This is a genomic window from Sporosarcina sp. E16_8 (assembly GCF_017347095.1).
In the GTDB taxonomy this organism is placed as follows: domain Bacteria; phylum Bacillota; class Bacilli; order Bacillales_A; family Planococcaceae; genus Sporosarcina.
The window spans coordinates 1-57671 of record NZ_JADPRZ010000012.1 but is presented as its reverse complement, the minus strand read 5'-3'; the positions used below and the strand labels follow the sequence as shown (position 1 = coordinate 57671).

60 protein-coding genes, 1 other RNA gene, 1 riboswitch and 1 other annotated feature (1 of these 63 running past the window's edge) are annotated in these 57671 nt (G+C 40.2%); of the genes, 14 read left to right on the top strand and 47 right to left on the bottom strand.

The window, feature by feature from the left end:
* The 4 genes in view from hisB to hisZ are tightly spaced (at most 6 nt apart) and all read right to left on the bottom strand, a layout consistent with a single transcriptional unit that may run on beyond the window.
* Positions 1-174: the 5' end (the start) of an imidazoleglycerol-phosphate dehydratase HisB gene (gene hisB, locus I2484_RS10350; RefSeq protein WP_207150941.1), read on the bottom strand. It extends 411 nt beyond the left edge of the window; 174 of the gene's 585 nt are visible here — the first part of the coding sequence; the start codon lies at positions 172-174; its stop codon lies beyond the left edge, outside the window.
* A complete protein-coding gene (hisD, locus tag I2484_RS10345) occupies positions 167-1453 on the bottom strand; it encodes a histidinol dehydrogenase (protein WP_207150940.1) in 1287 nt (428 codons plus the stop codon). Before hisD ends, hisB begins: the two co-directional genes overlap by 8 nt.
* A 6-nt stretch (positions 1454-1459) precedes the next feature.
* Positions 1460-2086 (bottom strand): ATP phosphoribosyltransferase, encoded by a 627-nt coding sequence (hisG, locus tag I2484_RS10340; protein ID WP_207150939.1) that lies wholly within the window; start codon positions 2084-2086, stop codon positions 1460-1462.
* A 1-nt stretch (position 2087) separates the two neighbouring features.
* Complete coding sequence (hisZ, locus tag I2484_RS10335; RefSeq protein WP_207150938.1) at positions 2088-3320, bottom strand: ATP phosphoribosyltransferase regulatory subunit; 1233 nt, start codon at positions 3318-3320, stop codon at positions 2088-2090.
* 95 nt (positions 3321-3415) lie between these two features.
* On the opposite strand from hisZ, the gene I2484_RS10330 reads away from it, so the two are divergent.
* Positions 3416-4213 carry a histidinol-phosphatase HisJ family protein gene (locus I2484_RS10330; protein ID WP_207150937.1) on the top strand — a complete coding sequence of 266 codons (798 nt, stop codon included), beginning with the start codon at positions 3416-3418 and terminating at the stop codon, positions 4211-4213.
* Between the two features lie 299 nt (positions 4214-4512).
* On the opposite strand, the gene I2484_RS10325 is transcribed toward I2484_RS10330, so the two are convergent.
* From I2484_RS10325 to gdhA, 8 genes are all read right to left on the bottom strand, one after another.
* Positions 4513-5934 (bottom strand): S-layer homology domain-containing protein, encoded by a 1422-nt coding sequence (locus I2484_RS10325; RefSeq protein ID WP_207150936.1) that lies wholly within the window; start codon positions 5932-5934, stop codon positions 4513-4515.
* 303 nt (positions 5935-6237) lie between these two features.
* Positions 6238-6819, bottom strand: a complete 582-nt coding sequence (locus I2484_RS10320; protein ID WP_218627979.1) for a YdcF family protein — start codon at positions 6817-6819, stop codon at positions 6238-6240.
* A gap of 9 nt (positions 6820-6828) precedes the next feature.
* A complete protein-coding gene (locus tag I2484_RS10315) occupies positions 6829-7503 on the bottom strand; it encodes an ABC transporter ATP-binding protein (protein ID WP_207150935.1) in 675 nt (224 codons plus the stop codon).
* Positions 7496-8629 carry an ABC transporter permease gene (locus tag I2484_RS10310; RefSeq protein ID WP_207150934.1) on the bottom strand — a complete coding sequence of 378 codons (1134 nt, stop codon included), beginning with the start codon at positions 8627-8629 and terminating at the stop codon, positions 7496-7498. The genes I2484_RS10315 and I2484_RS10310 overlap by 8 nt, the downstream gene beginning before the upstream one ends.
* On the bottom strand, positions 8626-9819 hold the full coding sequence (locus tag I2484_RS10305; RefSeq protein WP_207150933.1) for an ABC transporter permease: 1194 nt from the start codon (positions 9817-9819) through the stop codon (positions 8626-8628). The genes I2484_RS10310 and I2484_RS10305 overlap by 4 nt, the downstream gene beginning before the upstream one ends.
* Positions 9820-9987: 168 nt before the next feature.
* Positions 9988-11559 (bottom strand): DUF6583 family protein, encoded by a 1572-nt coding sequence (locus I2484_RS10300; RefSeq protein ID WP_207150932.1) that lies wholly within the window; start codon positions 11557-11559, stop codon positions 9988-9990.
* Between the two features lie 240 nt (positions 11560-11799).
* Positions 11800-13011 carry an argininosuccinate synthase gene (locus I2484_RS10295; RefSeq protein ID WP_207150966.1) on the bottom strand — a complete coding sequence of 404 codons (1212 nt, stop codon included), beginning with the start codon at positions 13009-13011 and terminating at the stop codon, positions 11800-11802.
* Between the two features lie 164 nt (positions 13012-13175).
* Positions 13176-14558, bottom strand: coding sequence for an NADP-specific glutamate dehydrogenase (gdhA, locus tag I2484_RS10290; RefSeq protein WP_207150931.1), 1383 nt, complete (start codon positions 14556-14558; stop codon positions 13176-13178).
* Positions 14559-14883: 325 nt separating this feature from the next.
* Between gdhA and I2484_RS10285 the strand changes: the two genes are divergently transcribed.
* Positions 14884-15024 carry a hypothetical protein gene (locus I2484_RS10285; protein WP_207150930.1) on the top strand — a complete coding sequence of 47 codons (141 nt, stop codon included), beginning with the start codon at positions 14884-14886 and terminating at the stop codon, positions 15022-15024.
* Positions 15025-15075: 51 nt separating this feature from the next.
* Here I2484_RS10285 and I2484_RS10280 read toward each other — a convergent pair whose 3' ends face one another.
* Entirely contained in the window at positions 15076-16362 is a 1287-nt protein-coding gene (locus I2484_RS10280) for a glycoside hydrolase family 18 protein (RefSeq protein WP_207150929.1), read from the bottom strand.
* A gap of 171 nt (positions 16363-16533) precedes the next feature.
* On the opposite strand from I2484_RS10280, the gene I2484_RS10275 reads away from it, so the two are divergent.
* Complete coding sequence (locus tag I2484_RS10275; protein WP_346014178.1) at positions 16534-17184, top strand: spore coat protein; 651 nt, start codon at positions 16534-16536, stop codon at positions 17182-17184.
* Between the two features lie 176 nt (positions 17185-17360).
* On the opposite strand, the gene I2484_RS10270 is transcribed toward I2484_RS10275, so the two are convergent.
* Positions 17361-18146 (bottom strand): MBL fold metallo-hydrolase, encoded by a 786-nt coding sequence (locus I2484_RS10270; protein WP_207150928.1) that lies wholly within the window; start codon positions 18144-18146, stop codon positions 17361-17363.
* Between the two features lie 15 nt (positions 18147-18161).
* A complete protein-coding gene (locus I2484_RS10265; RefSeq protein WP_207150927.1) occupies positions 18162-19067 on the bottom strand; it encodes an RluA family pseudouridine synthase in 906 nt (301 codons plus the stop codon).
* Between the two features lie 116 nt (positions 19068-19183).
* On the opposite strand from I2484_RS10265, the gene I2484_RS10260 reads away from it, so the two are divergent.
* Entirely contained in the window at positions 19184-19843 is a 660-nt protein-coding gene (locus tag I2484_RS10260) for an HAD family hydrolase (protein ID WP_207150926.1), read from the top strand.
* Between the two features lie 630 nt (positions 19844-20473).
* Positions 20474-21667, top strand: coding sequence for an NAD(P)-dependent malic enzyme (locus tag I2484_RS10255; RefSeq protein ID WP_207150925.1), 1194 nt, complete (start codon positions 20474-20476; stop codon positions 21665-21667).
* A gap of 60 nt (positions 21668-21727) precedes the next feature.
* On the opposite strand, the gene I2484_RS10250 is transcribed toward I2484_RS10255, so the two are convergent.
* The 4 genes from I2484_RS10250 to I2484_RS10235 form a co-directional block, all read right to left on the bottom strand.
* Positions 21728-22438: a YetF domain-containing protein gene (locus I2484_RS10250; protein WP_481886398.1), complete on the bottom strand. Its 711-nt coding sequence runs from the start codon at positions 22436-22438 to the stop codon at positions 21728-21730.
* A 138-nt stretch (positions 22439-22576) separates the two neighbouring features.
* A complete protein-coding gene (locus I2484_RS10245) occupies positions 22577-24490 on the bottom strand; it encodes a PTS fructose transporter subunit IIABC (protein WP_207150963.1) in 1914 nt (637 codons plus the stop codon).
* Positions 24465-25418, bottom strand: coding sequence for a 1-phosphofructokinase (gene pfkB, locus I2484_RS10240; RefSeq protein WP_207150924.1), 954 nt, complete (start codon positions 25416-25418; stop codon positions 24465-24467). Before pfkB ends, I2484_RS10245 begins: the two co-directional genes overlap by 26 nt.
* A complete protein-coding gene (locus I2484_RS10235; RefSeq protein WP_207150923.1) occupies positions 25415-26167 on the bottom strand; it encodes a DeoR/GlpR family DNA-binding transcription regulator in 753 nt (250 codons plus the stop codon). The genes pfkB and I2484_RS10235 overlap by 4 nt, the downstream gene beginning before the upstream one ends.
* A 133-nt stretch (positions 26168-26300) precedes the next feature.
* Here I2484_RS10235 and I2484_RS10230 point away from each other — a divergent pair, with 133 nt between their 5' ends.
* On the top strand, positions 26301-26567 hold the full coding sequence (locus I2484_RS10230; protein ID WP_218627977.1) for a phosphocarrier protein HPr: 267 nt from the start codon (positions 26301-26303) through the stop codon (positions 26565-26567).
* A 112-nt stretch (positions 26568-26679) separates the two neighbouring features.
* Here the strand turns inward: I2484_RS10230 and I2484_RS10225 are convergent, their stop codons facing one another.
* The 3 genes from I2484_RS10225 to metA all read right to left on the bottom strand — a co-directional run bounded on the left by I2484_RS10225 (position 26680) and on the right by metA (position 28846).
* Complete coding sequence (locus I2484_RS10225; protein ID WP_207150922.1) at positions 26680-26937, bottom strand: PepSY domain-containing protein; 258 nt, start codon at positions 26935-26937, stop codon at positions 26680-26682.
* A gap of 180 nt (positions 26938-27117) precedes the next feature.
* The gene (locus I2484_RS10220) at positions 27118-27876 is read right to left on the bottom strand and encodes a hypothetical protein (RefSeq protein ID WP_207150921.1); all 759 of its coding nucleotides are present in this window, start codon (positions 27874-27876) and stop codon (positions 27118-27120) included.
* A 61-nt stretch (positions 27877-27937) separates the two neighbouring features.
* On the bottom strand, positions 27938-28846 hold the full coding sequence (gene metA / locus I2484_RS10215; protein WP_207150920.1) for a homoserine O-acetyltransferase MetA: 909 nt from the start codon (positions 28844-28846) through the stop codon (positions 27938-27940).
* Positions 28847-28948: 102 nt separating this feature from the next.
* Positions 28949-29056, bottom strand: a riboswitch (SAM riboswitch).
* Between the two features lie 183 nt (positions 29057-29239).
* Here metA and I2484_RS10210 point away from each other — a divergent pair.
* On the top strand, positions 29240-29419 hold the full coding sequence (locus tag I2484_RS10210) for a hypothetical protein (RefSeq protein WP_207150919.1): 180 nt from the start codon (positions 29240-29242) through the stop codon (positions 29417-29419).
* An 85-nt stretch (positions 29420-29504) separates the two neighbouring features.
* Here the strand turns inward: I2484_RS10210 and I2484_RS10205 are convergent, their stop codons facing one another.
* The 12 genes from I2484_RS10205 to I2484_RS10150 form a co-directional block, all read right to left on the bottom strand.
* Positions 29505-30302 carry a PP2C family serine/threonine-protein phosphatase gene (locus I2484_RS10205; protein ID WP_207150918.1) on the bottom strand — a complete coding sequence of 266 codons (798 nt, stop codon included), beginning with the start codon at positions 30300-30302 and terminating at the stop codon, positions 29505-29507.
* The gene (locus I2484_RS10200) at positions 30299-31054 is read right to left on the bottom strand and encodes an NUDIX hydrolase (RefSeq protein ID WP_207150917.1); all 756 of its coding nucleotides are present in this window, start codon (positions 31052-31054) and stop codon (positions 30299-30301) included. Before I2484_RS10200 ends, I2484_RS10205 begins: the two co-directional genes overlap by 4 nt.
* Positions 31055-31083: 29 nt before the next feature.
* Positions 31084-31449, bottom strand: a complete 366-nt coding sequence (locus tag I2484_RS10195; protein WP_207150916.1) for a hypothetical protein — start codon at positions 31447-31449, stop codon at positions 31084-31086.
* A 92-nt stretch (positions 31450-31541) separates the two neighbouring features.
* A complete protein-coding gene (locus I2484_RS10190) occupies positions 31542-32192 on the bottom strand; it encodes an SIMPL domain-containing protein (RefSeq protein WP_207150915.1) in 651 nt (216 codons plus the stop codon).
* Positions 32193-32312: 120 nt separating this feature from the next.
* Positions 32313-33128, bottom strand: coding sequence for a DUF2785 domain-containing protein (locus I2484_RS10185; protein ID WP_207150914.1), 816 nt, complete (start codon positions 33126-33128; stop codon positions 32313-32315).
* Between the two features lie 50 nt (positions 33129-33178).
* Positions 33179-33622 (bottom strand): ASCH domain-containing protein, encoded by a 444-nt coding sequence (locus tag I2484_RS10180; protein ID WP_207150913.1) that lies wholly within the window; start codon positions 33620-33622, stop codon positions 33179-33181.
* Between the two features lie 13 nt (positions 33623-33635).
* The gene (locus tag I2484_RS10175; RefSeq protein WP_207150912.1) at positions 33636-34214 is read right to left on the bottom strand and encodes a nucleotidyltransferase family protein; all 579 of its coding nucleotides are present in this window, start codon (positions 34212-34214) and stop codon (positions 33636-33638) included.
* 118 nt (positions 34215-34332) lie between these two features.
* The gene (locus tag I2484_RS10170) at positions 34333-34479 is read right to left on the bottom strand and encodes a DUF2087 domain-containing protein (protein ID WP_207150911.1); all 147 of its coding nucleotides are present in this window, start codon (positions 34477-34479) and stop codon (positions 34333-34335) included.
* A gap of 404 nt (positions 34480-34883) precedes the next feature.
* On the bottom strand, positions 34884-35255 hold the full coding sequence (locus I2484_RS10165; protein WP_346014177.1) for a GNAT family N-acetyltransferase: 372 nt from the start codon (positions 35253-35255) through the stop codon (positions 34884-34886).
* Between the two features lie 78 nt (positions 35256-35333).
* On the bottom strand, positions 35334-35783 hold the full coding sequence (locus tag I2484_RS10160) for a GNAT family N-acetyltransferase (RefSeq protein WP_207150910.1): 450 nt from the start codon (positions 35781-35783) through the stop codon (positions 35334-35336).
* A 129-nt stretch (positions 35784-35912) separates the two neighbouring features.
* The gene (locus I2484_RS10155) at positions 35913-36785 is read right to left on the bottom strand and encodes a YitT family protein (protein ID WP_207150909.1); all 873 of its coding nucleotides are present in this window, start codon (positions 36783-36785) and stop codon (positions 35913-35915) included.
* Between the two features lie 81 nt (positions 36786-36866).
* Positions 36867-37346: a metal-dependent hydrolase gene (locus I2484_RS10150; protein WP_207150908.1), complete on the bottom strand. Its 480-nt coding sequence runs from the start codon at positions 37344-37346 to the stop codon at positions 36867-36869.
* A gap of 425 nt (positions 37347-37771) precedes the next feature.
* On the opposite strand from I2484_RS10150, the gene ssrS reads away from it, so the two are divergent.
* From ssrS to I2484_RS10135, 3 genes are all read left to right on the top strand, one after another.
* Positions 37772-37963: non-coding RNA, 6S RNA (gene ssrS / locus I2484_RS10145), on the top strand.
* A 179-nt stretch (positions 37964-38142) separates the two neighbouring features.
* Positions 38143-38700, top strand: coding sequence for an SLOG family protein (locus tag I2484_RS10140; protein WP_207150961.1), 558 nt, complete (start codon positions 38143-38145; stop codon positions 38698-38700).
* 419 nt (positions 38701-39119) lie between these two features.
* Positions 39120-39845, top strand: coding sequence for a glycerophosphodiester phosphodiesterase (locus I2484_RS10135; RefSeq protein ID WP_207150960.1), 726 nt, complete (start codon positions 39120-39122; stop codon positions 39843-39845).
* Positions 39846-39915: 70 nt separating this feature from the next.
* Here the strand turns inward: I2484_RS10135 and I2484_RS10130 are convergent, their stop codons facing one another.
* The 5 genes from I2484_RS10130 to I2484_RS10110 all read right to left on the bottom strand — a co-directional run bounded on the left by I2484_RS10130 (position 39916) and on the right by I2484_RS10110 (position 44182).
* Positions 39916-40629 carry a gamma-glutamyl-gamma-aminobutyrate hydrolase family protein gene (locus I2484_RS10130; RefSeq protein ID WP_207150907.1) on the bottom strand — a complete coding sequence of 238 codons (714 nt, stop codon included), beginning with the start codon at positions 40627-40629 and terminating at the stop codon, positions 39916-39918.
* A gap of 30 nt (positions 40630-40659) precedes the next feature.
* A complete protein-coding gene (locus tag I2484_RS10125) occupies positions 40660-42318 on the bottom strand; it encodes an FAD-binding dehydrogenase (protein ID WP_207150906.1) in 1659 nt (552 codons plus the stop codon).
* A 21-nt stretch (positions 42319-42339) separates the two neighbouring features.
* Positions 42340-42657, bottom strand: a complete 318-nt coding sequence (locus I2484_RS10120) for a thioredoxin family protein (RefSeq protein WP_207150905.1) — start codon at positions 42655-42657, stop codon at positions 42340-42342.
* A 112-nt stretch (positions 42658-42769) separates the two neighbouring features.
* Positions 42770-43564, bottom strand: coding sequence for a GNAT family N-acetyltransferase (locus tag I2484_RS10115; RefSeq protein ID WP_207150904.1), 795 nt, complete (start codon positions 43562-43564; stop codon positions 42770-42772).
* Between the two features lie 108 nt (positions 43565-43672).
* Positions 43673-44182 (bottom strand): DUF3231 family protein, encoded by a 510-nt coding sequence (locus I2484_RS10110; protein WP_207150903.1) that lies wholly within the window; start codon positions 44180-44182, stop codon positions 43673-43675.
* Between the two features lie 213 nt (positions 44183-44395).
* Between I2484_RS10110 and I2484_RS10105 the strand changes: the two genes are divergently transcribed.
* Both I2484_RS10105 and I2484_RS10100 read left to right on the top strand, forming a co-directional pair.
* Positions 44396-45382 (top strand): M23 family metallopeptidase, encoded by a 987-nt coding sequence (locus I2484_RS10105; protein WP_481886397.1) that lies wholly within the window; start codon positions 44396-44398, stop codon positions 45380-45382.
* A 65-nt stretch (positions 45383-45447) separates the two neighbouring features.
* On the top strand, positions 45448-45996 hold the full coding sequence (locus tag I2484_RS10100; RefSeq protein ID WP_207150902.1) for a hypothetical protein: 549 nt from the start codon (positions 45448-45450) through the stop codon (positions 45994-45996).
* Positions 45997-46308: 312 nt separating this feature from the next.
* Here I2484_RS10100 and I2484_RS10095 read toward each other — a convergent pair whose 3' ends face one another.
* From I2484_RS10095 to I2484_RS10070, 5 genes are all read right to left on the bottom strand, one after another.
* Positions 46309-47373, bottom strand: coding sequence for an IS3 family transposase (locus I2484_RS10095; protein ID WP_255551284.1), 1065 nt, complete (start codon positions 47371-47373; stop codon positions 46309-46311).
* Positions 47370-47882 carry a transposase gene (locus I2484_RS10090; protein ID WP_207150901.1) on the bottom strand — a complete coding sequence of 171 codons (513 nt, stop codon included), beginning with the start codon at positions 47880-47882 and terminating at the stop codon, positions 47370-47372. The genes I2484_RS10095 and I2484_RS10090 overlap by 4 nt, the downstream gene beginning before the upstream one ends.
* A gap of 680 nt (positions 47883-48562) precedes the next feature.
* Entirely contained in the window at positions 48563-48739 is a 177-nt protein-coding gene (locus tag I2484_RS10080; RefSeq protein WP_207150900.1) for a hypothetical protein, read from the bottom strand.
* A 318-nt stretch (positions 48740-49057) separates the two neighbouring features.
* Positions 49058-51094 carry a prolyl oligopeptidase family serine peptidase gene (locus tag I2484_RS10075; protein ID WP_207150957.1) on the bottom strand — a complete coding sequence of 679 codons (2037 nt, stop codon included), beginning with the start codon at positions 51092-51094 and terminating at the stop codon, positions 49058-49060.
* Positions 51095-51218: 124 nt separating this feature from the next.
* Positions 51219-52235 (bottom strand): LLM class flavin-dependent oxidoreductase, encoded by a 1017-nt coding sequence (locus I2484_RS10070; protein WP_207150899.1) that lies wholly within the window; start codon positions 52233-52235, stop codon positions 51219-51221.
* 154 nt (positions 52236-52389) lie between these two features.
* Positions 52390-52617, top strand: a binding site (T-box leader).
* A gap of 58 nt (positions 52618-52675) precedes the next feature.
* Between I2484_RS10070 and I2484_RS10065 the strand changes: the two genes are divergently transcribed.
* Both I2484_RS10065 and serA read left to right on the top strand, forming a co-directional pair.
* Entirely contained in the window at positions 52676-53836 is a 1161-nt protein-coding gene (locus I2484_RS10065; protein WP_207150898.1) for a pyridoxal-phosphate-dependent aminotransferase family protein, read from the top strand.
* Positions 53837-55423 carry a phosphoglycerate dehydrogenase gene (serA, locus tag I2484_RS10060; protein ID WP_207150897.1) on the top strand — a complete coding sequence of 529 codons (1587 nt, stop codon included), beginning with the start codon at positions 53837-53839 and terminating at the stop codon, positions 55421-55423. It begins immediately after the preceding gene.
* Between the two features lie 561 nt (positions 55424-55984).
* Here serA and I2484_RS10055 read toward each other — a convergent pair.
* From I2484_RS10055 to I2484_RS10045, 3 genes are all read right to left on the bottom strand, one after another.
* Positions 55985-56308, bottom strand: a complete 324-nt coding sequence (locus I2484_RS10055; RefSeq protein WP_207150896.1) for a hypothetical protein — start codon at positions 56306-56308, stop codon at positions 55985-55987.
* A 146-nt stretch (positions 56309-56454) separates the two neighbouring features.
* Entirely contained in the window at positions 56455-56943 is a 489-nt protein-coding gene (locus I2484_RS21985) for a YjdJ family protein (protein WP_218627974.1), read from the bottom strand.
* 119 nt (positions 56944-57062) lie between these two features.
* Positions 57063-57371, bottom strand: a complete 309-nt coding sequence (locus tag I2484_RS10045) for a hypothetical protein (protein WP_207150894.1) — start codon at positions 57369-57371, stop codon at positions 57063-57065.
* Positions 57372-57671: the final 300 nt, after the last annotated feature.

Genomic DNA, 57671 nt, shown 5'->3' with positions numbered 1-57671 from the left:
ATCACCATCGCAATCAACAGTTAAATCGAATCGACCGTGATTTGTGAATAGCGTCAGCATATGGTCGAGAAAGCCAACTCCTGTTTTAATAGTTGTCGTTCCACTTCCATCAATCGCAAAGTCCAAGTTAATCTTTGTTTCTGCTGTCTGTCTTGATATCGATTTACTACGCATATAAGTTCGCCTTCCTTACTCGAATTGAATTTGCATGGGCTGTTAAGCCTTCCGCATTCGCAATTGTGATAATGTCTTCGGATACGTCTTGCAATGCTTGCTCTGTATAATGGATAATGCTCGATCTTTTCATAAAGTCATAGACACCTAACGGCGATGAAAATGCCGATGTCCCGCTCGTTGGCAATGTATGATTCGGACCTGCCATATAATCACCCAGGGCCTCTGGTGAATAGTTCCCCAAGAAGATTGCTCCTGCATTGTGAATGAATGCCAATTGCTCCATCGGATTTTCCACCATTAGCTGTAAATGTTCCGGCGCAAGCTTATTGACGAAGTCGTAAGCTTCCTCCAATGAATCAACCACAATAATACGCCCATTATCAGCGATTGAAACTTCGATGATCCCTTTCCGATCTGCTTGTTCAGTTTGCTTCACCACTTCTTTTTGAAGCGCTTGGGCAAATGATTTACTCGTCGTTACGCATACCGCTGTTGCCCGTTCATCATGCTCCGCTTGCGATAACAAGTCCGCTGCGACAAATTCTGGGACAGCGCTATCGTCTGCCACAACGCAAATCTCACTCGGTCCTGCAATCATATCGATGGCTACGTCACCAAACACCCATTTTTTCGCCCGGGCTACAAACGCATTTCCCGGCCCAGTGATTTTCACTACTTTTTTCACCGTTTCAGTTCCATACGCCAATGCTGCAATCGCTTGTGCACCACCTATTTTATAGACGATATCCACACCAGCTTCTTGCGCCGCTACTAGGACATGTGGATTCACTTTGCCATCCGCTTGTGGTGGTGTCACCATAGCAATCCGTCCGACTCCCGCAATTTTTGCCGGAATGGCATTCATGAGAACAGTCGAAGGATAAGCCGCTTTTCCGCCAGGTACGTATATACCGACACTGTCTAATGGCGTCACTTTCTGACCAAGTACAATTCCTTTTTCCTGATTGATAAACCAAGATTGTTCTTTTTGAACCTCATGGAACGCGGTAATGTTTTGCTTTGCTTTTCGTAGCGCAACCAAAAACTCTTCTGTAATCAACGCCTGCGCCTCCGCAAACTCGTCAGCTGTCACAACCAGGTTGTCCAGCCGAACACCGTCAAACTGTTCCGTAAAGTTGAATAACGCCTGATCACCTTCTTTACGAACTGTTCCGATAATTCCAAGCACAGTTCGATCAAAATCGAGGTCATTCGTTTGTACTGCTGATTGCTGATTTTTCTCTTCTTTATATTGTTCTAACGTTAAAACTTTCATAAATTATCACTCCAATGCAGCTTTTAAGTCCGAAATGACTTGCTGGATTTGACTAGTTCTTGTCGCATAACTTGCTTTATTAACAATCAATCGTGCACTTACATCTGCAATTGTCTCTAAGACGACCAATCCATTTTCTTTTAGTGTCTTGCCTGATTCAACAATATCAACGATAACATCTGCCATACCAATAAGTGGTGCCAATTCGATGGAGCCATTCAACTTGATGGTCTCAATTCGAATGCCTTTGCTGTCAAAATAGGCTTTTGTCACTGTTGGATACTTTGATGCAACTGTCAGCAACGCACTACTTGGAAATTGTTTATCCGGAAATCCGGCAACAGCCAGCTGGCATTTTCCAATTCCTAGATCCAGCAGTTCATAAACATCGACTGGATCCTCCATAATCGTATCTTTACCGACAATCCCGATATCTGCTGCTCCTTTTTCGACGTAGGTTGGAACATCAACTGCTTTCACGAAAATAAGTTTCACTTTATTTTCATCATCATAGATAACAAGCTTTCTGCTTTTATCATGATACTCTGAAAAACGGATGCCTGCTTTTTCAAAAAACGCTAACGCTTTGTCAGCAGTACGCCCCTTCGCCATGGCGATTGTAAGATGTGTCATTTCAATTCAATCCCCCTACGAGTAATTCCAGCAACGCTTTTAAGTCCGTAAATGGCGTAACTTTATCTTTATAAAGAAATGAATTACTTTCTTTCTCCAAACGTATCGAGTAAACACTCTGTCGTGGATCTGCCTGTTCTTTGTGCTCTGAAAATGACAGCACACTATAATTCCGTTCTCTTAATTCATTGGCGATGGCAATTGCTTGTTCCAATTGGCTATCCGCATACGTTATTTTTACATCGATTGGAAAGCGGGATGTAGCTTCCCTGCTGTCTGTCGCTTTAACTAACGATTCAATTTCACATGCAAACCCAATCGCTGGAAGTCTTGCTCCAAACTCGTTTCCTAACTCATCATAGCGCCCACCCATTAAAACAGGTTTCCCAAATCTTTCGACATACCCCTGGAATATAACCCCTGAATAATAACCCATATGATTAATCAATCCCAAATCCATGACGATATACTGTTCCAATCCGTACATTTTCAATATACTGTAAACATCCATTAAATAATCGAGCGTGTCCTGCATTTTTTCGGTCAAGGCAATTCCTGTTGTCCGTTCACTCACATCAACTGGGTTACCATATAAAAACGGAATCCGTTCGATTACTTCCCTTATCTCATCGTCAATATCCAGGTTTTGAAGAAATGGTCCAATTTCCACAACATTTTTCGCTTGTATCAAGGACTTCAATTGATCAATTTGAAGTGAAGTAAATGGTAGGTTCTGGACAAGTTCATTGAAAAATCCAGCGTGCCCTAATTCTATTTTAATATCATTGAATCCTAAATCTCTCATTAAGTGACAAGCTAGCGCAATTACTTCTGCATCTGCTTCAGGAGAACTATCGCAAAAATATTCAATGCCCGCTTGCGTACGTTCAATGCTGTCATTTTTATCGAATGGCTGACGGAATACCTCTTGTACATAAAAATAACGAAGTTCACTTGAAAGGCCCGGGAAATTTTGCACTAGTTCTCTTGTGATTGGAATCGTGACATCGGGCCGCAATACCAATACTTGCCCTGTATGATCGATTACTTTAATCATTTCATTTTGGTTGATTGAACTTTTTACTTTTGAATATAAATCATATTGTTCAAATGCCGACGTTTTAATTCGTTTATAGCCGTATGTGGTAAAACGCTTATTGATTGTCTTAATGATTCTTTCAAACTTTTCACTATCACTTAACATTCGTTCAGGATACACTTCATTTCTAACCATTTCCAACACCCCTTACTTTACTGCTTTACTAGACTAAAGTTATTTAGTACTATAAAGGTATACCAACGAAATGTCAACAGGAGGAATGATTATTAATGTTCGATTATCACATGCACAGTTCGTTCTCAGCAGACTGCCCAGTTTCAATGGAAGATATGATTGAGGGAGCGATTCAAAAAGGATTAACTGAAATTTGTTTTACTGAACATATCGACTACGAATATCCCGATGATACAATCGTTTTTGACTTTGACCAAAAGGATTACGCAAGCACATTGATTGAGATGCAGAAGAAATATGAAGGGCGTATTCGTATAAAGAAAGGCGTTGAAATTGGTGTACAGCCACATATACTAGACAAATACGACGAACTTATGGCTAAGGAAACATTCGATTTTGTTATCTGCTCCATGCATACCGTCGAAAAAAAGGGGTTACACTACGGAGAGTTTTTTGAGAATAAAACCATAGAAGAAGCGTATGGTATTTATTATGCAGAGTTATTATATTGTGTAAAAAACTATAAACAATTTAACATCCTCGGTCATGTCGACCTCGTGAAGAGGTACACAAAAAAACCGTGCCCAAACCCTTTTCATAATGAACTGTCCGAGATTTTCAATGTCATTATTCCAGAAGGCAAAGGAATTGAGTTAAATACTTCCGGCGTCCGCTATGGATTGACAAACGGCATGCCAAGTGATGATATTTTGAAGCTTTATAAACAATGCGGAGGCGAAATCATTACACTTGGTTCCGATGCACATAAACCCGAAGACATTGCATTTCAATTCAGAGAATCACTGCAATTGTTGCAGTCGATTGGGTTCAAGTATATCACTTCGTTTGACAATAAAAAACCTACTCTTCACGCAATTAGTAATATGATGTGAATTAAGTAGTTACATTTGAATTTCTTTGGATTGAACGACTACAATGCCATTACCTGGATGTGTAGGGATGCGACAGGCAACTAGCCGCACTAGGCCGCCCTCAGTAAATCTGTCATGAATAGTTAGCCGTAAGCGGGCCGGTAATAGTCCAGTGAAAATGAAGATTTCCAAGCCCTTCTCACCAGTAATTTATGCAAATAACAGGTTAATCAATAGATGTGACTTTTCTTATCTTTAAATAAAACAATCCAGTACGTCTCTACTAACTAGAGACGTACTGGATCTTTTTTACATTCCTATTACTCTGCTTGTTTAAATATAGAGATAAAGTTAACAACCATTTTTGCAGCTTGCGCACGTGAAGTTGAGCTACTTGGCATGAACTTCCCTTCGAATCCAGTTGCAACATCTAGTTCATGAAGCATTGAAATAGCATTTACTACTTCCGCATTATAGTTTCCGAAATCAGAATAAGGTGCTTTAGTAGAGGCCTTATATGCTTTTCCTGTTACGCTTCCATATGCACGTTCAATCATTAAAGCTAATTGTGCGCGAGTTACTAAATCAGTTGGGTTAAAGTTTCCTTTATCCCCTTTAATAACTCCATATTTATAAGCGGCATTGATGTCAGCTTTTGTTTTATCTGCATAATTACCAATATCGCCAAATGGAGCTACGTCCTCCGTTTTTAAACCTAATGCGCTTACTATTAATGAAACAGCTTGCACACGTGTTAAGTTTTGATCAGGTTTGAATGTTCCGTCCGCGTAACCACCAATGATTCTAGCAGCTGCCGCCTGTTCAATATAATTCTTCAAACCATGATTCGCAATATCCGAAAATACTATTGGTGTTGGTGTTGGTGTTGTTGGATCAACAACGGGGTTACCTGCCTCAATCCCTGGATTAGCTGTTCGCATGTTCGTCCAGAATTGCTCAGTCACTTTTTTATAGCCAGCTTCACTCAAGTGGATATTCTCTGGATTTGGAAGGTAGGTTTTGTAGTCTGACGCAATTACTTCACCTGTTGGCACGAAGATTGCTTGCGTTCCCACTAGCCCTGTTGCAATAGCTTTATTCAACATATCTAGTAGCTGTTTGAGTAACGGTTGGATGTCTTCGGACATATAAGGAAACGGATTATAATAGCCCATGACATACACTTGCGCATCAGGATTAATTTCGTTGATTTGAGCCATAATCGATTTGTAATTTGTACCTACTTGCTGGAGCGTTATCAACGCCACTTTCTGATCGATAGTGGCTTTACCTGTCACCGGATCTTGTTTCAAGAGCGGTAAAATATCATTTGCTCCGGCGCTAATTGTGATCACTTCTGCATCTTTGATGGCCTGCTGAAGTTTGGCCGACTTCTCTTCAAAGCCAATGCCGTAGATATCCTTTGTGACGTTCAGTTTAATATCATTTAAAACGTCTGTTGTCTTATATCCTGGATACGAGAAGCCTTTGTTATACGTCTTCAAAGCCCCTATCTCCCGAATGGACTCCGCTAAGAAATCTGCATAGCCTTTCCCTAATTCATTGTTTGGAGTAACGCCTGCTGCCAACGAATCACCTATAGCAAGATAATCGATTGGTAGTGCCCAAGAAGGAGCACTCGTATCTATTTCAGCTGCTGAAAAATGGTACGGCACTACAATCATTTGGATCATAAGTGCAACCACAAAAAGCAATCGAAATTTGAACTTCGTTTTCACCATACTATGCCTCCTATTTTATGATTTGATAAATCTCTTTCCTTCGTAAATTACTACGTCTACGACCTCCCTCAAGAAAAGTTGTGAAAGAAAGAATGATTCCATTAACTAACGCTTGTGCGCTTAGGGGTAGCCTACGCTGGATTATATGCACTATTCAATACTTCAACACATATAATCTATTAATTCGTCATGTAAAGATAGTATTCCTTTATCCTAATTCGATGAATAGAATTATCAGTAAAACATGACAGGATTATTCTATAGTTTATAAAACGCATCTTCCTAATAAAGGGGAATGCGCGGTTATTTCCCTACAACATACGTCTTCACAAGGGCAATACGCTCCCGAAAAACCAATTTTGTCGCCACTACTTTCGGCGTTTCAGCCGACACTGCATCTGAATCAAGACCAAGGCTAGCCGCAATTTTCCGCGCTCTCGCCAGGTGATAATCACTTGTAATGATTGTGACCGATTGAATTTCAGACGGCAATATTTTTTTCGAAAATAGTATATTTTCATAAGTTGAAGTAGATGCTGATTCTAAAATAAGCCGTTCCTCAGCGACGCCATTCTCCGTTAAAAACCGTCTCATTGCTTCCGCTTCACTAATTGGCTCATCCTGACCTTGCCCGCCCGATAAGATTATGGTCACATTTGGATGTTCATTGGCGTACTCTAGCGCAGCATCCAAACGATACTGCAAAGACAGCGACAGAGCATCTTTTTTCACTCTAGCACCAAGTACGATCGCATAGTCATTCGTGCCATCTGCTACAGGTTCTAATCCCTCGTCTATCCATTTACCCGTTAGCCACCATAAAAACAGACTACCAACAGTAATTACGATAGTACAAGCAATAGCTATTTTCTTCGATTTTCTCAATACAATCACTCATTTCAACTGTTCTACAGGAATTTTATTCTCCACCAATAAATTCAAATAAAACGGATCTTTCCCGATTGCATAAACTCGATCGCAAACGGTAGTAATTTCGTCCATATCATGAGATGTGTACATAATCATTTTACCTTCATTTTTCGCCAAGCTACGCAAATATGAACCTATCTCCATTTTGGATTTCAGATCAATACCGACTGTAGGTTCATCTAACAACAAGAAAGCCGGATCATGGAGCAGGCTGATTGCTAGATTCAACTTCCTTTTCATGCCTCCCGATAGAGAATGTACCCCTTCTTTCCAATGCGTCAATTGCATATCTAGACAAAGTTTTCGACATTCCTCTTTTGTGCGTTTTTTCCACGACAACTTTTCAAAAAAAAGCATATTTTCTTCTACTGTGAATTCCTCCCAGATAGATATGTCTTGAGGAACATAGCCGATTATGCGCCTAATTTCCTTTATATCAGTCACATAAGATAGTTCATCCAATTGAATATCACCTTGTGTCGGCTGCATAACCGTCGCAAGGAGTTGAAGTAATGTTGATTTTCCTGCACCATTTTCCCCAACAAGACCGACAATTTCTCCAGGTTTCATTTGAAAATTCACATTTTCTAAAACGGTCTTTTCCTTGTACTTTTTCTGTAGCCCCGTCACGTTAAGCATTTACCTTCCCCCCTTTTTGTACCCACCTGGCAAACAGGACAGCTAAAATGAAGAGCCATATCAGCGGTATCGTCCCATTCAGTAACGATTGGACCGGACTAAGTTCTTCAATCCACGGCCACTTCCCCGTAAGCCCATAGAGCGGTATAATTGACCCACCGATTACAATCAGAAGCAGTGCAATCCCCAGACTGTATATATAGTACATAAACAATTGCTTGTTGACGCTTGCAAGTAGAAACGCAAGCAAATTTATCGTCAACCTAAAAGAGAAAAGTGAAATCAGAACTCTGATTGTCAATGCTTCCTGGAATAATGACGAAAAAATAAATGCCGTGACAAGATCCATGAAGAAAATGATGACCGTAAAAAACAATAACGATCCACTTGCATACTTTTCATAAGAGATTTCCGTGAATAACCAGCGCTGGCGCATCGATGGTCTATTTTCTTTTAGCATCCAGTCGAATAGGAAAAATGTCGTGATAATTGCAAAGAATGCCCAAACACCCCATGCTTTCAGTAGCGGTAATACTTGTTCTTCAGTGGTATTATCCTTATCATAATAATTAAAACTCGATTGGAGTAGCGCTTCACTTTTTTGTCTCTCGCGACTTCTCTCAATAATTTCTTCATAACTCCACTCATCTTCCATATCGTAATCTGAGAATAATTGTTTGATGACAAAAGCTGCTTTTGAACGGGCCGCATCTTGTTGAGCATAAGATGTAATCGTTTCGACGACGGCTTGATAAGCGAAAGACCGATTGGAAGAATATGCATCGATGAGCTGATTTCGCCGATTCGCGAGTATATTACCCTCATAGCCTTCGCGAATAACGAACACACTATCCAGCTCATGCTGTTGGAGTCTATGCAGTGCTTCATCCAGGGGCATCAACTGGGTATGGAGAAGCTCCGTACTCGCGATATCGTCGACTAGACGAGCTGCCATTTCGGTCTGTTCTTCAACTACAAGGGCTATCGGCACTTTAGTCTCCGCTTGCCAAGTCTCAACTCCTTGCATAATTAGTACTGTCATAACGATCGGGAGAAGCATCCAGCATATATGACTTCTCCATTCCTTCTTCAAACGCATCCAGCGGATAAACAAAATATTCTTCATCGGGTCCACCTCTCTTTTCCGACTGTTGATAGCCAAAGCAGGAGTAGTCCGATAGTAGCAAGGACGGTCAGCGTTGTGAAGTTTGCATAGTTTCGCCCTTCTAATACAATATCAATCATCCAATTCAAGCTAATGTATGAAAAGATATACGGTAATAGGCCTTGAATCACTTGCGGAAAGTAGAGAGTCGGTATAACTGCACCACTTGTAAAAATCAGTAGCAAGGTATATAGGCTTTGTAGTAAAAGAACGATTTTCCGAGAAGAAATTAAAACATCAATTAACGCTATGCCAACTAAAAATAACAGGGCATAAAGAATAGTGAACAAGCCAAAACGTAAATAATCAGTTAGAAATAGTTCAAATCCACCAAACTTATTTACGATGAAAAACGTTACTGCCGCAACGATGAGGCTATATCCTAAAGAGACAAGAATTCTGGCTAGGATACGTTGCCACATGGTTACACCGAACAATTTCATCCGAATTAGCATCGAGGAATGCTCCTCTTTTCCTAAAATAGTATAGATAGCGAAAAGCCAGACTGACATGGTTATTAACCAGCCGGACAATATGTAATAGTGAGTCGGAGAAGACGTCGCCACATTTGTAATCACTTCTTCATCAAGTAGCTTATCTTTCCCTAGTGTGTACAAACTGAAATCCATAAACTGTTGAAACATCATTTTTTTACGTTCTTCTTCGGGCATATCCGTTTTCTTTGCGTACTCATTAATGGTCAGAATAGTCGACTGGGCCACAGAAATGTAGCGCATCATACTTTCCACTAACTCTTTCACAAGAAAACTATCTGTTGAACGTGATGGATTCCCAACAATCGGGATTATCACAGACTCCCCTTCATACAAATCCTCCGTAAACCCGCTTGGAAATATAAAATAGGAACTGATTTCATTTTGCGCCATCAGCTTTTCAGCATTGTCCTTCGTTATCGACACAACTTGGATAAATTGATTATCCGAGGCTGTTTCTTCCAGTAGTCCGCTAAACAGTATCGTTTCCTGCGTTCTGTCTTCATCAACCAAAGCCACCCGGATTGGCGAATCTTCTTCGGGCAGCAGTAAACCAGCCACCAGGAGCAACAATGAGCCAATCAAAACAATTGGAAATAGAAAAAGAAGAAGAAGTGTTGCCCACCTCTTCTTCAACTGTTTATTATATTGGTGCATGAAAAACAGTATTCTCCTTATGGATAGCAAAATAGTCACTTCCATTCTATCAATTTCGCCTTGGCGTAATTGCGTCCAGATTTTGAATCGAACTTGTGCCCGCAGGACGCAGTGATCTTAACCAAAGTTCTACAATTCAGCCGGGGTTTGGACCCCGGCTGAATGCAGTTAAAATTCGCCTATTTCACCTTGTAAATCTTCCATAAATCCAAACATCCAATCTTGGACCTTCACCATAGCGTCTTCAGTAAACGCTTCTAATTCATCTTTATTCATTTTACCAATATTCACAGTGTCTTCCGTTTCAACTGGCATATCTACTTTCTTCACAACTTTTCCTTGTTGCTTTAAAATCAAATTGAACATATTAACGCCCATTGATTCTTCACTGAAAGTAAATTCATGTTTCGCTTTCATTGAATCATTTTCGTGCGTTGCGCTACCTTTCCAAATAACAGCAGGATCCACATCCCCATCTGTAAAGCCAAGTGAGCGAGTGAATGTCCGTTTTTTATCTTTTAGTTGTTCTTTTCCTTTATAGATGAACTTCATATCATCCATAGTTAATGTAATAGAATCAGTTGCTTTTTGATCTTTCCAGCTTAAATCGCCTTTGATTTTCACAATGTTTTCATCACCGAAGGAATCTTCTACGCCGACTGTGAAGTCCCATTTTTGCCCTGCTTTCTCTAGCAACTGTGTTCCGCTAATCATTAACGTATCGACATCAGTCTTATCTTCTCCAACACCCATTGCGAATTCACGTTTCACAATTTTGTTTGAATGGTGCCAGATTGTAGATTGCAATCCGTTTGGTAGTTTTATCGAATCCACGCCTTCAATCGCTTCATCAAGTCCATTTTCAAAGCCATCCATAATTGTTGTAATTTCATTATCGGATGTATCCCCAGCAAATGAAGTAAGTTTCATTTGTTCTTTCAGTATCGTTTTAAGTTTTTCATCTGATTTCGCTTTTTCCAATAAATCTTTCAGTAACTTTTTCACTTGTTGTTCTGTAAGATTCATCTTGATTTTTTTTGTTTTGATTTTTTTATCAAATACGGTAAGTTCTTCTTTTTCACTTGTAAATGCTTCTTCAGGAATTCCCTTAATAAGATACGCAATATATTCTTTTTCGACATATGTACGAGATTCTTCCGTCATCGAAAAGCCGTCTTCGAATAGCTGAGATAAACCTAGATTTTCATTTCCTTTATAATCTGGATCATTTTCTCGCATTAACTTCCCATAATCCTTATCGTCGAAGCGAATAAGTTCATCCATGAATGGCAATGAGGCCACGATTTTCTCAGTTGTCACAAAAACCGAACCAAAGTTCATGTTGACGCTGCCTAGTTCTCCCCTTAGATCCACTTCCAGCTCTTTCTTAACTGGATCAAAGACTTGTTTACTGGAAACTTTAGCGCTATTGACAATGCTTTGTACTTCTTGCATTTCATAGTCAGCGGATGGATCATTCCATTCGCCGGATAGGTCAAAATTTGATTCAACCGGCTTTTCCTGTTGAACTTCCAACCACCTTAGTTCATTCTTATAGCGGTCTTCTAAAATAGTACCCATTTGTTTAAACGTTTCTGCTTCTGCTAAAAGATATTGCACTTTCGGTGATTTATTCACCAAGAAAAATGCCGATACGCTACCGCCCACAATGACCAACGCAGTTAATATTATAATCATTACTAACTTGGGCGACTTGTTCTTCATTACTTTCTCTTCCATATTATCTCCTCCTAAATTTGAATTATGAACTAGAAATGTTTTGCTGAAGTAGAATTTTTTTCATATTCATATTTTTTCATACTATCACAGTCTATGTCTTTACTCAAAAAAAAGTTGGAAAAATTCACCTTTTGCTGCAATTAGTGATATTCGACTAGTCTCTTCTCCATACCAAAAGAATCATCCATTTCAAAGAACCATCTACCCTAAAGAGTAGATGGTTCTTTGAATGGATAGTGCTTATATTTTCACTGTTTGCTTCTTGTTTACCATACTGTGAACTTCTGTAGGTAATCCCCAAAGCTTGATGAACCCAACCGCTGCAGACTGGTCAAACGAGTCATCAGACGTATACGTTGCAAGGTTCATGTCGTAAAGTGAATTCGGTGACTTTCTGCCTTCAACAAGCGCATGCCCCTTGAACAGCTTCACACGTACTGTTCCATTGACGTATTGCTGTGTTTCTTTGATGAATACTTCTAATGCATCTCTAAGAGGTGAGAACCACAAGCCGTTATAGATTAACTCGCTCAACTTTTGTGAAATAATTGGTTTGAAATGAGCCAACTCTTTAACGAGTGTCAGATCTTCCAATTCCTTATGTGATTTCAATAATATAATTGCTCCTGGACATTCATAAACTTCTCGTGATTTGATACCAACAAGACGGTTTTCTACGTGGTCAATTCTTCCTACTCCGTGTTTTCCACCGATATCATTTAGTTTCATTATCAGCTCGCTAAGTGGATATAGCTGACCATCAATACTTACAGGTACACCCTTTACGAAATCAATTTCAATGACATCAGGCGTATCTGGCGCATTTTCAATTGAAACCGTAAGACCAAATGCCTCCTCAGGTGGTGCCGCCCAAGGATCTTCCAAGATTCCACATTCATTAGCACGCCCCCATAAATTTTGGTCGACGGAATATGGGCTTTCGAGATCGATTGGAATTGGTATATTTTTCTCTTTTGCGTAAGCAATTTCTTCTTCACGCGACCAACTCCACTCACGGACAGGAGCGATAACTTCCAATGATGGATCCAATGCTTTAATTGCCACTTCGAAACGTACTTGGTCATTCCCTTTTCCTGTACAGCCGTGCGCAACCGCAGTAGCATTTTCTCTATGTGCCACTTCGACAAGTTTTTTCGAAATTAACGGACGTGAAAGTGCCGATACGAGCGGGTATTTGTTTTCATAATAGGTTTGAGCTTGAAGGGAAAGCAACGCGTACTCCTGTGCGAATTCCTCTTTCGCATCAATTACATAACTGTTTACAGCTCCAACCTGCAATGCTTTCGCCTGGATGAAGTCCAAGTCTTTTCCTTCCCCGACATCAAGACAAACCGCCACTACATCATACCCTTGTTCCGTTAGCCACTGTACCGCCACAGAAGTATCTAGTCCACCCGAATATGCTAAAACCACTTTTTTCTTAGTCATTATTAAAATCCCCTTCCACTTACTCGCCTGTATGATTATGCAATAACTTGTATTTTTACAATAACATATTTTCAAATTAACACAATAGTTTTGTTGAATATTTTTTGAAATTGAAAAGAGTACACAATTTTTAGCCTGTGTACTCTTTTTAAGGGATTGTCATAAGCTTAACTAAGACCATGGGCTACCATTGCATCTGCTACTTTTAAAAATCCTGCAATATTGGCTCCCATTACGAGGTTACCGGGATGTCCATATTCTTCTGCTGCATCTAAGCAGCTCGTATAAATATTTTTCATAACGGTCTGAAGCCTTTCATCAACCTCTTCGACTGTCCAAGAGAGGCGCATGCTATTTTGGGACATTTCCATTGCCGATACCGCTACGCCGCCTGCATTCGCAGCCTTCGCCGGACCGAATAACGTTTTATGCTCGTGGAAAACCGCCATCGCTTCCAGCGTACAAGGCATATTCGCACCTTCCCCAATTGCTATTACACCGTTCGCAATCAGTATACGTGCAGCTATCTCATCAATTTCATTTTGCGTCGCACAAGGAAGCGCAATATCACATGGAATTGACCAGATTGCAGAACAATCATCGTAATACTTTGCTCCCGGATGTTCTTTAACATATTCTGAAATCCGTTTGTTCTCTACTTCTTTTAAACGCTTGATAGTATCAAGATCGATTCCATCTTCATCATAAATATAACCGCCTGAATCACTACAAGCCAGTACAGTAGCACCTAACTGCATTGCTTTTTCAATTGCATAAGTGGAAACGTTACCCGACCCGGAAACAACAACCTTTTTACCTGCAAAGCTTAAACCTGCTTCTTTTAACATCTCTTCAACAAAATAGACAGTTCCATAACCTGTTGCCTCTTTACGCCCAAGACTACCACCATGTTTTGGATCCTTGCCAGTGAATACGCCTGCTTCATAACCGCCTTTCAAGCGATTATACTGACCGAACATATACCCAATTTCTCTCTTACCAACCCCGATATCCCCTGCTGGAACGTCGGTATCAGGACCAATATATCTGCTCAACTCCGTGATGAAGCTTTGAGTGAAACGCATAATCTCACGGTCTGATTTACCTTTCGGATCAAAGTCAGAACCACCTTTACCTGCACCAATCGGTTGGCCTGTTAACGCATTCTTAAATATCTGTTCAAATGCGAGAAACTTCATGATGCTACTGTTTACAGAAGGATGGAATCGGATACCACCTTTATACGGTCCAAGATCACTGTTGAACTGGACACGGAAACCACGATTTACATGTACTTTACCTTGATCATCTTCCCATGCAACACGGAAAATGATGATGCGTTCCGGTTCTGTAATACGTTCTAAAATACCATTTGCTATATAGTCGGGATGCTTGGAAAAGACAGGTCGAAGAGAATCGAAAATCTCTCTTGTTGCTTGTAAAAACTCTTTCTCATCTGGATTTCTTTTCTTGATCAATTCATAGACTTCATGGACATAATCATTCGCTCTTTTTTTTCTATCATTGTGAGTTTCATTCAACTTCGTCATTTTACACTCATCCCTTTCTTGTATAAATTAAAGGTGGAAGCCGTTAAATCCATACTTCCACAACTGAATGATAGTTCAAAATCATTTAGTCATTTTTTAGTATTATCGCTGAAAACATGAATATATACAACTTTTTATCTATTGCTGAATAAGTAATTATACATCATTATGTCATATTTATGTATGAAAAATAAAAATATTTACTTTTTTCTGAAGAGAGAGTATTATTTAGTTATTCAAATATCTATTGATGAAGCATATACTTATCAGTGTAGCTGTCAAGAGCTATTAGAAAATTACAACTAGGAGAAAGAAGGTTAGGTCAATGAAATTTAAAAAGATACTCCGTACATTTGTTGGTGCGAATATAACGCTACTAGCGACTTTCGTTTTCCTACCTGTTTTACTTTTCAATCCGGATGTAGAATTTCTGACGAGTTTCATCAATTATATCAATAAAGAGTAAATAGATTTAAAAAATGAACCGCAGGTGCTCAGGCACAGCGGTTCATTTTTTTCAAGTGATTTTTCGAATGGCGAAATTGTCTTCCAACAGCAACCAGTTTTGCGGAAAAGCTAAGCCTAGTTTCCAATACATAATCCCGCGTAAGTTGAACTGCTTGATCAAGTCGAATTTAGCTTGAATGCTACGTGCATCTTCAAACCAAACTTCATGACGTACCCCTGTATCATCCGTGTATCTGAAATGCGGTGCCTGCGCCACATAGTCGTATTCGATATCGACTTCTTGATTTGTCGCAATCAGGATCGCCTGTTGAGGGCTTAAAGCCTTGGCAGCAGATCCACCCTGGCTCGGATAAGGTGTCGACCAATCGTAGCCATATAGATTTTGGCCTAAAAATATTTTTTCACTCGGAATTTGACTGACGGCATACTCGACAACGTCTCGAACAGGCCCGATTGGACTTACTGCCTGTGGATCGCTGTACGTATAGCCCCACTCATACGTCATGAGTGAAACAAAATCCACAATCTCCCCGTGCGCACGATAGTCATGAGCCCCGTAAATTCCTGTCCTGACGTCACTTGTCATTGGTGCGAGTGCGCTCGAAACTGTGAACCCTGCTTGGTGGAATCGATCTCTCGCATTTCGCAGAAAACGATTATAAAGCTCACGATCTTCTGGATGTAATAACTCAAAATCAAAATGAATGTCCTTATACCCGATTTCATTGGCCACTTGGATGAGATTGCCGAACAACCGATTTTGTGCCGCTTGATCAGTAAACAATACATGAGCAAGATCTGCATTAAATGCAAAGTTCTCCAAATTACTTACTACAAGTGCATTCGCTGCCCCCGCAGTACTCGCTATATTTGGAATGTCATCGATCGAGGGTGCTTTCAATGATCCGTCTCGTTGCGCCTCGTAACTGAACATAGCTAAGTACGTTAGTGCATCGACTCTTTGTTTAACTTCATCAATCATTACTTGAGTTACTGGGGTCCTAGGCTCTACATAGAGTAATGACTCAGCCGACTTTTTCGGCCGCGATGGAATGTAAAGACGTTGTCCCACCCGCAAGTTTTGCGATGGCGATAGTCGATTAATTGTTGCGAGCTCATTAACGGTCAAACCGTACATTTCGGCAATGACATAAAGCGACTGACCTGGCTGAACCCAATGATAGCTACCTGTAATCGGGATGACTAACGCTTGGCCTACAACGATACGTGATGGATCTGGCAACTCATTAGCTTGTGCAATTTCTTGATAATTAATGCCGTAAGCTTGAGCGATTCCATATATACTTTGACCTTTTTGAACCACATGAATCTGCATACCTATCATCTGCCTTTCATTAATAAAAATGCCCTCTACCCTAGACTATTTTTGTTAGAAGGAGATTATGCTTAGTTTGTTTTGATTTAACAATTTTCACGTATAGCTTCCACGTGATTATCCATACTATTGTTGATGAAAATCAATAACTATTAAGGAGGAATTTATACAGTGACACAAAATCCATTCGGCCAAACGGACAATCAAACTCACGAGAATATGCACACGGGTAGTGTTACGCAGCAAATGAATCATGGCGGTCATGAATTATTTGACGTACATGAGGCATTATCTGGGACTGTCGCATGTCTGAACCAAGCAATGCTATTACGAACACATGTGAAAGATCCCGAGTTACTTGATATTTTGGATCGCCAATACCGCTTTACTTTAGACGCATACAACATTACGGTTGAATGTTTCAAGACCGGACGAAATCCCTCACATCCAACTGGAAGATATGAGATGAAACAGGGCAATGACTTCGTGTATGGCATGAAACCGTCCCAACCGAAAAAACCGATGCAGTCCGAGGCAGACATATCGGATGAAATCATTTCAGGCTTTCTACTAGGCTCTGCAAAAGCTGGAGCATCCATGAAAACAATGGCTGCCACTGAAACATGTAACCCCGTCGTACGTCGCGTACTTGCCGACTCTGTACCCAATTGTATAGAAATGGCTTATGAACTGGCGATTTACCAAAACAAACACCATTATTATCAGGTGCCACAACTCGCCGCACAAGATATGCAACAATTATTGAATTCATTCGCCTCTTCACAAGGCCAACCGGGAATGCCGACTAACACTTTGCAGTAAATAACTGAAAACAAAAAATCAGATGCCCCCTCGAAATCGAGTGGACATCTGATTTTTTTATTACTATATATGTTGAACAAATAAATACCTATAATAAACTGAGCGAAGGCTTCCCCTAGCGCCGCAGCAAATTCAATGGGGCTCTTTATTACAACCTATTTACTCAAGCACGCAACTCATTCCAAAATCGAGTTGACGATATGTTTTGGTGAATTTTCAAAGAAGGATAAGTAGTGCATCGGATGACTTTTTGGAAAAAGTTTTTTTCTTATTGCATGCGAAGTCATACCTTGATTGTAAAGGGATTGAACTTCTTGTCGTATGCTTTCCAAGTAATCCAACTTCTTCTCAATCGCTTGTCTTCCAAAAACTTTGATCCCCGCATGAGAGCAAATATACGTTTCAAAATCATACGTCAATACTTTCCTTAATGACATAATAATTTCCGGAACAGATTCAAATGCAAACAAACTTTTAGGTGTCGGTTGTATATACAAATCACCGCCAAACATCCAACCTTTTTCCTGATTAAACAACGCAACATGGTCATGCGCGTGACCAGGTGTATGGATGACATTCCAGTTGTAGTTCTCTGTTGTAATCATGTCATTCAATTCAATCGGTTGAAACGGTTCTCTTTCACCCCAAAAAACTTTACGATAAAAAGGTAACTTCATATGCTTTTCACAGTCTTTAATCCCTAATTCATGAATATAAATCGGGACTTTCTTATTTTCTTGAAGCCAATATGCCAACCCCGTATGATCTTCGTGGTGGTGTGTTAAGATTACTTTCGTCATATCCCACTGTTCAAACAAGGGGATGAGTTTTGCTTTCATTTTCGCCGGTCCGGTATCAATTAATAACCCATCTATCATAAAAATGGAAACGGTCATTCTTTGCTTACCAAATGAAAGTACCATCTCAGCCTGTTTTAAATCCTCATAAGATGTAATTTTCATGAACACACCAACCGATCATTTTGACTTCGCAATAAGTTGAGAAGGTACATCGGCCTTGAAACGGACTAGTTCTCCAGTACGCGGATGTAAAAGTGCCAAAGCCGTAGCGTGAAGTCCAATCCGTTTGATTGGATTAACGGTAGATCCGTATTTTTTATCGCCAACAATTGGGTGACCAATATCCTCCATATGAACGCGAATCTGATTTTTACGGCCTGTTTCCAATTGAACTTCAAGTAAAGAGTAGTTACTATTTGACTGTAGCGTTTTGTAATGAGTTACAGCATGTTGACCGCCATTATCAGTCGGATTTGAGTATACTTTAAATGTTTTACTTTCCTTTAGCCATGATGAAACCGTTCCTTCTTTTCTCCTAACAGCACCTTCAACAAGTGCCGTATACATGCGTTCTTTCACGACTTCATTCCACGCGGCTTGTAATCCATTTTTTACTTCTTCATTTTTCGCGAACAACATCACACCCGATGTATCTCGGTCTAGACGGTGAACGATATAAACTCGGTTCCGTGGATTGGTTTCTTTTACATAGTCCATTAGCTGTCTATAAGCGGTCATGTCTTCCGGATTTTTTGAAGCGACTGATAGCAGACCTGCTTCTTTATTAATAACAATAATATCGTCATCTTCATGCAAAATAGTTACACCGACCAGCGTTTCCTCTTTCATTGCCGCCCGATTTTTAAGAATTTCAACACTTTGTCCAGCTTGAAGTGGATGATTATGTTGTGTTACCATCCTGCCATTAACTGTGACCTGTCCACGCGTCAGTATAGATTTCACTGAATTACGGCTACTAGACATCATCTCCAATAGAAATGGTAATAACTCCATTGGTTCTTTCACTGTATAAACGGATGTATCTTCTTTTCTACTTGCTGAATTCTTATGATTTTTTTTCATAATTAATAAACTCCTCACTCTCACTTCTTATTATCCTCAAATTGCCTCTACATTACAAACGCTGTATGATAAAATCAAGGAATTAATTTCAAATAGCAAAAAAAAGGGGGATTTTTATGCGAGTTGCGATATTCGATTTTGATGGAACACTGTATTCAGATGAAACTTTTCAACTACTAATGAGCCATTTAAGATACCACCCCGTCCATCATACAAATTATAAACGTTTTTACCGGGCCATCCTTCCACCTTATATCGGCCACAAGTTGAAACTAGTTCCGGAAGCCAAGATGAAAGAACGTTCCATGCAAATCTACTTGAATGCACTTGGACTAATGTCCATTAAAGAATTAGATGCCTACTTCGGAGAATTAACCGATCGGGTACGAGAAGGCTTTAATCCCGATGTCATTGCGCGTTTGAAACAGCACGCTACTGAAAATGTACATATCATGCTTGTTTCTGGTGCATACACATCGCTTTTGCAATCCGTCACAAAGGAGTTGCAGTTCGACACAATTATCGGTACTGAAATCCCCATGAAAGAGGGAAAAACTGATAATCGAACGCCACTTTATCATATACAAGGTCCACGAAAAAACGAAAAGATTCAAGAAGTACTACAAGGGTTAGATATCGACTGGAAAAATAGTTTTGCCTACGGAGATAGTTTTTCCGACTTGTCTGTACTGGAACTAGTCGGGAACCCTATTGCCGTTCGACCTGAACCACGATTAAAAGCTATAGCTAAAGAACGCGAATGGGAAATAATTTAAGTATCAAAAGCGCAAGCGCATGTTCAGAGGCGACAGGCATTAGGCGGGTACAAGAAGGCAGTCTAAGTTCGCGACGTCGTGTCGCAACAAGGAGGGATGCAATTCAATCCCTCCCCACTGCATGACCTGCATCCTACAGGCCCAAGCGGCGTTCTTTGACCGGGAAGGATACAGTTCAATCCTTCCTAGCCGGACCGACTTATGACCCGAGCCTCTAGGCGTTGGAGTCTGGACGTAATCAAAAGCGGAAGACGCCTATTTTCTAAAAAAAAAACGTACATCCGTATTAATGGATGTACGTTTCTTCAATATGTTCAAGTTAAACTTTTACACAACAAATCCTTTTTTAATTTCCGAACAGCTGGATGGATGATTAGTATAAATGTTTTCACCCTCTTTTCGCCCCGTTCTCCAATTTACTGAAATCTAATAAATCCATTAATTCGATCACGCTACTGATTTTTATCATAAAATATATTTTCATCATAAACATTGTAGCAAAGCTAATGTAAGCGCTGCATTTTCTCATTTTTCTAATTGAACTAAATTTTCTGTCTTGTGTTATTCTCGCGTTTATGGTAAAAATTTATAACAGCAGTTAAAAATACGAAGTGGAATGAGGTATGTTTAATGACGAGTCGTTATCAATCTTCTTTAGAAATGCATCGAATTCATACAGGCAAAATGGAAACTGTATCAAAGGTTCCACTTGAAAACCGTGTGGATCTTAGCCTAGCTTATTCTCCTGGAGTAGCAGATCCTTGTTTAGAAATCGCAAAAAACCCCTATGCAGTATACGACTATACAATCAAGGGAAATCTTGTGGCGGTTATTACTGATGGAACTGCCGTGTTAGGCTTAGGTGATATAGGACCCGAAGCAGCACTTCCTGTAATGGAAGGGAAAGCGATGCTGTTAAAAAGATATGCTAATATTGACTCGTTTCCAATCTGTCTAGGCACTAAAGATGTTGATATCATCGTGCAAACAATCAAAGCCATCAGCCCGACGTTTGGTGGCATCAATTTGGAAGACATCTCTGCCCCGCGCTGCTTCGAAATTGAGAAAAGGTTGCGTGAAGAGTGCGATATCCCTGTGTTTCATGATGATCAGCATGGTACTGCAATCGTTGTTGGCGCAGGATTATTAAATGCGTTAAAAGTCGTTAAGAAAAATAAGGAATCTGTTAAAATAGTCGTTAATGGGGCCGGTGCTGCCGGGATTGCAATAGTGAAACATCTCAAGAATATTGGATTTGAGCAGATTGTCATCTGTGATTCAAAAGGTATTATTTACAAGGGCCGCCCGAATGGTATGAATCCGACTAAAGATGAAATCGCCGAAATTACAAATCCCAAGGTCTTAACAGGCTCGTTACAAATTGCTATGACGGATGCTGACGTATTCATTGGTGTTTCTGCTGCCAATATATTGACGTTGGAGCATATTGGCTGCATGAGCACTGACCCGATTGTCTTTGCTTTGGCCAACCCAGACCCCGAGATCACGCCCACTTTGGCTAAAGCATATGGAGTTCGCATCATTGCAACCGGCAGATCCGATTATCCTAATCAAGTGAATAATGTGCTCGCGTTTCCTGGTATTTTCCGAGGGGCACTGGATGTCCGAGCAACCGAAATAAATGAAAGCATGAAACTGGCCGCAACTTACGCCATTGCATCATTGATTCATGAATCCGAGTTACGGGATGATTATATTGTTCCTGACCCTTTTGATGAAAGAGTTGTAAAAGTCGTCACACAGGCGGTGAGTAAAGCAGCGATTGAGTCAGGTGTATCTTCTCTTATGTGCGCCGTTCGCTAATTATTGAACACCAAATTGAAAAGCGTCAGGAAAAGTTTTATCTTTTCCCGACGCTTTTCCTTATTTTCCATCTTCGGACTTCATATCTACATGAAGACTTCCATCTGTTTGGACTTCTGCATAAAATACATTTCCGACATTGCCAATACCCTGCTTTTTCAATTGTTCGTACAACCATTCTTCCGTCAAATTTAGCTCCGTTAAATTTTTATCCGTAATTTTACCTTCTGCTATTACTTCAGTCGGTATATATTTAGGCACAGGTGAAGGAGCATTTACATCTTTTTTCGTTGCAGCTTCTTGCCCTGCTTTTTTTAAGACACTTAACTGTCCGTTTGTTTCAAGTATCGCATAATGAACATCTTTGATTGAAAAAATACTTTGTTCGCGAAGCATCATACTTAAATCATTTAAATGGAGACGCAACTTTTTCAAAGAATCTTCAACTATTTTCCCTTCATATACAACGATAGTAGGCTGATCATCAAGAATAATACGAGCCTTTTTCGATTTAAATGCAATGTAACTCATAAGCATCGTCAGGAATGCCCACCATATCATTGCTACGAGTCCATCCAAAAGTGGGGTTTTGGATACTCCCGCGATTTCCCCCGCTATAGAACCTATCGTGATACCCGTTACATAATGGAAGAACGTCAGCTGGGAAATTTGTTTTTTCCCCATAAATCGCGCAAGTATAAGCAGAACAATAAATGTAACCGTCACCCTCATAATCATTTCCCAAAAGTCCACTTCAAAAAAGTCTTCCAAGTTCACACCTCCGCTTTACATGGAGTATTCCACTATTGCCCAGTGCCTATACATCTAAGTGACTAGGTGATTACTGATAAAAGAAAAGAGAGCTCCGCCAATAGCCATGAATGACTTTTGGGAAAGCTCTCTCTATTTTTAAATTGCCTGTATTTTGTTCTTTTTCAATATTCCTGCGAGTAGGGCTGTAACTAAAGCACCAGCAACTATCGCTAATGCATATAGCAACACTTTTCCAATTCCACCATCGACAAGTCCCATAACGAAAACGCCGCCATGTGGTGCACGTAAACCAATATCAAATAACATCGTAAGTCCGCCAGCCAATGCAGCTCCAACTACGGATGCTGGGATGACACGCGCAGGGTCTGCCGCAGCAAACGGGATTACACCTTCCGTTATAAAGCAAGCTCCAAGGACGTAGGCCGTTTTCCCTGCTTCACGCTCTTGTTTTGTAAAACGTTTTTTGAACAATGTCGTTGCAATTGCCATGCCTAGTGGGGGCACCATTCCCGCTGCCATGACCGTCGCAATGAACCCGAAGTTTTGTGCATCAAGCATTGCAATGCCGAATGTGTAGGCGGCTTTGTTAATCGGACCTCCCATATCAATTGCCATCATTGCACCTAATAATATACCGACTAGCACCTGGTTTGTCCCACCAAGCCCTTCTAAAAATGCTGACATACCTGTGTATAATTTAGTTAATGGAGGATTGACCATCATCATGATTAGTCCAGTGATTGCAATGCTGAACACCGGGTAGAACAACACCGGCTTCAATCCCTCGAGCGCATCAGGTAGTGCCGCAAACGCCTTTTTAACGAGAACAGTTACATACCCTGCTAAGAAACCGGCAATGATTCCGCCTAGGAATCCAGAACCACCACTGACACCGTCCACACCTGTAACCGTAATGGCAATTAACCCACCGACCATACCAGGAGCAAATCCAGGGCGGTCAGCAATACTCGAAGCGATGAATCCCGCTAACACCGGGACCATCAGGAAGAATGCATTTCCACCGCCGATTGTATTTAGCATTGCAGCGAATGCATTGTAATCTGCACTATTTGGATCACTTGAATTAATACCCCAGAAGAATGATAACGCAATTAAAATTCCACCACCGACAACAAACGGAAGCATGTTAGACACACCATTCATCAAGTGTTTATAAAAGCCACTTTTGGTTTCGGATGTGTCACTATCATCTTTGGACTTTTCATGTTTATAAATTGGAGCATCTTTGATTATTGCACGATTCAGCAATTCTTCCGTTTCATAAATCGCTTTTCCGACCTTAGTCTGTATGACCGGCTTCCCATTAAACCTGGCCATTTCTACTTTAGTATCCGCGGCAACAATTATGGCATCCGCTTCAGCAATATCTGCGTCCGTTAAACGGTTTTTCACACCTGATGAACCGTTCGTTTCCACTTTAAGTGAAATGCCCATTTCTTTTGCTTTATCAGTCAATTTCTGTGCCGCCATGTAAGTATGCGCAATCCCCGTTGGGCATGCCGTAACGGCAAGTATTTTCGTTGTAGGTGAAAGGGTTGTTCTAGATTTATCAACCTCTTCAGGTCCTTCCAACTCGATTTCCTTGTCATTCACCGCTTGCAAAATTTCAGATTTTGACGAAGCACTTAAAACTTTCTCTCTGAAATTCGAATCCATCAAAAAAGTAGCTAACCTTGATAGCGCTTCCAAATGGTCGTTATTTGCTCCTTCACTCGCCGCAATCATGAAAAACAGATGAGCCGGCTGTCCGTCCAGCGATGCGTAGTCGATACCTGGTAAAGATCGCCCAAATGCGATTCCCGGAACCTTCACTGCAGCTGATTTAGCATGTGGGATTGCAATTCCATCACCGATTCCTGTTGTACTTTGCTCTTCTCGGGCCAAAATATCTTTTGTAAATGCCCCTTTATCAATCAAATTTCCTGCAAGGTCGAACTGATTGATCAGTTCAGTCAATACATCCTGTTTTGATGTCGCTTTCACGTCCAAAATAATCGTAGCTTCAGTCAATAATTGTGTGATTTTCATCATATTCATCCCCTTTATCTAATGAACTAATAAACACTTGATCCAGCAATGCTTGTACATCTTTTTTTCCACAAAGATCCACTTTAAATGCGGTTGCACTTCCACTCGCGACACCTTGCTTGAATGCCTTGACCGGATCCGCCTCTTGCGAGAAGGATGCTAGAAACCCGGATACAAGTGAATCACCAGCCCCCACTGTATTTACAACTTTCCCTTTTGGCGCTTCCGCAAAAACAGCAACCTCTTTCGTAACAAGCAGTGCTCCTTCCCCCCCCATCGAAACGATGACATGTTCGACGCCTTTTCCAACAAGCCTCCTTGCGTAATGCTGCGCTTGCTGTTTGTTTTCGATTACCGTATCGAACAATTCACCAAGCTCTTGCGCGTTAGGTTTAATAAGAAATGGATTCATGTCAATCAAGTATTTTAACGCAGGACCCGATGTATCTAGGACGAACCGGACGCCATTGTCATTACAAATTGTTGCGATATCCTTAAAAAAGTTTTTCGCTATTGATTCAGGAAGACGACCCGCAAGAACGAACCAATCACCTTTTTTCATTTTCTGCACTTTCGCAATCAATTGCTGTTGCTGTCCTATTGTTATATCGGGACCAGGTCCATTTAACTCAGTTTCTTCATCGGCTTTGATTTTCACATTGATACGCGTAATTTCTTCCGTTTGGATAAAGTCCGTATGAACCCCTTCTTGATGAAGAAACTGTTGAATATAATCACCTGTGAACCCACCTACAAAACCTAAAGCGATATTGTCAACCTCTAATCGTCGTAACACACGGGACACGTTAATTCCTTTTCCACCTGGATAGTAATATACTTCTTTAGACCGGTTCAGTTTACCGCTCCTGAATTCGGGTAAATAGGAAGTATAATCAAGCGAGGGTGTGATTGTGCACGTGTAAATCATGATTTCTCCACCTTTACTGTCGTCTTTTGTTCCAATAAGTTGATAGCTTGTTTTTCGAAATCACTAACAATTAATACGGCTTTATCGAGGGGCATAATTGCAGCAAAACTTACTTTGTTATATTTCGAATGATCCGCCACGACATATGTTTTTCTCGAGAGTGTGGCAGCAAGCCTTTTAACAGCGGCTTCTTCCGGATCCGGCGTTGAATATCCTATTTCCAGATGGAAACCGTTGACGCCAAGAAAGCATTTGTCAAACTGATAATCGCCAAGCGTTTGAATTGTTTGAGGTCCAACAAGTGCACGTGTGCGGGATTTTATATAGCCCCCCGTCAAATAAGTCGTTATTTCGTGTTCCATCAATAAATCAACATGTGTCACTCCGTTCGTCACAACGGTCACTTTTTTATCCTTTAAATAAGGAATCATCTGTATTGTGGTAGTTCCTGCATCAAGAAAAATGCAATCCCCTTCCTGGACAAAAGAGGCGGCATAATTGGCAAGCTGAATCTTCTCTTGAAGGTTTTTGGAGGATTTATCCGAAATACTAAGTTCTTTTGTGATTCGCTCGCTTATAGTAGCGCCTCCATGTATACGATCCAATTTGTTAAGGTCTTCAAGATCGTTCAAATCTCTGCGAATTGTCGACTCTGATGCGGATGTTGCATCAACCAATTCTTGAATTTTAACGGTCTTTTTCTCGATCAATAAATTCAAAATCAATTCATATCGTTCATTTGTCAGCATATGAACACCACCTCTAATTAGCTGTAAACTCATAATACTCGAAATCTCTTACACAATCAATCATATTCTTTCAGAGCCAGTCAATAACATTCATAATACAGAAATTAGCACCAACAATTAGGAGGAATACTCAATGATAGAAAAACAATATACAATTTTAGGAACTGCTGGTTTACACGCTCGTCCAACATCCGCTCTCGTTAGTGCGGTCAGTTCTTTTAAATCGGATATCACACTGGAATACGTAGGTAAAAAAGTGAACCTGAAATCTATTTTAGGTGTTATGTCACTTGGAGTAGCTTCAGGCACTACTATTATAATTGCAGCGGATGGTGAAGATGAAGCAGATCCAATAGCAAAAGTCGATGCAATTATGGAATCTGAAGGCCTTGGAAAGTAATAACAACCACGAGTTTTGACATTTGCAAAAGACCTCTAAATTAATTTCATCAGAAAATGAAAAGCCACGAAAGGTATCAGTTACCATCCGTGGCTTTTCGCATATTGTTTTCTTAATCTAATTTCACTCTCAGTATTGCACCTGTATTCGCATCAATTTTCACTTCATACTTATAACCATCCGCCGTTCTAATGTCAATTTCATATACTAACATTCCATCGTCATAATCCAATTCTGCTTTCACAACCTGGCCTGGAACTCGTTCTAGTGCAATGGCCATCGCCTGTTCTATTGTAATCCTCCGGTATTGTGGGTTCTGATAATGTTCATGCCAATGTTGATGTTGATTTTGTCGATTCTGATTCGTCACCCATTCTCCTCCAATTCAATTATCGCGGTATCCTTAATATTCTATTCAAGGTGGGCGAATATGTGCTGAACACCTAAACCTATAACTGAAAAAACAACTAAGCAGGTCCTCAGTACATGATTTATACTTGAGGCCTACTTATTTGCGTTCATATTTTTCATCATTTGATAGCCATACCTTTCAATCAACGTTTTCCTCTTGTTCTTCCTGCTTTTGACTCAATATAAAACGCGGCGAAACTTGATCCGATTTAGTCAATATTTTGGATATATATGAAGACGTCATGCTGTAGCTACCTTCTATTTTTCCCGTTAAAAAGTTAGTTCGTTTGAATAAGGCAGAGCGTAGATAAAACAACTGTCTTATCACTTTACCAAGCAATCCTTCTTGGTTGTCCAATCTACTAATCACTTCTTTTTGCACATCATTTTGTTTCAATATTTGCTTGGACAATAGCTTTTGATAATCTAATTGTTCATTCATTTTTACCATGATTTCCTCATTTGCAGTATTCATCGTTTCCATACGAGTGACCATTTCTTCATTTGACTGACTGACCTCATTCACTTTTCCGAAGAATTCCCGATTCATTATTCGCTCATGTATCAACGTACGTTGTAACATTTCATTTTTAAGTTCTACTATTTTTAACGATTCCATAACATCGTTCCCAAACGCTTCATGCCTAATATCATTTTCCTTAATTTCATTCAAACGATTATGGATTGATTTCAATTGATTGGATTGTGAATTCTTCTGTTTCTTTAGTAATGTTTCCATGATATTGAACTGATCGCCAACTAAATGAGTCGCTTCACTCTGTTCCTTCATCCATTCCGCTAACGGATCTATCTTATAGTGTTCTTGATTCCTCCCTAAAATGTCTGCATTATTATTAAAAACATTCGGGTGCCCATTTTTGTTAATAAACAACCCCATCGCTTTAAACCCCCTCGTCGTATTAGCTTATGCAATTCGCGACAAAAGGGTCATTGAGTAGTTATTCCCATTCATAAGGTGTTTCTTGATACACATAATAATTAAGCCAGTTCGAGAAGAGCAGGTGGGTATGCGAGCGCCATGTATTCAACGGTTCTTTGCTTGGGTCATCATTTGGAAAATAATTTTCCGGGATATCAATGGCAACTCCTTTTTGTAAATCACGTGCATATTCTTCTGCCAGCGTATCCGCATCGTATTCTAAATGACCTGTGATCATAATATGTTTATTGTCATTAGAGATAATGATGAATGCCCCTGCGTCCTCTGATTTTGCAAGCAAGTGTAGACGGGGATCATTTTCTATCTCCTCTGTTGAAACGGATGTATAACGTGAATGTGGCGCTTTAAATTCATCATTAAAGCCACGTGCAAGATTAATCGTTGGGTCGGAAAGTCGATGCGTAAAAACACCTGAGCACTTTTTCGGCAATTCAAATTTCCCGATTCCATAATGGTGATAGAGTGCCGCTTGGGCACCCCAACAAATATGTAATACAGAAGTCACATTTTCTTTTGACCACTCCATAATAGCTGTTATTTCTCTCCAGTAATTAACGTCTTCAAACTCCAAATGCTCAATTGGGGCACCCGTAATGATCAATCCGTCGAAACGACGATGTTTCACTTGTTCAAATGTCGTATAAAATGCATTTAAATGCGTTTTACTGACGTTTTTCGAATCATGTGTGGCTGTGTTCAAAAATGTAACATTTACTTGTAGCGGTGTATTTCCTAATAATCGTAGAAGTTGCAACTCGGTTCTTTCTTTTTCAGGCATTAAATTTAAAATGGCGATGTTCATAGGACGAATATCTTGGGATGTTGCGCGTTCTTCATCCATCACGAATATTTTTTCCTTCTTCAATAGTTCTCCTGCTGGCAATTGTTTCGGCACGTTGATTGGCATTTGTGGTCTCTCCCTTTTCACTTTGGCTTGAATCTTATTAATCAACATAAAAAACCCATTTTTCTATAAGACAAGAAAAGAGGGTTTATTTTGGGCTCTCTGTTCTTATCTCTCAAGAAAAAAATCTTGTTGGAGGTAGCACCTTCCTGACAATGTCAGAGGTTGCTGAAGCTTCATAGGGCCATATCCCTCAGCTTCTCTTGATAAGAATATTCAATTATTTACTATTATACTATTAAAACCACTATTGTAAACCGTCTTTTTTGATGACAATCATCGAAATAAACATATTCATTTTAATTTCCACGTTAATTCAACATAAAAATTGCTGAATAATATCTCTTTAGAAAGCCATATTAACAAGGAACTGAAAAACTGAAAGGAGTTGTTACAATGGGAAGAGATGACAACAAAACTGGCGGAAATAACGCACGGTCATTACCACAGACGCCGAAAAACCAAAAAATAAAACCGGCTGACATGAAAGAAGAAATGGCCCGCGAGTTTGCTGAACTCCGTTCCCTGCAACCAAAACGCGAACGAATGAACGCAAATGATAAGAAGAGAAAATGATTACCTTTGTCATGAACACTAACTAAAAGAACAAAAGCCCCGCACTAGTATCATGCTGGTGCGGGGTATTAGTTGTTTTCACCTTTCATCCGATATAATCGATCGGGATGCTGCCTTCCTTATCTACTTCTACATTCCACGCGATAATTGTTGTACTGTCCCTAACGTTCCGTCTTTCGATTTCCATCAATAACTGTGAAATACCTTCATCAAGCTTTTTTTCACTCAGTGTAGCAACAAGATTTGACAGGTCCGAAAAAGGTGCCCCTGGGCATTCCACTAAACCATCAGTCGTCAAAAAGATAAGGTTGGTCCCTTTTCTCAATTCCCTCGTCCCTGACGTGTAGCATGGTACTGCTTGCTCAAACGTATTCACTTGGCCAATCCACTCGAAGAATTGCCTTTGGTTAAGTTGAAATTGGTTCAGGGCAATCAGATCGGGATGTAAGGCGTATACTAAGCAATCTCCGACGGAAAACCACCATACATAATTTGCTTTCCTGACAACGATAAGACAAGCCGTTTCTCCCTTGACACGCCTGCATTTATTCAGAATTTGCTCCGATTGAAAAATTTCAAGTAATTTCACTTCCAAACACTTAAAATTCGGATGACCCTTCATTTCTAAAATCCCTACAAAATCTTCTTTATGCTGTTTGAGTGTGTCAATGACAAGCTCCGCACTTTCGGCACTATTATGTGCGTCCAAAATAGCCGCAAATTCCCAATCTTCCTTTTGCCAAATAACGCAGCCATCTTCATTCTTGGTTTGTCCCGCTGAAGAATTACCTCCAAAACAACCAACCACCACACGATTAATCCACCTAACATCCCGTTCATCGACGAAGTCCTTTTCACTTCCAACCCAAGAGTGATTATTCATAAACGCTCGACCAATCGATACGGTTTCACTTCATAACATTCATAAGCAATCGTATTGCTATTTCGAGCATCATTCACACTAGATGCAAATTGCAGGCGTTTTATCCAGTCTCCTACTTGCTCTTTATCAAAGTCAACAAATTGTACGTCTATCGTTTCAGGAGGTTGTGCAGCTGGTACACCTGACATCGCTCTCCCACGAAAAACCATACAGATGACACCTGACGTGATATCTTGATAAAGGCCTGTCATATCACCGATTTCAGCGTGGATACCTGTTTCTTCTAGCACTTCCCGTTTAACCGCCTCTTTCAAGGTTTCACCAAGCTCAGGCCGCCCACCCGGCATTTCATATGTATCATTTCGGTGATTGTTCCGTACAAGTAATACGTGTCCTTCCTCATTGACAATGTAGCCATTTACAACAACGATTTGTCTAGATTGTCCATAATCCCCCGTCGAAGTGAAAAATTCTTCATTTGATGAAATAAATAATGGAGCTAATGATTTTCGAAAATTTTGCGCTTCAGCATGCATTTCCGATGCCCGGATGCTAGCATCCACTGTTTCATAATGAGCCCTATTATCGTATGACCACATCGTCATGATCTCCGTCTGTTCTTCATTGACCCATCGTCCAATCAGCTGCGCTCCATACGACAGCTGATTCGGAAGCAAATAGGTATGGAAAAAGTGGGTAAACGTTTCGTACATCGCTGATTCAATCGTGTACGTTTTTCTGCGATATAGCATTCGATTATTCCCCCAATACAAATTAATTTTCAGCGAGCCCTTTTCAATAACCAAACTAGACCTAGTGTAAAAACAGCAACTAGTGCTAAAGTGAATTTGACATCAATGATTGGTCTGAACTTCACTTTTTCCGCATCAATCTCATAGACACCTAGAGGTCTGACGGAGATATGCCCTCCGCCCCCTTCTCCTTGGGCAATTAAAGATTCTCCTGTTTCACCAGAGTATCCGCCTCCCCCGCCAACAATATAATTAATCTTTGCTACCGGAAGGACTTTTTTGTTTTCAAAACTAATCGGCTCACCATAAATCAACGATACGTCTTGTTGCCGTGAAAACTTGTCAAATATCCGCGCAATAGGTGAAAGGTAACCAGAAGATTTTTTAGTTCCCATGTCTTTCCCACTCCCTTAAATTTTAGTCGTGATTCAGTGAGTTTTCGTTTTTTTTAGCGTAAAATAGTATCCATCTACTTTACGCTGCTCTTTCAATACTGAAATTGCACTCTAACCGTAGCGCTAGTCGTAATCTGCCCTTGTTCAATCGGTGTGGAGCCAGTCATTTCTTTCGCCGCAAATGTTCGATATGCGATGGGTTCCGCTCTTAATTCCTCAACAATTTTAATTGGATGGGGGTCAAGTTGTAGCTGCATTGTCCCAGCAATTGTTTGCGCTTTGGCTAATGCATTTTTAAGTGCTAGGCTCAATGCTTTTTGGTATTCCAATTGTTCATTTTCAACTTTGAACTGAATATTTGATACCCTGTTTGCGCCGTTTTGGACAGCCACGTCTATTACATTTCCAACTTGATCAATATCTGTGATTTTTACTGTAATCGCATTTGTAACTTCGTATCCTCTAAATATTTGTTCGCCTTCGATATAGTTGTATTGGGGAACTATAGTGTAAGAAACCGTTTGTATATTCTCTCTGTCGATTCCTAATTTCAATAACGAATCAATAACCTGACTCATCTCATAAGCATTTTCCTTTTGTGCATGGTTCAGTTGTTTGTTTTCAGTACTGACTTCCAACTGGATTTGAGCGATATCCGGTGTTATTTTAAGACTCCCGATTCCTGTAACAGTCATAACCCGTGGGTGCCGGCAGGCTATTTGTTGGGCATGAGGATAATACATATGTCTCCACCTTTCCTGAGCATCATTATGCTATCTTAGATAGTATGCAGATTGTCTCGAAAAGATAATTGTGGTGGCACTAAACCGAGAACTGGACGACTGATTACTTGAACTGCAGGACTAACAAAGATACATCCACTTTTCTAGAACCTTAAAAACATCGCTGTTCACTTTCTTGCCGATTTCCTTCGAACTCAAAATCATATAAACTGATTTCAAAAAGTTCTTTACTGTTCTCTTAATATGATAGGCGTCAATCGATCCATTATTGTCATCCATTTTAGTTTCGACCATCCCGGTCATTCCCTCAATCCATACTTGTATAACCTGTTCAGCATCTTGATGCTTTATTAATGAAGCTAGTATTGTAGCTAACCGTTCTTCCTCCTCATCCAAATAATCCACTTGTCTGAACAAGGAATGTTGAACTGCTTGAAGAATTCGGCTGATATCCTCTTTTTTCAGTAAGGGATGTTTCGCCAAGGAGTCCAAAGCATCTGCGCCATGTGCAACAGCATGCGCCCACCCATTCCCGTGGATAAAACCTCGTGTGTCTTTTTCTTCCATCATATAACGTATAACCTGATTCGCTGTATACTGAACAAGTTCAGGATTCACTACTTTCTTCGCGATGTCATATTCAATAACCGCAGCAATGACAAGTGAAGAAAAGGAACGCGTAAAAACTGAATCAGTTCCAGATTCACCAATTCCGAAAAATAGATAATCTTCCTGTATGACCGCTTCCAGTAGAGCCTGTATCTCTTCTGGATTTAATTGATTGGAAAAAATCATTTTTCCAAAGCTTTGATAGATTAACTCGTCTCGTAAATAACTATCCGAATTTCCAATTTGCCTTAACATCTCTTGCCTAACTTCCTTCGATAGCTTTGGCATTCTATTATCGAGATAACTTTCTAAAGTTGTTGCTAACATCTCTATTCCCACCTCTATAATTAGTTTTAAATACAAGCCTTCTCCCTACCTCACTGGTCCTTCACATCAATCAGCGTAAATCGTTCGCAAACAAGAAGCATATCCTCAGAAAACTCAAGTCCATGATTCTGTAATTCACTTGTGAAAAACCTCTCATGAATCGATTTCCAATCTTCATAGGAGCCTTCCCCTTCGGAAATCGCAAATTCCTCCGTCACTTTATTCAGCTGTACGAACGATACTTCAACAGTCTTAATAATGGCAACCGGCTGTTCACCTTTATTTAAAATAATGCTATAATCTTCTGTCTTCGGAAATGGCTCATCTTCGACCCCATATATAACATGCCCTGAACATGTAGCTGTCTTTTTTCCATCAATTACAAGCTGTGCTAGCTCATCAGGCAAACCACCAAACATCCATGCGCTAACAGAAGTAGGTTTATCTTTGCCCTTCCAAAATTCATCCCAATAAGTTTGTGCTGCTTGAATCACCTTAAACGACCTCCTATTTGCTATCCAATCTACTAATCTCAACCTTGTCCCATACAACTTGCCAATTCTTTTCCCTAATTCTTTCTTCATAAATCTTCATCTGCTCTTTCTGCCCACAAAAAGAAGGGGTCGGTTTTACTCTCAAATTTACAACGTCTTCTATACCATGAGGGGCTGTTAATATGACATTGTTTTGGACATCTAATTTCACTCCTAAAGCTGTTGCTGTTTCAGGAAACTTTGATATCGCATCAACAGATGAACTATAGGGTGATATATTATAAATACTATGCATTCTTGCCTGATTCTTAACTGACCACGGGACAGTAGGCAGTAGCCTTATCAATGCTTTCTCGTATTCTTTCTCCACACTCTTCTCAATACTTTTTCGATCATAATAGATTACGTCAATATCTGGAATCGTCGTTCTTTCATCGATACCGTGCTGCACATCCCAGATTTTAGATCGAACAAATCCCGCACATATCCACCAATCAGGCAAATTCAATGACTTGGCGCATTTCAATAGTTTCATCATCCACTTGTCTTCTTGAATTAAAGCAATAATTTCTCTTTCAGTTGTAATTATCATGAACTACTCCTTAATCAATTCACACTGCTCACACACTCTTATAAAGATCTGAAATCCAATCTTTATGTTTATCCAGGACCTTCCAACGAATAAATTCACATTTTTCTGTTCCACATTTCTATGTATTTGCATGTGTTTTACTATCAATCCAGTACTGCTTACCATCAACACTTCGAATCATGAAACGGTAATCTATCAGAAATCGTCTAACTGTCGCAAAATCAAGGTAAATCGTAACCAATTGATCATTTATCTCTTTTACCATATACACTTTATCCACTTAAGATTGCTTTATTATTTCTTGGGCAATATTGTACATCCTTTTTCTTTACTTGGAAATACGTTAAATATTCCTTGTAAACCGTGTATAAAGTAGTTTTTCAATACCTTTTCTCGTTCTATATCTGTAATAAAAAAACGTTCTCCCATCATTATCTTCCTTTCAATATAACTAGCTGAGCTAACCTTAACGCATGAGAAGTCCATTAATCTCTTCCGCAATATGCTCGGCTCCCACACACGGTTATACAACTATAAATCACCAGCTATATCACCCCATCCATATGCGATTTCACTCAATTTATTTCCCGCAATTTCGATTTCTTCAGTATCAATTTTCTTGCCACCTAGCATTTCATAAAAACGGCATGCTGGATTCTCATCTATCGCCTATATGAGCATCGAGTTCATTTTCTTCTCTTTTAAGTCATCCACGACAGACTGGACGAGTAATCGCCCAATTCCTTTTCCTTGGTATTCCTTCAAGATATAAATCGCATATAATTCCCCTATAAATGCTTCGTATTTCCCAGTGCGCTCTTTTCCACCTGTAGAAAATCCGATGACTTGACCATTCTCATTTTCTGCTATGTATACATTATTCTCATTTATCCCCTTTTCCCAAGTCAGCTCGCGCTGCTCGTAGGAAAGATTATCTAAAAAAGTATCCGGCACAATTCCTTTGTATGTCGTTCTCCAACTATCTACATGGACTTTCGCTATTCCTGCCGCATCCTCAATCTCTGCTTTGCGAATTAACATTCCAATCCCCCCCCCGAAATTCGACCATTTAAATAAGAATCGTTCCCATGCAAGGCACAGAAACGATTCTACTAATGCCTATTGCAACTTCATCAAATGTGTCGTCTCAGAAGCAGAGTCATCCAATTCGAATCCGTTGGCCCTATAAAAAGCATCTGCTTTTGAAGATTCGGTCCGCACTGTTACTTCTTTGAATGCATCGCGTGAATGGTCAACAATTTCTTTCAGTAAAAGTGAGCCTACACCTTTCCGCCTGGCATCATCTAAAACGTAAAACCGCTGCAAACGTGCAACTTGTGTATCTTCGGAAAAAGGCGATTGGTTTACTCCACCAATAGCTACTACCTCCCCGTCTTCATTTTGAACGGACAATAGCGCTTCACCCGGTTTGTTGAACGTATTTGTTCCATCCTCATAATCATTGACTAGTCGTGTTAAAAATCGGTACCCCTCCGTTTCGCTTTCCTTCACTAAATGAGAGATATCAATTGCCTTTAAATCCTCAACTTGCTCCACTTTGTACGTCATTTCTATTCCTCCTATCAATAAATTGTTTGCAACATACAGTCTATTTCGACAAATGAAGTAAAAAAACCTTTATCAAAAGCAAAAATGACCTGTATGCGAATTTTTCGCAACAGGTCATTTTTTTCGATTTCATTTCACATCGTCTTCATCATATTGCGCTTTAGAAAAGCCACGGCCGAGTATTTCCGACGCATTCAAGAAGATAACAAATGAGGTTGGTTCTTGTGTTTGAAGAAGTTTTTTGAAGTAGACGGCTTCCGATTGTTCAACGACGCAAAGAATCATTGTTTTTTCTTGATTGGAATACCCGCCTATTGTTTTAATCTTCGTTAATCCGCGATTGATATCATTTTTGATAATGGCTTGCACTTTCTCTTCTTTATCAGTAATAATGAGTACCAATTTGGTCGGCGATGTTTGCAACTGAACAAAGTCAATCACCTTACTCGTAACGTAAATTGCTATCATTGCGTAAAGTGCAAGTTCAAAGTTGAAAACAAATGCCGATGTTACCACAACTAATCCATCTACAAGCAACTGTGAAAACCCACTCGAAAGGCCAGTATATTTCTTGACCAATTGAGCGATTAAAGCAGTACCGCCCGTAGAACCGTTTGCCCTGTAGACAATACCGAGACCAACACCCAGCATAATCCCGCCGTAAATAGCGCTTAATAATGGATTGTCTGTGTAAAGCTTCATGTCCGCCGAGAGCCAAATGACAAACGGAACAAAAAACGTCCCAACTAACGTTTTCATACTGAATTCCTTGCCGACAAGCAAGACCCCTAGTATTAGTAGCGGAATATTAATGAGCCACTGAACGTAAGCGGGATTGAATTGGAAGAGTTCATATAGTATTGTACTAATCCCCGAAACGCCGCCTGCTGCTAGCCTCGACGGTAACAGGAAAATATTGAAGGCTAGACCAACGAGTGCAGCCCCAAAGATAATCTGTATATATTCAAATAAGACCGATTTTCTAAATTTTTGTAGTGCCATTTTTCATGCTCCCTCTCTATCACCTCTTCCATTCTAACAAATAACGAGCTATAATATCGTTTTTTTCAAAACTGACTTTAATTATAAATAATAACCAAATGCTTCATAGCCAAAATAGAATGATAAAAGCGCTAGAACACTAAAAACGGCGCTTTCTACCTTACTTCCGGTTCTTGTCGTCAATGGAAATCGGACTGTCATACTGAGTGGGAAAAGCAGTTTAATACCATTTTTCGTCGCCATGTCTAATACGTAATGACTCACCATTCCCGCTAAAACCCCTGCCTTCACAGCTTCATTTGGCAAAAATGAATTTAGTAACGTGGCGATGATGACTAAGAACAACAAACTGTGTGTAAATGTACGATGGCCGAATAGCATATTTATGAGTTTCGAGATCAATTTAAATTTCCTTCCGATTTTACTGCCACTGTGACAAATGTCAGGAAGTAACGCGCCAACTATCCCTGCCCCAAGCATGATAATTGGATCATAATTTGTAATTTGTGCATAAGCAAGACTTGCTGCAATGCCGCCTACGATGTGTGTTTTCCCTGTCATACTTATTCTCCTCTTTCATCAAAAATCTTTACGTAACTAGTTTGAACACCTCGTCACTAAAGCAACAGGATTCTATGAGTTTCTATTGTGGAATTTGAACAAGGCGCCGGTTCGCTTGTTTACCCATATTTCATTTTTCCCATCTTTTGTTGTAGCCAACAATGATTTCACTGATATCAACATCGATATCGATTTTCACTCCCCAATCCTACCTCTATCATACCAAACGAACGTTCTTTTTAACATAGTTTCAACATATTTACTCCATACTTAAAACCAAGAACGCCCATTACTGAATTCACGAGTGTTCTTAGTTTGTTCAGAAACATTGTCGCGAGACTAGGGACGGAAACCATTCAACTATTTTGCAATGGTTTACCATCAATTTCATTTGAAATTTTGCATTGGATGATGTACACTATATTTACAAGCTGCGTTGTGCGTATAAATATTAAGTTTTAACCCTTAAGCTGTAATCGGGAGTTTTACCTAGATACAGGAATGGCATACCCAGTTCTTTTAATAACTGGGACATACAGGAATGTTTCTGCGAACACCCACTTTGAGGAGTGGTGGTTTAAAACTTTCTAAGACCATACGGCAAAGGCGGCTGTTATTTTAATAATTCAAACGAAACTGGTTTCCATTGGAGGCTAGTTTTTTTTATAGCTTAAGAAACTATTAAATCACGTACTGTGGATAAGCTGTAACATAGAGATTTCACGTCTAGACTCCATCGCCTAGAGCGACAGGCGCTTGCGCTTTTGTTATTAAAAATTCGAAGGGGGCGGACATCATTCTCAAACGATTGGTGGTCACGGGTTATAAACCCCATGAACTCGGCATATTCGATGACAAGCATCCAGGCGTCCGTTTTATAAAAAAAGCATTAGAAAAACGGCTCGTAGCCTTACTGGATGATGGGTTGGAGTGGGTAATCATAAGCGGTCAGCTAGGGATCGAAGCATGGGCAGCCGAGGTCGTTATTGATCTAAAAAAAGAATATACAGATTTGAAATACGCGGTTATTACTCCTTTCATAGACCAGGAGAAAAACTGGAATGATATGAAAAAAGAAAAGTATCATACCCTTATCGCTAAAGCTGACTATCATACGAGCCTTACGAAAAGACCCTATGAAGCTCCGTGGCAATTTATTGAAAAAGATAAGTTTTTCATGCGCAATTCTGATGGAATACTCATTGTCTATGACGAAGAAAATGATGGCTCACCAAAGTTCGTGAAAAAAGCAGCCGAAAAGTATGCGGAACGTTCCGATTATCAAGTTCTAACAATCAGCGCGGACGACTTGCAAGTGATTGCGGAAGAAGAGCAAATGAATGAATGGCAATAAGGTTTCCGATTCCTTGACACTTTCAGTACTGCATGGTATGATAGTTCCGTTAACAATAAGGTAATGCTTAAGATTTGAATATCTGGCATTCTACGTACTGTTTTTGAGAATACTTATTCACACTGGCGCGACTAAAGGGTCGCAAGGACGTAAAAGTAGGCAGGGTTTACGTTGCTTAAGTTAGAAAGCACCCAGTGGAACAATGACCGCGGCTCTGAAAGCTTATCCTTTCTATGGAAATTATTCCCCGAATTATCGGGATGAAAAATTAAATTCAAAAATATAGTGTTACCTGACAAAATAAAGGGATGTCCTCAATCGAGGGCATCCCTTTTCTAATTTCATTGTCTAGTCTGGTTAAAATTGCGTTGTTGTTCAATACATATTACACTAACAAGAAAAGAATGGTGGTCCTAATGATGGATATTTATGCTCATCGCGGTTCGTCCGGAACACATCCAGAAAACACACTTTCCGCCTTCTATGAAGCCGCCAAACTTCCTATTTACGGCGTGGAATTTGATGTTCATTTGACAAAAGATGGTGAACTGGTCGTCATTCATGACGAAACAATCGCTAGGACATCAAATGGTAAAGGCTTTGTAAAAGATATGACACTTGCGGAGTTAAGGTCATTTGATTTCGGTAGTTGGTTTGCTGATGAATTCCGGGGTGAACCTATACCGACTTTACATGAAGTACTCGTAGTTTTCTCGGAGACTTCTCTCCATCTGAATATCGAACTAAAATCGGATATTTTCCCTTACGAGGGGATGGCGAAGAAAGTTGTTGCAATGGTTCAGAGGATGAAACTCGATTCGCGTGTCGTTATTTCATCATTTGATCATGAGGCTGTTCGAGCTGTAAAAAAAATTGCACCGCACATCGAAACTGCCGCTTTGTTCATGGAAGTATTAGTCGACCCGCTCGATTATTTGCGTACTATCCCTGCTGATGCACTCCATATTTCATTACCATCCGCTGTCCGTCCATCTATGAGAAAAGTTATAGAAGACGGAGTCACTGTTCGTGTCTTCACAGTTAATGAAGAAAAGTACGCGAAAACACTAAGGGAAGTCGGTGTAACCGCACTATTTACTGATTACCCAGAGAAAATGATGATTTATTTGGATAGAAAAAGCTGACAAGTTGCCAAGCTTTTTCTATTCAATTATTCTTTCGTTTAAACGTTAATTACAATCATTGGAATATTATTTAGTTCCCCTTGTTAGCACACGCACTAATAAATCTTTCAAATATTCGTAAGGAAACAGCATCCCCTTTTGCCGATAATGCTTCAGGATGCCATTGAACGCCAAATACGAATTGTTCGTCCGTACTTTCAATTGCCTCCACAATTCCATCACTCGCTACACCAGTAACTTTGAAAACTGATGGTACATCTTTCAGCGATTGATGATGATACGAATTCACCTGAATACGTTCACTCCCCGCAATCGATTCAAGTAAACTTCCTTTGTCCACTTGAACATAGTGTGAAAGATGCGTGTTGGGTGCTTTTTGAATATGTTGAAGAATTGGGCCATCGTTTTGTTTTTCAAGATCTTGATACAATGTTCCACCAACTGCGACGTTCAGTACTTGAAGTCCTCTGCAAATGCCAAGAATCGGTTTCCCCGTTGTGAGCATTCGACGCGCAAGTTCCAGCTCGCTTGAATCTCTGCTTGGTGAAACGTCTCCAAGATGCGCATGTGGCTCCTCATTAAACAACATCGGATTGATGTCATTTCCCCCAGACAATAGAAGACCATCAAGCATTTCGACCAGTTGATCAACGTCTTCCTCCAACCCCACTGGAACAATAATAGGCAATCCACCCGCCCGAATAACTGCCTGTACATATGTGTTTTTTAATATATTCTTCCCGTCTTCCTCAAAATCTGTCGTTATTCCAATAATGGGTTTCATCCACTTATCCCCCTTATAACTAGTATATTCTTACATACCGGTATAGTTTGCACATGCCCTACCCGCTTGTCTTCCAGAAAAAATACAGCCCCCAAGGAACGTACCTTCCAATGAACGATAGCCATGAACACCGCCGCCGCCAAATCCTGCTACTTCACCCGCGGCATATAAACCCGGTATTGGAGTCCCAGTCTGGTCGAGAACTCGGCCATCTAAATCGGTTTGTAGTCCACCGAGTGTCTTTCGACTGACGATATGTAAACGTACCGCAATCAACGGTCCTTTTTTGGGATTAAGCAGTTTATGAGGAGCCGCTACCCTTATCAGCTTATCTCCAATATAGTGACGTGCACCGCGCAATGCTGTAATTTGTAGATCCTTCGTAAACTTATTATCTATTTCCCGATCCCTAGCAATAACTTGCCGTTCGACGTCGTCTACCTTCAACAAGCTTTCTCCGGTCAATTTATTCATCCCCGCTACAAGATCTGAGAGTGTATCGGCTACAACAAAATCTTCGCCTTTATTCATGAATGCTTTTACCGGCGCAGTTGGCCCAGGCAGGATCCGCTGTAGCACTTTCCCGATACTCTTCCCAGTCAAATCCGGATTTTGCTCAGACCCGGATAACGCAAATTCTTTCTCAATGATCGATTGGGTCAAGATGAACCATGAATAATCATAGCCAGTTGCTCGGAGTGCTTCAAGCGTTCCTAATGTATCGAATCCCGGAAAATTAGGAGCTGATAATCGTTGTCCCTTGGCATCTAGCCATAGGGAAGATGGGCCAGGAAGAATTCGAATTCCATGATTTGCCCATACCGGATTCCAATTTTTTATGCCTTCCGTATAATGCCACATCCGATCCCTGTTGACAACTCGGCCGCCAGCTTGCTCCGTAAGAGCCAGCATCCGCCCATCCACATGTTCAGGAACCCCCGAAATCATATCTTTCGGTGCTTTCCCAAGACGGGGTGGCCAGTTTTTTCGGATCAATTCAAGATTTGCCCCCATACCGCCACTTGTCACCAACACCGTTTCTGAATAAAATTCAAAATCACTGATCACTTCTCGGGAACTCGCTTCACCACGAGCGACTGAACTAGGTACAAGTACAGCACCACGTACTCCGACCACTGCCCCATTTTCCGTAATCAATTCGTCGACACGGTGGCGTGGCAGATACTTAACTAACCCTTCATCCATCGCAATCCGCATTTTATCCTCAAAAGGCTTAACGATTCCAGGCCCTGTTCCCCATACAATATGAAAGCGCGGGACCGAATTACCAGGTCCTTCAGCTAGATGCCCACCGCGCTCCGCCCACCCGACAACCGGAAAAAAACGAATGCCTTGCGAATGTAACCACTCTCTTTTCTCAGTTGCAGCAAAGTTGACATACGCTTCAGCCCACTTCTTTCCCCAATAATCTTCATCCTCATCACGGTCAAAACCAGCCGTTCCCAACCAGTCCTGCCAAGCAAGTTCGCGCGAATCCTTAATACCTAACCTCCGTTGCTCCGGTGAATCAACTAGAAACAAACCACCAAATGACCACCACGCTTGTCCGCCAAGGGAGGCTTCTGGTTCCTGATCGAGCAATAGCACTTTCTTACCGCCACTTGTAAGCTCTACCGTCGCAACTAATCCTGCCAAACCAGCACCAACAACAATGACATCATATTTCATCGCGGAGCCTCCCCTTTTATATTAAGACGAAAGACTGTTAATAAATTCTTCGATTTCCGTTTGCGATTTGCGGTCCTTGCTCACAAAACGACCCGCTTCAACACCGCTATGGAATGCGATGAAACTCGGAATCCCAAAAATATCAAGGTCTCCACATAGATCTATAAACTCATCACGGTCAACAAGAATGAAACTATATTCCGGGTAATCTGCTTGGATTCCAGGTAACAACGGCTCAATTACTCTACAGTCGGGGCACCAATCTGCGGAAAACATGAACATTGTTCTCTCCTCATTTTTCAGTTTATCGAATTGTTCCATAGATTGTAGTTTTTCCATTTAATATCACTCCTATTTTTTAGTTAGCTAACACGATTTAATTATATCATTAACCGATAAACTATTTACTATTTTCAGTGAACTATAGTCGTATATCACCCACGTCATTCTCTTATTTAAAACTCCACATGCACCATTTCCCAATATCGACAAAGCCTATTCGTTTATAGATGGAGCCAGCAGTAGGATTATCATAGAAAAGACAGAGCATCTTGCCCTCATTGAGCAATTCCGCGCAAAGAATAGACATGCAAAACGAAGCTAACCCTTTTTTCTCGTATCCCGACAAAGTACCAACACCAACAATCATGGCAGATTGGCTGTTTTCTGCTGTGCTTGACGCGGAACTTATTATTCGCCCATCTTCTTCAATGAAGTACGTACGCGCAGATTCAATACTAAGTGACTCACGCTTACGTTCAACACTGAACGTACTCGAAGCAAATTCAGGTATTCCATACATTTGATCGATGATTCGTTCCGCGTCATCAGGTATTGCTTTCTTCACTTCCATTTCTGCGGGAACTTCTTGCAAATCCTTAGCTTGTTCACATTTCGCATAATAGAGCACACGTGGATTTGACGGTTTACTAGTCAAATACGGTTCCAATTTAACAACAATCGCCTCAATCCCAGAAATAAACTCATACTTTTCATCATGATTAATAATTTCAGCAAACCCTTTCGCATCAAATTCCCCCGGTGCATATACGATGAAATTGCCATCATATTTTAGTAGGATCCCCCGAAATTCACTCTCCTCGACGAAGTCGCCCCATAACTTTTGAATAGGATTGTCAAACCCATACGCTTCAATATCTCCTATGATAAATAGATTTTCTGCTGGCTTCTGTGAAACGAAATGCAACGTAACTTTCCTGTCTTCTTCCACAAGCTGTCTGATCATCTGAATCATCCCTCTTCAAGTTTTATCGCTTAGCTTACCATATAAGACTTTCACGATGCAATAAGAAAAGGACCTTGTCAACTTAATGACAAGGTCCTTTTCGTTTCGTTAATGGCTGGGAGAACCCTTATGAAGCGGGGGCGGAATAATCCACCCTTTCTCTTTGTTCATTCTTAATAATTTAAAACCGAACAGCATTTTATCAGTATGGAATTTCCCGAACATCATTGCAATGTCCTCCCGCAGGCATTGCCCCATCACTTGACTGCAAGACACAAGTGCTTGTCCGACGTTTATCGAAATGGCACCGCTGATTTCAGGATCCATAAACCTTGCACCAACCGGTATATCTTCTGCTTTCGCTTTCGGACGCTCCGGCAATGACGGTGGGAGTGCAATTCCATTCTCTTTTAAAATGTTTTCAAGTTGTTTGTTTTCTGATTTCATCGTATTTATTGCTTCTTTTAACAGTTCGATAAGCTCCTCATCACCTGCATGATTAACAAATCCTTCATAACCACTGATTAGCCCATTATTTGCCCCAACATATGCCCACGATCCTAGTACTTCACCATAATGCAACGGTTCATCTTTTGGATTACCATTTAAAATACCCAATTTACCTCTCCTTTGCTCTTCACTTGTGTAATGGTTTTCAACTGTATTATGTGTTTGAAAAACATTTATATACATATTTTCACCTATGAGTCACATTTAGATTACAGGTGAAAATCAACTAAATTCAATTTTGAATTGTTTTCCTAAAAAACGCACTTATGAATAAATCCAATTGGGGAATTCTATATATATGTATTAAAAGGAGGTTTTTTCGTGCGTCACTGGTTTGTCTTACCAATGTATATACTTGCATTGTCTTTGCTATTCTTAACCGTTGTTTCAGCAAAAGAAGAGCCTACACAAGAAATGATTCTAGATGAACGAATGCGTCTATATCTACAGTTTGAAAACGTTACTGTCCCTTGGTATTACTTAGCGGCAGTTGATCAATTTGAACGCAACATCCAACAAGTTCGAACTGATATTCCTAAGAAAGAAGGACCCGTCGCCATTCAGTTTTCAGACGATTATTGGACAGGTCCACTTAACCCCGACAAAAAAGATACTTCTATTGAATCAATTGCCTATTCAGATGGAATTGGGCTTGATGGCAATGATGACGGGTTAGCCAATATAAATGATGCAGAAGACGTCCTATATACTATGGCAACTTATCTAAGCGGATATGGGGAAGCTGAAGAGGATTTTAATTTGGCTTTATTGGACTATTACGAACGCGAAGACACAGTTAAACAAATTTTGGCGATTGCAAAACTATATAAACACTTCGAAACATTGGATTTGGATGAACATGCCTTCCCCGTTCCAACCAATTACAATTACAGTTACCGTGGCACATGGGGTGCAAGCAGAGGATGGGGTGGCAGAAGGATTCACGAGGGAACCGATTTGTTCGCCGGATATGGTACCCCCGTTCGAGCCACATCCTACGGAGTTATCGAAATAATGGGGTGGAATGACTTTGGTGGTTGGCGGGTCGGTATTCGCGACACCCATAATACGTACCACTATTTTGCCCACTTAGCTTATTTTAATAAAGATTTGAAAGAAGGAGACATCGTTGAACCAAAGACCATCATTGGTTCGGTGGGCAGCTCAGGTTATGGAAAGGAAGGGACATCCGGTCGATTCCCTCCCCATCTCCACTACGGGATGTACAAATATAACGGCCGGACAGAATGGGCTTTCGATCCGTATCCGTCGCTTAGAGTTTGGGAACGACAAGATAAGCAGAAATGAAAGAAGTAACAAAGACAATGTAAAAGTGGGTATCTTAAAAGGTAAACGAGAAAGGCGAATGTTTGATGTTGAACTATTTAAGATTTAATGTCATCTTGCTTTTATCTTTATCCATCATCACTTCACAAACAGAGAGAATGTCTGAAATAGAAGTAATTAGGGGCTATTTTAATGATCTAAATGAAAGTCGATGGACAAATGTAGACGAGTGGTATATTAAGGAAGTAGCAAATGAAATGAAAAGTTTTATGGATGATAAAGAAAACGAGGAAAAAAAGGTAGGTTTACTCAATAGTAGAAAAGCTCGCTTATTAAAGTGGAAAGAGCTACCGTATAATTACGCTGAAAATTATATACCAAGTCGAAAATTGGAACAATATAGTAATAAAAAAGCATTTTATGTTGCTGTTGATTATAAAGTTTATCACGAAAATGAGTATCACATAAATGGAGTTAACTACTTTTTGGTGGTTCTTGTATTAGAAGATAATAATTGGAGAATAGCATTAACTCCACTCGTTCCAGTAAATTCAATTATTTTCGATGGTTACGGATTTGGAACTGAAGATGAAAAAACCTTCGATGTAAGAAGATTGAAATTCCATATCAAGTAATTGAAACGAGTAACTTATTACTTCACTAACACTCCACTTACTGCAATAAGGATAGATAATGCTACATCAAAAAAACGCTCACCTTGGAGCGTTTTTACTTGCCATTTATATTACCAATTTGGTGTTGTAATACGCTAATTAGTATGAAATTCACTTTAATATTGGCAATTATTATCTCCGTCAATCGAACCCGTTATTATAATACCGATGCTTTTTCTATTGAATACGTTTAATAACACAATTAAAGTGCGGTGGTTGTCAAGATAGTTGTCGCATATTGCTCTCGGCCTAGATTAGCTATTTAGTCGACTATCAATTAATTTCTTTACCGCTCTTTTCAATTCGAATTTTCTCTTTCATCGGATTCAATGCGACTGATTCATGGGGACGCCAGTTTCGTGTTGATCCTGCCCATCGTTCTGGATGTTTTTGTTTTGCGAGCGTATATACTTCATGACGTTTTTTAAGCACGTCAATATGCTCACCTGTGTGACGTTGTTCTGGCGTAACGAAGTTTATTCCACTATGCTGATGATCATACGTATGCCAATGAACGAACCTTGCGGTCCACTCCCGAGCTTTCTCGGCTGTTTCGAATCCGTTGAATGGGAACTCTGGCCGATATTTCAGTGTCCGGAAGATTGCTTCTGAATACGGATTGTCGTTACTCACCCGTGGTCTAGAATAAGAGCTTTGGATGCCTAATGTTTCAAGTAACGTTTGAAATGTCGCTGCCTTCATCGGACTGCCATTATCAGAGTGCAGGACCAACGGAGCCCCATGTATTTTTTCTTTCACAATGGTTTTCTTTATTAATACTTCAGCGTGAGCAGCGTCTTCCGTTTCCCAAACTTCCCATCCAACAATCTTTCTGCTAAATAAATCCATGATTAAATAAAGCTTATAATAAAGACCTTTAACAGGCCCTTTCAACCACGTAATATCCCAGGTCCAGACTTGATTTGGGGCTGTAGCTAAATAACTTTCGGGTAATTTCATTTCGGGTCTTTTACTTCGTCCGCGATGCTGCTGCATCTGCTCTTCACGTAAGATACGGTACATCGTTGATTCAGAAGCAATGTAGATGGATTGGTCTGCCAGCTTCGGTACGATTTGTGAAGGGGGTAAGTCCACAAACTCTTCTTTTTTGACGATATTCAATAGATCTTGCCTTTCTTCTTTTGTAAGCTTATTTTTCGGTTCAGGACGTAGTGCATGGGGACGTTGATCTTCCTTTACGCCACCATCAGATACCCAGCGTTCATATGTACGTACACTAATATTCAGCTCTGTACATGCGTGTGCTAATCGGGCACCGTCGCGATTAGCTTCCTGGATTAGTTCAACCGCGAGCTTGCGATCTGAGGGGGGAATCATTCGTCCTCTAGATCCCCCCAGATCGCTCCGGCCTTTTTTCTTAATAGTAGTAGCGCTGCTGCTTCTGCCAACGCCTTTTCTTTTTTGCGCAGATCTTTTTCAATCTCGGATGTACGCTTTTTCTCTTCTTTCAGCTCCTGAGAAAGTCGTTTGGTTTGATTTATTTCACCAGTATTTGCGCTCAGCCAAACGGAACGCCATGCATCGATCTGTTCTTTATATAAACCTTTTTTTCGGCAGTATTCTGCTAGTTCTGCTTGGTTCATTGCGTATGTTTCCAGCACAACTAAAAACTTATCTTCACTACTCCAGCGATCAGAAGTCTGTCCGTTTCCCGGAGTTGCATTTCCACCAATACGTGCTTTGTTTCTCCATTTATAAAGGGATTGTGCTGAAATTCCAAGCTCCTCACTAATACTTTTAACAGATTCGTTATTTGGGGGCATCATTCTAACAAGGACAGCGTCCTTCATTTCCTGTGTATATCTAATTGTAATTTCGTTCTTCATGTCGCACGACCTCCATCTATTATTTAAAGTATAACAGGAGAGTTCCTTACGACAACTAGCCTAACAGAGGGGGAGTGCCGTTAGTTGAACAAGATTTACACTAACCTTCGTTAATTACACCGAATCGATTTTGTTTTCCCGTCCATGAACTAGCATCACGCCACCTAATACAAGTAGCCGAGATCCAGCTACTTGTATTAGGTGTATTGTTTTCGCGCTTTCATTCATTTTGATTAATCCAATAGAATAAACCGTTATGAAAAATTAATGTAGCATCTCAAATAATTGAGTCATAGTTTTCCTTACTTGGAAGAATACAGAACTAGGCTACACCTTCAAATAATAATTCAATTGCAGAAGGGTTACAAAACTGCCATCGGAATAGGATTTGTACAATCGTATCAAGTGCAGATGGTACAGCCATTGACAGGTCCTCATCCACACATCTTTCAGTCTACATATACAACTCCTTTATCCAACTATCATGAAACCATCCAAACTTTTTAATACACTTTCAATATCCTTAACTTCTATCCATTCCATTTTCTACTTTCCACATCTCCTATCCAGTTTATTTCTCCGTACGATTCAATCTTCCTTTCTTCGAGTAAGGGTGAGTTACTTGAAGATAGGGGCATTACCATAGCTTCATTAATTCATCTGTTAGCTAAAAAAGCAAATCATTTTTCACCCTTATTAGTTTTTTCAAACAAATATAGAATTAAAAACATACCAGCTAAAAGTAAAGGTAATCCAATAATAAAATATATATTTTTAGGTACTTCAAAAACACTTCTAAGATAACTAAAAAGAAACACCCAAAGAGCTAAAGTTATATACTTCCACCAATGTCTCATGAATAAACCCCTTTCACTATCAGTTCTATTTCCTTTCTTTCTAGCCTAACATAGAGCTTATTATTTCAATGTAAAGGCAAAATCCCCTCACTGATCATAGGAGTATAGCTTACTTTTCAAGATATATATCGTCCTTTCAAATCCCTTTATACGCTTTTGGCACATTTTATACTGGGAGATTCTAACTATAACTGTTACGTTTTTTAATGATAAGTCCATAAGAATGGCTATACACCAACAAAATTAAAACCTATCCGCTTTACCGGATAGGCCTATGATTTCCCCATTAAAAAGAACCCGTTTCAATGAGTTTCTAAATTAAATCCCAATCTCCAACGTTTTAAACAAGAACGAATACATATCCGTCTGTTCTTCAATGATCTTAACAGTTGGTTTACCCATTCCATGACCGGCATTCTTTTCCACTCGTAGAAGAATCGGGTTATTCCCTTGTTGTGCTGCCTGTAATGTCGCTGCAAATTTCGTCGCGTGCCACGGAACTACACGGTCATCCGTATCAGCTGTCGTCACAAGTGTCGGTGGATACTCGATACCTTCTTTGACATTATGAAGCGGAGAATACTTGTACATGAACTCAAAATGTTCTTTGTTTGTTTCAGCATTACCGTAATCGGTCACCCAATAGCGTCCCACAGTAAATTTATGATAACGCAACATATCAGTGACAGGAACGAGACAAAGGGCCGCCCCAAATAGATCAGGTCGCTGGGTGATGCAGGTCGCGACAAGCAATCCACCATTACTCCCACCCATAATGGCAAGTTTTTTGCTATTCGTATAGTCTTGTTCAATCAACCACTCCGCCGCAGCTATGAAGTCGTCAAAAACATTCTGCTTTTGCCCCAACGTCCCGGCTTTGTACCACTTCGCACCGAACTCCCCACCACCACGTAAATTCGCAACCGCATACACGCCGCCCGCCTCAATCCATATACGTTGCGATGGAGAAAAAGCCGGAGTCAAGCTAACATTAAAACCGCCATAGCCATACAATAAAACAGGATTATCGCCCGTCAATTCCAACCCTTTTCGATGCGTCAAGAACATCGGAATACGCGTACCATCTTTTGATGGATAAAATACTTGAGTAGTCTCAAAACCAGCTGTTTCAAACAGCTCCGACGTATCAAAGACAGTATTCAATTCATCCTTTTCAAAATCATAGCGTGCAATGGTTGTCGGCACCAAGTAAGAAGTGTAGCCTATGAACATCGTTGACGCTGTTTTCTTACCGGTTACGCCAGATAGTGAAATATAATTAGGAAGAGACACTTCTTTTTGCAGTTGTCCTTCCAAATCATAAACACGTAGTTTGTAATGGGCATTATGCAAATAGCAAACGACAAACTGCTCGTTAATGATTTTTGCGAATGTAAGGACGTCTTCCTGTTCAGAAATGATATCAACCCAATGCTCTTTCCCTGGTTTATCCAAATGAACAGCAATAATTTTTTCCTTAGTAGCATCATAATTTGTTGTGAAGTAAAAGAGCTTCCCTTCATTTCCAATAAACAAATATTCCCCATCATCGTCTGCCAGTAAATGAACAAATCCTGCATCGGCTTGTTCATCACGATAATAGATACGACTCTTATTTTCCGTCCCTTTCCATACTGATAAAATCAAATAACGATATTCATCAGAGAGTATTGGATTAAATGATAACTCTTTATCCTCAGCGTCATCATACGCCAAAATGTCCTCAGTTTGGTCTGTACCAACCGCATGCCAATAAACGCGGTTATAGTTACTCTCATCTTCTGGATCTACTGTCCCCGGTTCTGGGAAACGATTATAGTAAAAACCACTTCCTTCTTCATTCCATGCAATACTGCTGAACTTACACCATTTGATAACGTCAGGCTCGTCTTTGCCCGTCTGTAAATTGCGGATTCGAATTTCCTGCCAATCACTTCCGTTCAATGAAACACCATAAGCCAATCGATTCCCATCTTTCGTAAACGCAAGATTCGTTATCGCGGCCGTCCCTTCTTCATTCAACGTATTCGGGTCAATAATGACCTCAAGCTCATCTGACGATAAATCATTTGTCCGATAAAAAACGGCTTGGTTTTGTAGGCCATTATTTTTATGAATATAATAATAGTCCCCTTCTTTTTGTGGAACGGAGTATTTTGGATAATTCCAGGATTTCGTTAATTTCTCTTTCACTTTTTCCCGTTCTGGATACGTTGCTAGGTAGTTTTGCGTCGCTTCATTTTGCTCATCAATCCAAGTCCTTACCTCTAAAGTTGCCGGTTTTTCTAGCCAGCGAAAAGGATCTGCAACGTCAGTGCCATGGTAGTTTTCGACAATCGTATCTGCCTTTGTCATATTACCCACCTCATTACCCCCTATAAATGTCATCATCTATATTTTACCATATGACCACCATCATTAACTAACTATTCTAAACAAAAAGCCGCCAACCTACTTAAAGGTTGCGGCTTTTACTTATTCAGTCCATCATATCTGCAATTATTTCATAAGAACGCAATCGATCTTCATGACTGTATACTTGCGTATTGATAATTAATTCGTTCGCTCTTGTTTCTTGAATAAAACTTTCAAGCTTGCGTTTAACCGTTTCAGGACTGCCAACAATCGTTGTACGAGGATCGAGCGTTTGCTTAATAGAAGCTCGTTGCTGTGGTGACCAAAACTCATCGATATTGTCTACGGGTGGTTTAAGTTGTGACGGCATCCCCGTAGTGATACCAAGGAATTGAAGTTGTTGTGAAGTTGCTAACCATTGTGCTTTTTCGTCCGTTTCCGCTGCGATGACATTGATACCAAGCATTGCATACGGTTCCTTCAAAAACTTGGATGGCTTAAAGTTTTGATGGTACAACTGCAATGCCTGCATAGTATAGCCAGGTGCAAAATGACTTGCGAATGAAAATGGCAGGCCTTTTGCTGCTGCAAGTTGTGCACTAAAGCCGCTCGAACCGAGAAGCCAGATGGGTATATCGAGTCCTTCACCTGGAAAAGCACGAACACGGGCGAATCTGTCGGTTTCAAAATAAGCTTGAAGTTCAGCTAATTGTTCCGGGAAATCGTCACCAGTGCTTTGTAATGTGCGACGAAGTGCATAAGCCGTTGCTTGATCAGAACCTGGCGCACGTCCAAGGCCCAAATCGATTCGTCCCGGATAGATTGATTCCAGTGTACCGAACTGCTCAGCAATAACAAGTGGAGCATGGTTAGGCAACATAATACCGCCCGAACCTACGCGGATCCGTTTTGTCGCACCAGCAATATGACCGATAAGTACTGACGTTGCAGAACTTCCAATGCCCGGCATGTTGTGATGCTCAGCCAGCCAGTAACGGTTGAACCCCAATCCCTCAACATGCTGTGCCAATTCCGCACTATTTTTGAAGGACTGTGTTGCATTGCTGCCTTCATTTATTGGAGAGAGGTCCAAAACGGAAAGTGGTATCGAATTGAACTTTTTTATTTTATCAGCAACCAAATCTACTCACTCCTAATTTTGTTCTTATAAGAAAGAATACCGTTCATTGCTAGAATCCTCTAGCAATTGGACTCAGATAAACATGGTTTCAAATAACATGGTGCTTGACATTCGATTTTCATTTGTTATGATTAGTTCTAATTCCATAACTAATCTAACTATTTTGATGGAGACACACTTTATCTACTGAAATCTCAAGAGAGCTGATGGATGGTGCAAATCAGTGATTTCGCAGTAAAGTAGCACTCCGGAATAGATAAACTGAAACGTTTAGTAGGTTTATCCGTCACATGCGCGTTAAGCATGCTAACCAAGACTGTCTATTTCTTCAGACAGTAAAAAGGGTGGTACCGCGTGAGTATTTCAGCTTTTCGCCCCTTACATTTATTTGTAAGGGCGAAAGGCTTTTTTCTATTCCCAAAATCGAGAGGAGAATGAAAATGTTACAAGATCAAATGCTACTACGAATTCCGGGACCGAGCCCCATCCCGCCAAGTGTACAACGAGCGATGAGTCAACCAATGATTGGCCACCGAGGACAAGAGACTTCGAATATGCTTAAAAGTATCGCACCGGGTCTTCAACGAATTTTTGGTACGACACAAGATGTTGTTATTTTAACAGGCAGCGGAACAGCTGGTTTGGAAGCTGCTGTTGTCAATATTGTGAAGCCTGGTGATGAAGTATTAATCATTGTAACAGGTGCATTCGGTGAACGTTTCTCAAAAATTTGTGAAGCTTATAATATCACGGCTCGAAGCCTTCATGTCGAATGGGGACAAGCACTCAATCCTCTAGAAATTAAACGTTATGTACAAGACCATCCAGAAATCAAAGCTGTTTTTTCTACATACTGTGAGACTTCAACGGGTGTATTGAATCCTATAAAAGAGTTGGCACAAGCAGTTCGTGAAGTGTCAGATGCTTTAATCGTCGTCGATGGCGTTTCCTGTGTTGGCGGTGTTCAAACGAAAATGGATGATTGGGGAATCGATGTCCTGGTGACAGGTTCTCAAAAAGCATTCATGCTACCAGCTGGGCTAGCTTTCATCGCAGCAAGTGAACGTGCTTGGAGTATCATCGAAAACAATCCACAACCCCGCTACTATATGGATTTAATTAGATATCGCGACAATTTGTTAAAAGATACGACCCCTTTCACACCTGCACTATCATTGTTATTCGGCTTAGAACAGGTTCTTCAACTTATCGATAAAGAAGGCGTCGAACAAGTAAATGCACGCCATATGTTAATGATGAACATGACGCGCGCCGCTTTCCGGGCATTAGGGATTCCTTTATTAACAAGTGATAAAGATGCCTCTCCTACCGTCACGGCGGTTAAACCCGAAGACTTCGACGCAGAAGCGTTTAGAAAAGTGATTAAACAAGAGTTCGGCTTAATAGTAGCAGGCGGTCAACAGCATTTAAGCGGCAAAATATTCCGAATTGGCCATATGGGATACTGTTCTCCGGTAGATGTCCTTCAAACGATTAGTGCGATGGAAATCGGCTTACTCAAAATTGGCAAAGAAATTGAATTAGGAAAAGGCACTGCAGCTGCACAACAAGTCTACTTAAACGAAGGAGTGTTGGTCTAAATGACTTTTAATATACTAATAAGCGATCCGTTAAGTGAAGATGGTATTTTCCCATTAAGACAAGCTGAGGGCTTGAACATCGTCGTCGACACAACTTGCACACCTGCTGAATTAGCAGATAAAATTCATAACTACGATGCTTTGCTTGTTCGTAGCCAGACACAAGTGACACGCGAAATCATTGAAAAAGCAACGAGGTTAAAAATCATCGGGCGTGCTGGTGTCGGCGTCGATAATATCGATTTAGACGCAGCGACTGAACACGGGATTATCGTTGTCAATGCTCCGGATGGCAACACGAACTCTGCTGCTGAACATACAATTGCAATGCTGATGTCCCTTGCACGCAAAATTCCGCAAGCCTTCAATTCATTGAAAAACCAGCAATGGGACCGCAAATCATTTATTGGCGTCGAATTAAAAAATAAGACACTTGGCGTAGTAGGTCTTGGCCGCATTGGCGCGGAAGTTGCGGCAAGAGCAAAAGGCCAGCGAATGAATGTCATTGCCTATGATCCTTTCTTAACAGAAGAGAAAGCGAAGAAGATGGGTATTACTGCCGGAACTGTTGAAGAAGTACTGAGAGCAGCAGACTTTATTACTGTTCATACTCCACTTTTGAAAGAAACGCGGCATATGATCAATAAAGAAGCCTTTAATTTGATGAAAGACGGCGTTCAAATCATTAACTGCGCACGCGGCGGTATTATCGACGAAGATGCATTATATGATGCAATTGTATCGAAAAAAGTCGCTGGAGCTGCACTCGATGTTTTTGAAACAGAACCATTTGTTGGCCATAAACTGCTGACACTTCCTGAAGTCATCGCAACTCCACATTTAGGTGCAAGTACGATTGAAGCACAAGAAAGTGTTGCAATTGACGTTAGCCGTGATGTTGTCACTTTCTTAAATGGCGGTGCTGTACAAAACCCAGTTAATCTTCCTTCTGTTTCGAAAGAAGCGCTGGCTAAAGTTGAGCCGTTCTTTGACTTAGTAGAAAAGTTAGGTGTATTCCTATCCAATTTAGCAGAGGGTGTTATCGAGGAAGTAAACATTTATTACTCAGGTCAACTTGCTGAATCTGATGTCCGTCCTTTGACACGTAACACGCTGAAAGGTCTATTGAAACGTAATCTTGGCACACATGTCAATGATGTTAACGCGAAGTTTTTGGCGGACCGTATCGGCATCAAGGTCAATGAACATAAGACATCTACATCGAAAGGTTTTTCTAACTTAATTACTGTGGAAGTATCGACAATGAATGGAGTAAGACGTGTTGCTGGAACTTTACTGAACGGTTTAGGTGCACGCATCGTCAAAGTCGATGATAACCTTGTTGATGTAACACCTGATGGCCATTTACTATTCATTAAACATAAAGACCAACCGGGTGCTATTGGACGAGTCGGAACATTACTAGCAATCGAAAACATTAACATCGCAACGATGCAAGTTGGCCGGTCCACTGTCGGCGGCAATGCAATCATGATGCTGTCTGTCGATAATCATGTTGAGAAGGCTAACGTTGAACGCTTGAAAGAGCTTGAAGATATCTTTGATGTTATTGCGATTGATTTGTAAGCATAATTTTGGTTTATTTAAATATTTTATATAGCCGGTACTTAACAATTGGAATGTTCGTCCAACACCGCTATGTCGCTTGGTGATGGCCTTACGCAATAAGCCCGCAGAAGATCGCTGTCGGTCTTATTGCTTCGGCGCCTGCAGGATGCGGGTGTGCAGCCTTTGCCGCAGGACGCGGCGATTTTGGGCTGCCTTTCATTAGTGTCGCTCCTTCACTAGATTTGTTCGTTATACGGGTGAAGTATAGTGCCGAATATATAGTCACTAAACAAATGGATAGAGTCATCAGACAACATCTGATGACTCTATCCATTATTCTTTTTAGAAATAGTGCGTGAACAAATAAACTTTCAAACGCTCAAAATGACTACGCCGCTAACTTTTCTACAACAGTACCAGATTCCGTGCCTATGAAATTAAAAATAAAAGGGTTAACTAATTAGTTCCACAATAGATTATTTATATTTATTAAAAGACGTTCTTTTTGGCATTATGGATTTAATAAATTTGATATCTTTTTCATTTACCATGTCCGCAAAGTATTCCGTTCCGTTATGTTCAGAACTGAAAATTGAAGTTTTTTTTTTTTAGAAAGATTGAAAACCATTTGATGTCACTATTTCGGTTTAAATTAGTAAATAAATAATCAAGCATCTCCACTGTTTTATTTCCTTTGAAAATAGTCATTCCATTTTCAAAGGAAATTTCATAGGATTCTTTGACCCTTGATTCCATTTCTTCTATCAAAGCCCTTTCAACACTCCAGCAGTGGATCTCAATATTGTCCGATTGATCCAAAAAACATTTCATCAAAGGTACCCAGTAATCATTTTCTCCATTCTCTTCCACTACCGGTATTTCAAAATGTAATTTATAATTCATTTTAATAATCCCCTTAAACGCGTTTTTCATTCCCTGAATATTGGACAAATAAATACCTATATAAGCTGAGCGAAGGCGCCTTACATGGGTAGCCGAAGCCATCAGACTGGTAGCGAAGCTGCTTGGCTTAGGGCGGGAGGCATCACCTAACGCCGCAGCGGATTCAATGGGATTCTTAATTTCACCCTATATAGTCTAACCAACGCAATAACCAGAAATAAAATACCAATAAACAAAAGACTAGCGAAAATAATTTTCAAACCGCTAGTTGGAGAATAAGACACGAAACCACTTAACACCAAGAATAAAACACCAATAGAAGTTAGATAATATGTGAATCCCGTATAGTTACTTTTGAGTAAAATATACCCCATAAGGATTATGAGATATGTACCACTTAACAACATTAGCAAAGGAAATAAAGGTGCAAATTTAGCAGTATATAAAAAATAATCAATGGGTAAAATATTGCTTGTGTTCTCCACTTGTCCATTGACTATTCCAGAAAAAATCGCGGTATGCTTCCATTCCCAAGAATGCTCTAGTAGTGCGCTACCTTCATACCACGTGGCCCCAGTAGAAAACAGTAACAGTATTGATGCTAAAACCAATTGGATGACAACCCAAAAAGACACTTTCTTCACCTCAAGTATAAGTTGAAAATTAAATAGCTCAGAAATATGAACGTTTTTTGATGTATATATACTATCCTTATTTTACTAAAGCACCCGTTAGTTGAACAACAGGTATTATTTTATTCTGCCTCAGCACCATTTGAATACAGTTCTTTATCTACTTGTATCCATACTTTCAGATCACTTCTTTTTGGGTATGTTTCGATATATTGATTGTTATCTTCTAATAATTTTATACCCTTTTCAGTTAAACGAGCGGGATGTAAAGAAAAACTATCATCCACTCTCAGTACTCTTTCTACAAATCCTTTGTGTTCGAGGAAAAGGACAAAATTCTCAAACTCTTTTTGAGTTAACCCATAATCAGATGCACATGGTGTAAAAGTTTTATCGTTGATTTCTTTTAAAACACTGTAACCTACTCTCAACTATTTGAACCCCCTTTATCATTCAATTCACTTTTACTAATTATCTCTTTTATATAGTCTATTTCCTCAACTTTTTATGCATATAATTATTGAACTAACCTGCGTGTGTAATGCAAAATAACAGTACATAGTATTGCAATGTGATGATGCAGAGAATTGCAAAGAAAAATACATACCGACTTGTGCAAGATTTTAGGTCGAGAGGCGGGCATGATAGCCTGCATTGGCAGAGCCAGGTCCTTGTGGTGCCTGGCTTCTTGGCTCGTGCATCTTGCCCGTAGAGGCTCCATGTCAAATCAA

Excerpts from the sequence above, each read along its gene's own strand:
- hisD (WP_207150940.1), bottom strand. The coding sequence starts at position 1,453 with ATGAAAGTTTTAACGTTAGAACAATATAAAGAAGAGAAAAATCAGCAA.
- hisG (WP_207150939.1), bottom strand. The coding sequence starts at position 2,086 with ATGACACATCTTACAATCGCCATGGCGAAGGGGCGTACTGCTGACAAA.
- hisZ (WP_207150938.1), bottom strand. The coding sequence starts at position 3,320 with ATGGTTAGAAATGAAGTGTATCCTGAACGAATGTTAAGTGATAGTGAA.
- I2484_RS10330 (WP_207150937.1), top strand. The coding sequence starts at position 3,416 with ATGTTCGATTATCACATGCACAGTTCGTTCTCAGCAGACTGCCCAGTT.
- I2484_RS10325 (WP_207150936.1), bottom strand. The coding sequence starts at position 5,934 with ATGGTGAAAACGAAGTTCAAATTTCGATTGCTTTTTGTGGTTGCACTT.
- I2484_RS10315 (WP_207150935.1), bottom strand. The coding sequence starts at position 7,503 with ATGCTTAACGTGACGGGGCTACAGAAAAAGTACAAGGAAAAGACCGTT.
- I2484_RS10310 (WP_207150934.1), bottom strand. The coding sequence starts at position 8,629 with ATGAAGAATATTTTGTTTATCCGCTGGATGCGTTTGAAGAAGGAATGG.
- I2484_RS10305 (WP_207150933.1), bottom strand. The coding sequence starts at position 9,819 with ATGCACCAATATAATAAACAGTTGAAGAAGAGGTGGGCAACACTTCTT.
- I2484_RS10300 (WP_207150932.1), bottom strand. The coding sequence starts at position 11,559 with ATGGAAGAGAAAGTAATGAAGAACAAGTCGCCCAAGTTAGTAATGATT.
- gdhA (WP_207150931.1), bottom strand. The coding sequence starts at position 14,558 with ATGACGAAGTTGAATGAAACTCACAATGATAGAAAAAAAAGAGCGAAT.
- I2484_RS10285 (WP_207150930.1), top strand. The coding sequence starts at position 14,884 with ATGAAATTTAAAAAGATACTCCGTACATTTGTTGGTGCGAATATAACG.
- I2484_RS10280 (WP_207150929.1), bottom strand. The coding sequence starts at position 16,362 with ATGCAGATTCATGTGGTTCAAAAAGGTCAAAGTATATATGGAATCGCT.
- I2484_RS10270 (WP_207150928.1), bottom strand. The coding sequence starts at position 18,146 with ATGAAAATTACATCTTATGAGGATTTAAAACAGGCTGAGATGGTACTT.
- I2484_RS10265 (WP_207150927.1), bottom strand. The coding sequence starts at position 19,067 with ATGAAAAAAAATCATAAGAATTCAGCAAGTAGAAAAGAAGATACATCC.
- I2484_RS10260 (WP_207150926.1), top strand. The coding sequence starts at position 19,184 with ATGCGAGTTGCGATATTCGATTTTGATGGAACACTGTATTCAGATGAA.
- I2484_RS10255 (WP_207150925.1), top strand. The coding sequence starts at position 20,474 with ATGACGAGTCGTTATCAATCTTCTTTAGAAATGCATCGAATTCATACA.
- I2484_RS10245 (WP_207150963.1), bottom strand. The coding sequence starts at position 24,490 with ATGAAAATCACACAATTATTGACTGAAGCTACGATTATTTTGGACGTG.
- pfkB (WP_207150924.1), bottom strand. The coding sequence starts at position 25,418 with ATGATTTACACGTGCACAATCACACCCTCGCTTGATTATACTTCCTAT.
- I2484_RS10235 (WP_207150923.1), bottom strand. The coding sequence starts at position 26,167 with ATGCTGACAAATGAACGATATGAATTGATTTTGAATTTATTGATCGAG.
- I2484_RS10230 (WP_218627977.1), top strand. The coding sequence starts at position 26,301 with ATGATAGAAAAACAATATACAATTTTAGGAACTGCTGGTTTACACGCT.
- I2484_RS10220 (WP_207150921.1), bottom strand. The coding sequence starts at position 27,876 with ATGGGGTTGTTTATTAACAAAAATGGGCACCCGAATGTTTTTAATAAT.
- metA (WP_207150920.1), bottom strand. The coding sequence starts at position 28,846 with ATGCCAATCAACGTGCCGAAACAATTGCCAGCAGGAGAACTATTGAAG.
- I2484_RS10210 (WP_207150919.1), top strand. The coding sequence starts at position 29,240 with ATGGGAAGAGATGACAACAAAACTGGCGGAAATAACGCACGGTCATTA.
- I2484_RS10205 (WP_207150918.1), bottom strand. The coding sequence starts at position 30,302 with ATGAATAATCACTCTTGGGTTGGAAGTGAAAAGGACTTCGTCGATGAA.
- I2484_RS10200 (WP_207150917.1), bottom strand. The coding sequence starts at position 31,054 with ATGCTATATCGCAGAAAAACGTACACGATTGAATCAGCGATGTACGAA.
- I2484_RS10195 (WP_207150916.1), bottom strand. The coding sequence starts at position 31,449 with ATGGGAACTAAAAAATCTTCTGGTTACCTTTCACCTATTGCGCGGATA.
- I2484_RS10190 (WP_207150915.1), bottom strand. The coding sequence starts at position 32,192 with ATGTATTATCCTCATGCCCAACAAATAGCCTGCCGGCACCCACGGGTT.
- I2484_RS10185 (WP_207150914.1), bottom strand. The coding sequence starts at position 33,128 with ATGTTAGCAACAACTTTAGAAAGTTATCTCGATAATAGAATGCCAAAG.
- I2484_RS10175 (WP_207150912.1), bottom strand. The coding sequence starts at position 34,214 with ATGATAATTACAACTGAAAGAGAAATTATTGCTTTAATTCAAGAAGAC.
- I2484_RS10170 (WP_207150911.1), bottom strand. The coding sequence starts at position 34,479 with ATGGTAAAAGAGATAAATGATCAATTGGTTACGATTTACCTTGATTTT.
- I2484_RS10165 (WP_346014177.1), bottom strand. The coding sequence starts at position 35,255 with ATGTTAATTCGCAAAGCAGAGATTGAGGATGCGGCAGGAATAGCGAAA.
- I2484_RS10160 (WP_207150910.1), bottom strand. The coding sequence starts at position 35,783 with ATGACGTACAAAGTGGAGCAAGTTGAGGATTTAAAGGCAATTGATATC.
- I2484_RS10155 (WP_207150909.1), bottom strand. The coding sequence starts at position 36,785 with ATGGCACTACAAAAATTTAGAAAATCGGTCTTATTTGAATATATACAG.
- I2484_RS10150 (WP_207150908.1), bottom strand. The coding sequence starts at position 37,346 with ATGACAGGGAAAACACACATCGTAGGCGGCATTGCAGCAAGTCTTGCT.
- I2484_RS10135 (WP_207150960.1), top strand. The coding sequence starts at position 39,120 with ATGGATATTTATGCTCATCGCGGTTCGTCCGGAACACATCCAGAAAAC.
- I2484_RS10130 (WP_207150907.1), bottom strand. The coding sequence starts at position 40,629 with ATGAAACCCATTATTGGAATAACGACAGATTTTGAGGAAGACGGGAAG.
- I2484_RS10125 (WP_207150906.1), bottom strand. The coding sequence starts at position 42,318 with ATGAAATATGATGTCATTGTTGTTGGTGCTGGTTTGGCAGGATTAGTT.
- I2484_RS10120 (WP_207150905.1), bottom strand. The coding sequence starts at position 42,657 with ATGGAAAAACTACAATCTATGGAACAATTCGATAAACTGAAAAATGAG.
- I2484_RS10115 (WP_207150904.1), bottom strand. The coding sequence starts at position 43,564 with ATGATCAGACAGCTTGTGGAAGAAGACAGGAAAGTTACGTTGCATTTC.
- I2484_RS10100 (WP_207150902.1), top strand. The coding sequence starts at position 45,448 with ATGTTGAACTATTTAAGATTTAATGTCATCTTGCTTTTATCTTTATCC.
- I2484_RS10095 (WP_255551284.1), bottom strand. The coding sequence starts at position 47,373 with ATGATTCCCCCCTCAGATCGCAAGCTCGCGGTTGAACTAATCCAGGAA.
- I2484_RS10090 (WP_207150901.1), bottom strand. The coding sequence starts at position 47,882 with ATGAAGAACGAAATTACAATTAGATATACACAGGAAATGAAGGACGCT.
- I2484_RS10080 (WP_207150900.1), bottom strand. The coding sequence starts at position 48,739 with ATGAGACATTGGTGGAAGTATATAACTTTAGCTCTTTGGGTGTTTCTT.
- I2484_RS10075 (WP_207150957.1), bottom strand. The coding sequence starts at position 51,094 with ATGACAAAGGCAGATACGATTGTCGAAAACTACCATGGCACTGACGTT.
- I2484_RS10065 (WP_207150898.1), top strand. The coding sequence starts at position 52,676 with ATGTTACAAGATCAAATGCTACTACGAATTCCGGGACCGAGCCCCATC.
- serA (WP_207150897.1), top strand. The coding sequence starts at position 53,837 with ATGACTTTTAATATACTAATAAGCGATCCGTTAAGTGAAGATGGTATT.
- I2484_RS10055 (WP_207150896.1), bottom strand. The coding sequence starts at position 56,308 with ATGAATTATAAATTACATTTTGAAATACCGGTAGTGGAAGAGAATGGA.